Genomic DNA, 42,002 nt, shown 5'->3' with positions numbered 1-42,002 from the left:
TCAAGGAATGGCTGAAGGAAATCGACTTCCATCTCTAGAAAGCCCGAACAGTTCCCAGATATTCGTGCTATTCGTGTTATTCGTGTTCAAAATCATCCCAGCTTGTAGCAATACAGGTTGGGATTTTTTCGTTCTCAAAAATGAGAATACCCGTTATTCGCAACGAAAAAAATCCGTGAGATCCGTGTGCGAAAATTCAAGTTTCTGCTTATCGTAAATCAATCCTCGCTGAGGAGTTTCTTGATTTCCTCATCGGTCTTGGTGAGTTTGTCTTTACAGAGTTTCACCAAGGTTTTGGCACGTTTCAACTGCTCGGAGAGCTGATCAATATCGAGTTCATCATTCTCCATTCTTTCTACGATTTCTTCAAGCTCTTTTACGGCTTGTTCGTATTTCATTTCTTCTTTTTCCATGATCCTATTTTAGTTAAGAGTTAATAGTTTATAGCGGCTTCGCCGTTTAGCCAGATTGCTATAAACTATTAACTATAAATTATAAACTATTATTCAACTTTCGCCTTCACGCTGCCCTCGGCAAACCTCGTTTCGATGATGTCGCCAGACTTCAGTTGCGAGGCAGAGCGGATGCTTTTGCCATCTTTCAGCGTAATGCTGTAACCACGTTTCAGCAACAATTCGGGGTCTTGTGCCTGGATGCGCTGGGAAAGAAGCTGCAGACGATGACTCTCGTTGAGCATCTTCCTTTCCAATATCGGCTGAATATTCTGAGAAAGAATCTCGAAATGGCGCTGGGCTTCCGATAGTTTCGACTGGACATTTGTGCTTAAACGGCTCATCAAGCGGTCGAGATAAGCTCCCTGCTTCGTCTTCACCAGCGAAAACTGAACAGGAATCGTGTTGCTCAATCTGTCGAGCCTCATCTTCTCCACCTGCAGACGATGCTTCACATTCTGCACGATAGCCTCCTGCGCATTCATTACACGGGCATAAACCTCAGTAAGATGATTAACGAGGAAGGCGGCAGCGGCTGTCGGTGTCTTTACACGCTGGAAAGAAATCATATCCAGCACACTCTCGTCCCTTTCATGTCCTATTCCCGTGATGATAGGCAGCGGGAAGTTTGCCACATTCTCGGCAAGCGCCAGGGTGTCGAAACCCGAAAGATCGCTCGTAGCGCCACCGCCTCGGATGATGACTACGCAGTCAAACTGTTCCCATTCGGTATTAATACTGTCGAGGGCAGCTATCACACTCTGCTCTACCCCCTCGCCCTGCATCGTAGCCGGAAAGAGGCGGGTTTGAAACTGCAGACCATAATCGTTATCGGCAAGCTGGTTGCAGAAATCGCCATAACCTGCTGCCGTAGCACTGGAAATGACGGCGATGCGCTGGCAGAACATCGGGAGCGCCAACTCCTTCTGCAGTTCGAATACGCCCTCTGCTTTCAGCGTATTGATGATTTCCAGCCGCTTGCGCGCCATATCGCCCATCGTATAGTTAGGATCAATATCATCTACTATCCAGGAAAAGCCATAGTTCTCATGAAACTGCGCGTGTACCTTGAGCAGCACTTTCATTCCGGCATGAATGCGCTGTCCGGTGATGCGCTCGAAATTCGGTTTGATGAACATCCATCGGTTTCGCCAGCAGGAGGCATGCGCCTTGGCAATGGGCGTATTAGACCGCTCATCCTTCTCGATGAGTTCCAGATAGCAGTGGCCTCCGTAGCCCTCGCGAGCCTCGGAGAGTTCCGCTTCCACCCAATAGCTGTCGGGCAAGGACATCGAAATAACGTCGCGAACCATGGAGTTTAATTCAAAAAGTGATAATCGAAGTCGTTCCATGCTGTTTACTGTTTAAAGTTAATAGTTGAAAGTTAATAGTTTATAGGGCTTAGCCGTTTGCAAGATTGCTGTAAACTATAAACTTTCAACTGTTAACTAATAACTAATAACTATTAACTACTTAATCGCTTTCCCCGTCTGATAAGCCTTCCAGAAATCAGGCACACCATATCCGAATACATTATCGGGATGATGCTGATTATTACCAGCCAATCTCACGAGTTTCATAATCTGCTTAGCCGTTTTCTGAGGCAAAGCCTGCCAGAGACACGCTACCATTCCGGCGATGAGCGGAGAAGAGAAAGACGTTCCGTTATCATTGATGATATTTCCACGGCCCGTAATCACACAGGTAGGACTTCCGTAAGCCATCACATCAGGCTTGATTCTGCCGTCAGCAGTAGGTCCCACGGCACTGAAAGCCGCATTCTCGCCCATTTCGTTTACGCTGCCCACGGTAAGGATATTGCGTGCATCGGCAGGGAAATTGATTTTCTTCCAACTTCCCATTCCGTCGTTTCCGGCAGAATTGACACAGATGATTCCCTTGTCAGCACACATCGAAGCGGTGCGGGAGATGAGGGTAGAATTGCCATCCTGCTCATAATAATGATGGTTGGTAGACGCATCATCGAAGCCATGATAGCCTAACGAAGAGTTGATGACATCCACGCCGCAACTGTCAGCATATTCAGCCGCAAAAGCCCAGTAATCCTCTTCTGCCAGACTCTCTGTGCGCTCATCTTCACAGCGCACCAGCAGATATTGAGCCTCAGGCGCCACCCCCACGAATCTTTCGGGTTCGTTGGCAGCCATCGTAGAAAGCACCATCGTTCCATGCTCCATCTCGGCGAAAACATTCTTGGATTGAGGAACCACAAAGTCCTTCACGCCCGCCAATCTGATATTATGCAGCGCTGGAATCTTATCCACATTCATGAATCCGCCGTCGAAGACAGCAATCATCATTCCTTTGCCCAAATGTCCGGTTCCATGCAGCCGCTTGCCGTTGAGCGACTGGATCTGCGCATCGGCAGCACCATATTCGCCTACTCCACCAGTCCAATCGTTCAATCCCCTGCGAACGCTACTTCTGACGCGCTGACTGACAGAATCGGGAGCAGAGAAGACCTTCATTTTCCGGGTGATGAAATCGAGTTCATCCAGTTTCCGTAGTTCCTTCTCCTTATGAATGCGGACCAGCAGGGTATTGTTCCACTTGCTCTTGCCCACAATCTCGATGCCAGCCTCGCTTACAGCCTGCTCATAAGCAGGAGCCACAGGCAAATCGGTAACATCGATGGGCAGATTCTGTCTCTTTCTGCGCTCTATGGAACGGGGAGAGAGAAAATCTGCCGGGCGATTTACCGAAAAGGGAGTGTGACTGAGGTCTTTATCTCTGAGATAAAGACGATACATCATACACTTGCCTCCCGGATACGACACCATATCGGTTTCGGCGATGCGGGGCAACCGCATCAGTTGCTCAAAATTGCTAACCCTGTCTTCGCGAGCAAACAAAGAAAGAGCGGTCATTAAAAATGCATAAAGCATCAAAAATTTTTTCATCATTATATCGGTAGTCCGGTTTGTTATTGTTGTTGCTGCAATATTTCTGTATTGCATTTGTTAATGAGTTGAATTGTTTATTCTGAAGTGCAAAAGTACAGAAATTGTACGAAAACACCAAAGGAAAAGGGAAGTTTTTATCATGAAATGCAAGTTTTTCTCATATATATAATAAGGTATCAGATATTTTTTGTACTTTTGCAGACAAGTAGCCGCTGCAATTGCATTCTGAAAGAAGCTGGGCAAGCGTCTATGAGGCAAAAACAGATATAAATGGAAAATAAACAAGCGACATTAGAATTAGGAACCAAGCCGGTGGGCAAGCTGCTCGTTCAGTATGCCTTGCCAGCTATGATTGCGATGACCGCCGCCTCACTCTACAACATCGTTGACCGAGTATTCATCGGTCAGGGTGTGGGAGCCATGGCCATCTCAGGTCTCGCCATCACCTTCCCCTTCATGAACCTCACCGCTGCCTTCGGAGCCGGTGTGGGCGTAGGAGCGTCTACTGCCATCAGCGTGAAGTTGGGACAAAAAGACTATGCCACAGCGCAAAACATTCTGGGTAACACGATTTCACTGAATCTCATCATCGGTATCGGACTGAGCATCATCTGTCTGCTCTTCCTCGACCCTATCCTGAGATTCTTCGGAGCCAGCGACCAGACGCTCATCTATGCCCATGAGTATATGGTCATCATCCTGCTGGGCAATGTGGTGAGCCACATGTATTTCGGCATGAATGCCCTGCTCCGAGCAGCGAGCAAGCCCAAGCAGGCGATGTACGCCACCATCTTCACGGTGGTGATGAACGTGATACTGGATGCCCTCTTCATCCTCGTTTTCAAATGGGGAATACAGGGTGCCGCCATCGCCACCATCCTTTCGCAGCTGATGGCGCTGATGTGGCAGATCAAGCTCTTCAGCAACAAGAGTGAACTGCTCCACTTCAAGAAAGGCATCTACAAACTGAAGAGGAAACTCGTGGATAATATCCTTGCCATCGGCATTTCGCCGTTCCTGATGAACGTGTGCGCCTGCATCATCGTCATCTTCATCAACAACCAGCTGGTACGGTTCGGAGGCGACCTCTCCGTGGGTGCCTACGGAATAGCCAACGGTATTGCAATGGTGTTCGTGATGTTCGTGTTTGGCGTAAACCAGGGAATGCAGCCTATAGCCGGATACAACTACGGAGCCCAGAAACTGGACCGACTGATTCGCGTACTGAACCTGAGCATCATTGCCGCCACCGCCATCATGGTAACGGGCTGGCTGATAGCGATGTTCCTGCCTTACTACTGCGCGAGAATGTTTACTACCGATAAGCATCTGATAGACCTGGGCATCAAGGCTATCAGAGTGGTGATGTTCTGCTTCCCGGTCATCGGGTTCCAGATGGTTATCACCAATTTCTTCCAGTGCATCGGAAAGGTGAAGATCAGTATCTTCCTCTCCTTGTCGAGACAGTTGCTCATCCTTCTGCCACTCCTGGCTTTCCTGCCGATGATATGGGACATTGATGGTGTATGGTACAGTATGCCTATCTCCGACTTCTCAGCCGCAGTCATTGCCGGAGTCGTCATGGTATGGTACATGAACAAACTGAAAAGACAACACCAAGAACAGCTAAAAGTTAATAGTTAATAGCAGCTTCGCCGTTTAGCAAGATTGCCCTATAAACTATAAATTATAAACTATAAATTATGAATAAGATTATCATAAACGTGGGTCGCCAGATAGGTAGCGGCGGCCATATCATCGCCGAGAAGCTGGCGGAGGATTTCGGTTGCAAATGTTACGACCGTGAGCTGCTGAATCTTGCTGCCAAGGAGAGTGGATTCTCTGAGAAATTCTTCGAGCAGAACGATGAGCAGAAGGGATTCTTCAAGTCTCTCTTCCATACCCATCTGCCCTTCCTGAGCGATAACAATTTCTATCACAACGACTTCTCGCAGGAAGGTCTGTACAAGTTCCAGAGCGACGCCATCAGAAAGGCTGCCGATGAGGGCAACTGCGTGTTTGTGGGCAGAACCGCCGACTATGTACTGCGTGATTACAAGAATGTGATCAATATCTTCATCACCGCCAATATCGACGACCGCATCAAGGCAGTGTGCAAGCGAAAGGACATCGACAGAGCCAGCGCCCGCAAGTTTATCGAAAGCCACGAGGAGCAGCGCGCCTCTTACTACGATTACTATACAGGCAAGAAGTGGGGACACAGCGAGAGCTACGACCTCTGCATCAACAGCAGCCATCTGGGAATCGAAGAAACAGAGAAGTTTATCGCAGAATTTATCAGAAAGAAGTTCGGACTTAGTGATTAATTATTAGTGATTAATTATTAGTGATTAGGGATTAATTTTAGGGACATAAAATATTAAACATCATATAAATGAAGAAGATTATGCTTTTGGGCTCAGGCGAACTGGGCAAAGAATTTACCATCGCCGCAAAGCGAGCAGGACAGTACGTCATCGCTTGCGACAAGTATGACAATGCACCAGCCATGCAGGTAGCCGACGAGCGAGAAGTGTTCTCGATGCTCGATGGCGACGCATTGACCGCAGTGGTAGAGAAACATCACCCAGACATCATCGTGCCTGAGATTGAAGCTATCCGCACCGAGCGACTCTTCGACTTCGAGAAGGAGGGCATTCAGGTTGTGCCTTCTGCACGTGCCGTGAACTACACCATGAACCGCCGTGCCATCCGCGACCTTGCCGCCAAGGAACTGGGTCTGCGCACCGCCAAGTACTTCTATGCCAAGACCTTCGAGGAGTTTAAGAACGCTGCCGATGAAATCGGTTTCCCATGCGTAGTGAAACCTCTGATGAGTTCAAGCGGCCATGGTCAGAGCTATGTTCACAACGATGATGAACTGAAGGAGGCTTACAAGGAGGCAATGGAAGAAGGTCGTGGCGACGTGAAGGAAGTAATCATCGAGGAATTTATCGACTTCGATTCTGAGTTCACCCTGCTCACCGTCACCCAGAAAGACGGTCCTACCCTCTTCTGTCCACCTATCGGCCACGTACAGAAGGGCGGCGACTACCGCGAGAGCTGGCAGCCATTCCAGATTCCAGAGGAGGCTTTGAAGAAGGCTGAGCACATTGCCGGCGAAGTAACCAAGGCATTGACAGGTGCCGGTCTCTGGGGCGTAGAGTTCTTCCTGAGCAAGCAGGGCGAAGTCATCTTCTCAGAGTTGAGTCCTCGTCCACACGATACAGGTATGGTAACCCTCGGTCACACCACCAACCTGAGCGAGTTTGAGCTCCACTTCCGTGCCGTGATGGGCTTGCCTATCGCCGGAATCCATCTGGAGCACATCGGCTGTTCTGCCGTCATCCTCTCTCCTGAGGAAAGTACCGAGCCATTAAACTACAATATGCTTGATGCCCTGAAGGAAGACCACACCCGCATCCGTATCTTCGGCAAGCCAGAGGCTCACGTAGGCCGCCGCATGGGCGTCGTACTCTGCTACGGCGAGAAGGGCGATGACCTCAACCAGCTTCGCGACAAGGCAAAGCGCCTAGCAAAGACAGTATTGGGAACCGACCCATACATGAAGAAATAAGACATGAAAGATTTAGGAAGAATTATCACATTACCCAAGATATTCGACCCAAGAGGCAACCTGACAGTGGCAGAGGGAGAGACGCATATTCCCTTTGCCATTGCCCGTACCTACTGGACCTATGATGTTCCGGGCGGAGAAAGTCGCGGGGGCCATGCTCACAAGGAATGCCAGGAATTCATCATAGCAGCCAGCGGTTCCTTTTCGGTAACATTGGATAATGGAGAACAGAAGAAGACCTATCATCTCAACCACCCTTGGGAGGGACTGTTCGTGGATGTCAATATCTGGCGAACACTGGATGATTTCTCTTCCGGCTCATTGTGTCTGGTTCTGGCTTCCCAAAAGTTTAAGGAAGAAGACTACATACGCGAATATGACGAATACCTCAGATATGCAAGACATCATGTTTGAAATCATCAAATACACCCCCGAATATCGCCAGCAATGGGATGAGTATGTGGCAAAAGCCCGAAACGCTACGTTTCTCTTTTACCGCAACTATATGGATTACCATTCCGATAGGTTCAAGGACTATTCTCTCCTATTCTTCAAGAAGGGAAAGCTTCATTCCATCCTGCCAGCCCATCAGGTAGGCAAGACCCTCTGCTCACATTTCGGACTCACCTATGGCGGACTGATCATGAACATCCACGTCACGATTTCAGATGTCTGCCAACTCTTTGAGGAATTGAATGTCTATCTGCGCCTTCAGGGTTTCGAGAAGGTACAGTATCGTCCTATTCCCTGGATCTATCATCTCCATCCTTCAGAAGAAGATCTCTATGCCATCTTCTGGAAATGCAAGGCCTATCTTTCGCTCCGCAATATCGGCACAACCATCTTCATGCAGCAGAAATTGCGCTGGCGCAAAGACCACCTGCGCCGCCTGAAGAAGGCTCATCAGAATGGAGTGACCGTAGTGAGAGATGCAAGCCTGTCGGAATTCTGGGAGGTATTGAATGAGAACCTGGAAAAGCGATTTGGTGCCAAACCGGTACACACGCTTCAGGAAATGGAACTTCTGAAAAGCCGATTCCCCGAGAATATCATCCAATACAATGCTTATCGCAACGGGCACATTATAGGAGGCCTCACCTTTTATATTACCCAGCAAGTGGTACACGGACAATATAGTTCTACCAACGATGAGGGAAAGGAATTCGGAGCCATGGAGGCTATCTACGAACAGATTATGTATCATGATTACCCCGATTATCCCTATCTGGACTTCGGCAGTTCTACGGAACAGCAGGGAGCCTGGATCAACGAAGGCCTCATCGCCCACAAGGAAGGTTACGGAGGAAGAGGCGTGGTTTACGACACCTATGAATGGACAGTATAAAGAGAAATCCCGAAGTTCACACGATAGTGAGCTTCGGGATTTCTGCCTTTTACAAGAGTATAACTGTCACACCACGAGCAGCTTGCGCACCCATAACCAGTGCCTGCTCAATATCGGCAGTCTTGGAAGGACCACTGATGAAAATACCGAAATTGTACTTCGGATCCATCTCAATACGGGCATAAGCCTCATGCATATTGTTCACAATCTTCTCTTTTTCGAGGAATATCACAAGGTATTCCGAGATGAAAAGCACCGCTTTCTCCTTCATGGTCTGAGGAATCCAGATGCAACCATTCTCTGCTACACCTACTTCACCACGAACTATACCCACATCAGTACCATTCAGGTCGTTAGCCTCAGCCACGGTATCAGGATTCTTCTGGGCAATCGTGATTTCTGGCAGATGAGAAGCAAAGACCTTGGCTTCCGGATAAGCCTTCTTCACCAGCTCATCCAGACTCTCACCTTCCTTCGCCTCTATCACATGGCCACCTACCGATTCCGTCATCTCAATAAACTGTTTCAGCGTATCCTCATACTGGATACCCTTCACATCTACGGCAGGCATATCGAATTGAACGTGCGTATTCTTACGCAACTTGTTCAGGAAATCTTCTTTCTTCATTGAACTTTGAAATTTGAACTTTGAACTTTATGATGACCCACTACTTCACCTTTCCTTCTTTCCAAAGCTGATGGAAACTCTTCTTTGCAAACTCAGGCATGGCGTGACCGATGCCCCAGGCATTCCAATTGCTGAAGTGCGTACAGCATTCAGGAACCAGATTGACAAGCGGAGCAAACTTCAGGGCAGTGGTGTAGAGCGCAGGACGGTCGAAGAGATACTTCATACCATTCGACATCGCCTTCTTGACAGGATCAGCCTTACCCAACTTCTCCAGACTCTGGCGCCAGACATAAATCTGAGAACCCGGTCCTACCTTGGAAGGACAGACATTATCGCATGACAAGCACAAAGTACATGCCGAAACATTGTCGCTGTACTTCTGAGGATTCTTCAGCATACCCAGGTTCACACCTACAGGACCCGGAATGAAATAGGTGTAGCTGTAACCGCCTGAACGACGATAAACCGGACAGGTATTCATGCAGGCACCGCAGCGCATACACTTCAACGTCTGCCAGTGGTCCTTATCAGCAAGAATGTCGCTTCTGCCATTATCCACCAATACTACATGCATCTCGGCACCCGGACGAGCCTGACGGAAATGAGAAGTAAAGGCGGTGGTAGGCTGACCTGTTCCGCAGCGGCAAAGCAGGCGCTGGAACACAGCCAATGACTTATAATCAGGAACCAGTTTCTCAATACCCATCGCTACGATATGGAGCTTAGGCATGGAAGTAGTCATATCCGCATTACCCTCGTTGGTGCAAACCACGCAATCGCCGGTAGCAGCCACACCGAAGTTACATCCGGTCATACCTGCTCCGGCTTCCATAAACTGGTCGCGGAGATGATGACGGGCACAGCGGGTCAGGTAAGTAGGATCATAGTTGCCGATTTCCTTGGAGATTCCCTTCTCCTCGAACATCTTTCCTACCTCCTCACGCTTCAGGTGGATGGCAGGCATCACGATATGGCTAGGCTTCTGATGCAAGAGCTGGATGATACGCTCACCCAGGTCGGTCTCCACCACGTCAATGCCGTGCTGCTCCAGATAAGGATTCATCTCGCACTCCTCGGTGAGCATCGACTTCGACTTCACCATCTTCTTCACGTTATGGTCTTTCAGAATACCGAGCACAATCTCATTAAATTCCTGTGCATCCTTTGCCCAGTGTACCTTTACTCCGCGGCTCTCCAGATTCTTGGAAAACATATCGAGGTAATCGGCGAGATGGGTAATCGTGTGCATCTTGATTTCAGACGCATGCTCGCGGAGGTCTTCCCACTCAGGAAGTTCCTGCGCCATCTTATCTCTCTTCTGACGAACAGACCAGAAGGTAGCATCGTGCCAGGTGGTCTTCTCTACGTTCTGCGTAAACTTCGCAGCTCTCTTGGAATGTTCTGTACTCATAGTCCTGCAGCTAATATTTGAACAACATGAATAAACTTGATCGGCATATTCTCTTTCTTGGCGATTCCAGCCATGTGCATCAGACAGGAAGAATCCGGTCCGGTAACAAACTCAGCGCCTGTAGCCATGTGGCGCTTGATCTTGTCCTCGCCCATACGGGTAGAAACGGCAGGTTCCTCAATAGAGAACATACCGCCAAATCCGCAACACTCATCCTTGCGCTCCGGTTCGTGGATGGTAATGCCTTCCACCATATTTAATAAGTCAATGATTTTGTTGAAAGGCTTGATGTGGCGCTCAGAAGGAGATGACAGTCCCAGTTCGCGCACACCGTGACAACTGTTGTGTACACTCACCACATGCGGGAACTTGCCCGGCACATGATCCACCTTCAGCACATCGTGAAGGAACTCCACAACATCCATGATTTTCTTTGAGGAAATACACTCGTGCTTACCCTCAAGGATTTTAGGATAATACACCTTTACGTAAGCGGCACATGAGGCAGAAGGAGCTACGATATAATCGTAATCCTTGAACAGTTCATCAAATGTCTCTATGACCTTCTCCGACTTGTACTGAAAACCGGCATTAGCCATTGGCTGGCCGCAGCAAGTCTGTTTTTCGGGATAACCCACGTCTAGTCCGTAATGCTTAAGCAACTTGTATGTAGCCACACCCGCTTCAGGGTAAAGGGCATCCACATAACAAGGGACGAATAATCCGACTTTCATTGTTGTTATATTTATCTTGTTTGCTATTTTTTATTCTTTTTCTACATGACTAAAAGCCGCTGCAAAAGTAACAAAATAATTGCAAAAATACGACATTCTAGAGAAGAAATAATAATAATTGATGTTATTTAACTGTAAAGATTTGCAGAAAATTTGGAATAACCAAATAAATAGCGTAACTTTGCATCTAGAAATAGTGTGTCTACCATTTGTGAACTAACACAAATACAGTTTAGTTGCTAAAAACATAAATAACAAGACATATAAAGAACAAACTTATAGTTATATTTAATGATGAAGAAACAGCTTAAGAAAGTCCTCGTTCTGGGTTCCGGTGCTTTGAAAATCGGCCAGGCAGGTGAGTTTGACTATTCCGGTTCGCAGGCTCTCAAGGCTTTGCGCGAGGAGGGTATTAGTTCCGTCCTCATTAATCCAAACGTTGCTACAATTCAGACAAGTGAAGGTATTGCTGACAAGGTTTATTTCTTGCCGGTGACACCTTTTTTTGTAACTGAAATTATCAAGAAGGAGCGCCCAGACGGCATCATGCTGGCTTGGGGTGGACAGACGGGTTTGAACGTCGGTACAGAACTTTACCTCAACGGTGTGCTCAAGGAGTACGGTGTGGATGTGTTGGGTACTTCGGTAGAGGCTATCATGAACACGGAAGACCGCGACCTCTTCGTAAAGGAGCTCAACAAGGTTGACCTCAAGGTTCCTGTAAGCCACGCTTGCGAGAACATGGAGGAGGCTGTGGCTGCGGCACGCAACATCGGCTACCCTATCATGATCCGTTCTGCCTACGCGCTGGGTGGTCTCGGTTCTGGTGTCTGCAAGACCGAAGAGGAGTTCAAGGAGATTGCTGAATCAGCCTTCACTTTCGCACCTCAGGTGCTTGTTGAGGAGAGTCTGAAGGGATGGAAGGAGATTGAGTTCGAGTGCATCCGTGATGCCAACGACCGTTGCTTCACCGTTGCCTCTATGGAAAACTTCGACCCGCTGGGTATTCACACAGGTGAATCTATCGTTGTGGCTCCAACCTGTTCTCTTACCGACGAGCAGGTGAAGATGTTGCAGGACATCGCCGTGAAGTGCGTCCGTCACCTCAACATCGTGGGTGAGTGCAACATCCAGTATGCTTTCAATGCTGAGACCAACGACTACCGTATCATCGAGATCAATGCTCGCTTGAGCCGTTCTTCTGCCCTTGCTTCTAAGGCTACCGGTTATCCGCTCGCTTTCGTTGCAGCTAAGATTGCCCTCGGTTATACGCTCGACCAGATTGGTGAGATGGGTACTCCTAACTCAGCATATGTAGCTCCATCACTCGACTATATGATCTGTAAGATTCCTCGTTGGGACCTTACCAAGTTTGCCGGTGTAAGCCGCAAGATTGGTTCTTCCATGAAGTCTGTAGGCGAAATCATGTCTATCGGCCGCTCATTCGAGGAGATGCTCCAGAAGGGTCTCCGTATGATTGGTCAGGGAATGCACGGTTTCGTAGGCAACGACCACACCAAGTTCGACAACCTGGATGAGGAGCTTTCCAACCCTACCGACCTCCGTATCTTCGCCATCGCCCAGGCTTTGGAGGAAGGCTACACCATCGAGCGCATCGAGGAGTTGACCAAGATTGACCCTTGGTTCATCGAGCGCATGAAGAATATCGTAGATTACAAGCACAAGCTTTCTGAATATAATACTCTGGAGGAGATTCCTGCCGAGGTATTGCGCGAGGCTAAGGTATTGGGCTTCTCTGACTTCCAGATTGGCCGCTTCGTATTGAAGACTCAGAACACCAATATGGAGAAGGAGGTGCTCGCAGTTCGTGCCCAGCGCAAGAAGCTGAACATTCTTCCTGCCGTAAAACGCATCCCTACTGTGGCAAGCGAGCATCCTGACCTCACCAACTATCTCTATATGACTTACGCCGTAGAGGGTTACGACATCAACTATTACAAGAACGAGAAGTCTGTCATCGTTCTCGGTTCGGGTGCTTACCGCATCGGTTCTTCTGTAGAGTTCGACTGGTGTTCAGTAAACGCCATCAATACAGCCCGCAAGTTGGGTTACAAGTCAATCATGATTAACTACAACCCGGAGACCGTATCTACCGACTACGATATGTGCGACCGTCTCTACTTCGATGAGCTTTCATTCGAGCGTGTACTCGATGTCATCGACCTGGAGTCACCACGTGGTGTGATTGTTTCAGTAGGTGGTCAGATTCCAAACAACCTGGCTATGAAGCTCCATCGCCAGTCTGTGCCAATCCTGGGTACATCTCCTGTCAACATCGACCGTGCCGAGAACCGCGGTAAGTTCTCTGCCATGCTCGATAAGTTGGGCATCGACCAGCCTAAGTGGAGCGCCCTCACCTCTATGGAGGATGTTCAGAAGTTCATCGACGAGGTAGGCTATCCTGTTCTCGTTCGTCCATCTTACGTTCTTTCCGGTGCAGCCATGAACGTTTGCCACGATGATGATGAGTTGCGTCGCTTCCTGGAGGCAGCTTCTGAGGTTTCTAAGGAATACCCGGTAGTTATCTCCCAGTTCATGACAGAGACCAACGAGATTGAGTTCGACGGTGTGGCTCAGAACGGTGAGATTGTAGAGTATGGTATTTCAGAGCACGTAGAGTATGCAGGTGTTCACTCCGGCGACGCTACCATGACCTTCCCTGCCCAGCAGATTTCCTTCGCTACAGCCCGTCAGATCAAGAAGATTTCACGTGCCATCGCCAAGGAGCTCAACATCTCGGGTCCTTTCAATATCCAGTATCTGGCTAAGGGTCGCGATGTAAAGGTTATCGAGTGTAACCTCCGTGCATCCCGTTCATTCCCATTCGTGAGCAAGGTGTTGAAGCGCAACTTCATCGAAACGGCTACCCGCATCATGCTCGACGCTCCATATCAGAAACCGGATAAGTCTGCTTTCGATATCGACCGCATGGGTGTGAAGGCATCACAGTTCTCATTCGCCCGCTTGCAGAACGCCGACCCAGTTTTGGGTGTGGATATGAGTTCTACCGGTGAGGTAGGCTGTATGGGTGATACTTTCGAGGAGGCATTGCTCAACTCATTGATTGCCACCGGCTACAAGATTCCTTCTAAGGACAAGGGCATCATGCTTTCAAGCGGTGGTGCGAAGGAGAAGGCTTCTCTGCTCGATGCTGCCCAGGCGCTGGTTAAGAATGGTTACACCATCTACGCTACAGCCGGCACAGCGAAGTTCCTGAACGACAACAACGTGAAGGCTACAGCCGTAGGATGGCCTGATGAGGACCACAAGGATCTTCCTAACGTGATGCAGATGATTGCCGACCACAAGTTCGACCTCATCGTCAACATCCCTAAGAATCATACCAAGCGTGAGCTCACCAATGGTTACAGAATCCGTCGTGGCGCCATCGACCACAACATTCCTCTGATCACCAATGCCCGTCTGGCTTCCGCCTTCATCGAGGCATTCTGCACATTGAGCCAGGACCAGTTGCAGATTAAGAGCTGGCAGGAGTACGAATAATCTCCCACAGATTTCACAGATCTCACAGATTTATATGAATACGCCCTGTAAGGCAAGGCACAAGTTCTAGATTGTGCCCAAGCCTTACGGGGCTTTTTTTATTCCCCGCCATGAGAAAAAGAAGGCGAAATGATGGCTTTCTCATTATTTTATTGTACCTTTGCAAACAGAAATAAGAATAAAACATGATAGTTTGTATAGCAGAGAAACCGAGTGTGGCTAAGGATATCGCCCGAATCATCGGGGCTACCACGGCACGCGACGGTTATATGGAAGGTAATGGTTACCAAGTAACATGGACTTTCGGCCACCTTTGTGAGCTGAAGGAACCGGATGATTATACTCCGATGTGGAAACATTGGAGCCTTGCGGCGTTGCCGATGATTCCACAGCGTTTCGGTATCAAGCTCATCAACGATGAAGGCATCAAGAAGCAGTTTGCTACCATCGAGAAACTGATGCAGGCTGCCGACAGCATCATCAACTGCGGTGACGCCGGACAGGAAGGAGAGCTTATCCAGAGATGGGTGATGCAGAAGGCACAGGCAAAATGCCCGGTCAAGAGACTGTGGATTTCGTCTATGACCGATGAAGCCATCAAGCAGGGCTTCCAGGAACTGAAAGACCAGACCGAATACCAGTCACTCTATCTTGCCGGACTTTCCCGTGCCATCGGCGACTGGATTCTCGGTATGAACGCCACCCGACTTTATACATTGAAATACGGTCAGAACCGACAGGTGCTCAGCATCGGCCGGGTGCAGACCCCTACCCTTGCCCTCATCGTAAACCGCCAGAAGGAAATCGACAACTTCGTTTCTGAACCTTACTGGGTACTCGCCACCATCTACCGCGACACCCAGTTTACCGCTACCAGTGGCAAGTTTACCAGCAAGGAGGAAGGCGAGAAGGCTTTCAGCACCATCGCTGGCAACCCCTTCACGGTTACGGATGTAAGCAAGAAGAAGGGAAACGAGGCGCCACCTCATCTCTACGACCTCACCTCGCTGCAGGTGGATTGCAACAAGAAGTTTGCTTACTCTGCCGATATTACGCTGAAGCTCATCCAGAGTCTCTACGAGAAGAAGTACACCACTTATCCTCGTGTAGATACCCAGTTCCTGACCGACGATATCTATCCGAAATGTCCACAGATTCTGAACGGAGTGAGTCAGGCAAAGATCATGAGTCAGCAGAAATACCTCCCGCTCATTCAGCAGCTCGCAACAATCAGCAAGAAATTGCCGAAAAGCAAGAAGGTTTTCGATAATAGCAAGGTAACCGACCACCACGCCATCATCCCAACCGGTGTTCCGCCAACCGGACTCACCGATATGGAGGCAAACGTGTATGATCTCATCGCCAAGCGCTTTATCAGCGTGTTCTATCCGGATTGTAAATTCTCCACCACCACCGTTTTGGGCGAAGTCATCAACGAAGACGGACCGAAACCGGAAAAGATAGAGTTCAAGGTAAGCGGTAAGGAAATTCTCGAACCAGGCTGGCGAGTAGTCTATGCCAAGGATGTAAAGAATACAGATGACGATGATGCTTCAGATAACGCCAACGGAAATGCAGACTCAGGTAATGGTGCTAAGAAGGAAGTAGTAGAAGAAAGAACCCTCCCATCCTTCACAAAAGGCGAATCGGGAGAACATCAGCCTACCCTGACGGAGAAATGGACCACGCCACCTAAGTATTATACCGAGGCAACCCTGCTGCGTGCGATGGAGACAGCCGGCAAATTCGTAGAAGACGAAGAACTTCGTGCAGCATTGAAGGAGAACGGAATCGGCCGACCATCCTCCCGTGCCGGCATCATCGAGACCCTTTTCAAGCGCCACTACATCCGTCGCCAGCGCAAGAATCTGATGGCAACCCCGACAGGCATCGAACTCATTGACACCATCCATGAGGAACTGCTGAAGAGTTGCGAACTGACCGGTATCTGGGAGAAGAAACTCCGCGACATCGAGCACAAGACCTACGATCCTGCCGACTTCATCAACGGACTGAAAGAACAGATCAACAAGATAGTCATCGATGTATTGTCAGACAACAGCAACAGGAGAGTGACCATCATGACAGAGGAAGACCTCAAGAAGAAACCGGCTGCCAAGAAACCGGCTGCCAAGAAAGCACCAGCCAAGAAGATGCCAGCCAAGAAAAAGGATGAAGCTACTGCACAAAATGTAGATGCACAAAATGCAAATACGCAGAATGCAGCAGCACAGCCGGTTTCTGCTCCTCAGGCTCCAGCCGACCCAATGGTAGGCAAGCCATGCCCGCTCTGCGGCAAGGGCGTCATCATCAAGGGCAAGACCGCCTATGGATGCAGCAACTGGAAATCAGGCTGCCAATATCGTCAGCCATTCTCGCAGATGTAATAAGATATAACTCAAGTTTCACATATAAGCTCCACACGCCCTGAAAGGGCAGAAGCTCCTAGCCCAGGGCAACGCCCTGGGTCATTATGGACGCAAACCTGTCGCCCTGTAAGGGCAAAAGCTTCAAAGAACGAGGCAATTTATAAGGCTTTTGCCCTTACAGGGCGCCTTGCAGATTGCTACTATACCCAGGGCGTTGCCCTGGGCTAGGAGCTTCTGCCCTTTCAGGGCGTGTGGGAGAGTTGCTTGCGAAAGTTCAGTAAAATAATTAAGTTGTTCCTGTATGAAACAAATAAGATTTTATCAAATCATAACAGCAATCAGCTGCCTCTTTCTGATAAGTTGCGGCATAGAACAGAACCTGAAGAAAGCAGACAAGCATCTTTCTTTAGGCGAATACTTCGATGCGGCAACCCAATATAAAAAGGTGTACACCAAGACACCTACCAAAGAGCGGGCTGCCCGAGGCAAGGTGGCTCTGAAAATGGCACGCTGCTATGATAAAATCAACAGTACGCCGAAGGCATTGGCTGCCTACAGCAATGCCATCCGATACAAGCAGGCAGACCTCAACGACCGCCTGGCTTACGCCCGGCTTCTCCTGAAGAACGGAAGTTACAGACAGGCTGCCAAGGAATTCGAATTCCTGCTCGATTCCATGCCTAACAACGTGTTGGTAAAGAACGGACTCGAATCGGCACGAAAAGCCCCAGTCTGGAAGAAGGAAGGAAGCCGGTACAAGGTAAAGCGGATGGATGTTTTCAATTCCCGAAGAGACGACTATTCGCCGATGTTCCTCAGCGATGACAACAGTCAGCTCTATTTCACCTCAACCCGCAACGAAGCCCAAGGCAGCGACCTGAACGGAGTGACGGGAACGAAATCTGCCGACATCTTCTTCTCTGAAAAGAACGACAAAGGCAAATGGAGCAAGCCGGAAGCCATCGGAACCGGTCTCAATACCGACTACGAAGAGGGCGCATGCTGCTTTACCCCAGACGGCAAGCAGATGTACCTCACCCAGTGTACCACCGATCCCACTTCGCCCCGCTTAGCCCAGATAGTAACCTCCAACCGCTCGGATGCAGCCTGGAGCAAGCCGTCGAATCTGGAAATCAGCAAAGATACACTCAGTTGTTTTGCCCATCCAGCCATCTCCCCTGATGGCGAATGGCTCTATTTCGTATCAGATATGCCGGGCGGAAAGGGCGGTCTCGACATCTGGCGAGTGCGCATCACTCCTGCCGGACTGGGCGGTGTAGAGAACCTGGGCGAACCTATCAACACCCCAGGCGATGAGATGTTCCCTACCTTCCGTCCTAACGGCGACTTCTACTTCAGCAGCAATGGTCATGTAGGAATGGGCGGACTCGACATCTATATCGCCAAAGTAAATTCCATCACCCGGAAATATGAACTCACCCACCCCGGCTATCCGCTGAATACAGAAGCCGATGACTTCGGAATGACTTTCGAGGGTCTCCACAACCAGGGTTTCTTCTGCTCTAACAGAAAAGACGGAAGAGGCTATGACCATATCTACTCCTTCGAGAATCCGGAGATTGTTACCACAATGAAGGGATGGGTTTACGAGAAAGACGGTTATGAACTGCCTGCCGCAGAGGTCAGAATCGTAGGCAACGACGGAACGAACAGGAAACTATCCGTCAAGGGCGACGGTTCGTTTGTCCTCCCTATCAATCCGCATGTCGACTACCTGGTGATGGCATCCTGCAAAGGCTACCTCAACCACAAGGAAGAACTTCGGGTTGATTCGGCTAAAGAGAGTAAGGAATACGTGCTCCAGTTCCCGCTGGCTTCCATCACAGCCCCTGTACTCATCGACAACATCTTCTACGATTTCGACAAGGCAACCCTTACCGAGGCCAGTACAACAGCCCTCGACCAGCTGGTAACGCTGCTGAAAGAGAACCCGCACGTTACCATCGAACTCAGCGCCCATTGCGACTACAAGGGAAACAGCGAATATAACAAACATCTGTCTCAGCGCCGCGCCCAATCGGTAGTAGACTACCTGATAAAACACGGCATAGAGAAAGAGCGCCTCACCCCTGTGGGCTACGGCAAGGAGAAGCCGAAGAATGTGCGCAAGAAACTCACCGAGAAGTATCCTTGGCTCAAGGAAGGCGATGTGCTCAACGAAGAATTTATCCTGAAGCAGAGCAAGGAGCATCAGGAAATCTGCAACCAGCTGAACCGCCGAACCGAGTTCAAAGTGCTACGCACTACCTATAAATTGTTTTAGAAACCGATATCATAAGCATAGGTGCTCTACTGAAAAAGTAGCAGCACCTATTTGTTTTTCTATATTCAGCAATATTAAATCTTCGTTCAAAGACATTGAATGTCCGTTCAAAGTCATTGAATGTCCGTTCAAAGACACTGAACGGACATTCAAAAGCTTTGAACGGAGATTTCAAGAGCATAAAGATGATATTTATAGTAATAAAAAACTCTTTCTATTAGCACTAAAAACTATTCTGCTAATAGAAAGAGTTGATCATTCATACAATTGATATCAGGGAAGAAGCCTACTGACGTGCATCAGCCAGTTCATTATATCCCCAAACCATGATGAGGACAACGACGCCAGCCAGCACCATCAGGAGATTCTGAGAGTGGGCGATGGAATCTGCCACATGCGTAAGGGCACGCGAACCGGAAAGGAGGAAATCTATCTTCATAGAGAAAAGCCATCCCTGAATCTGTTCCCATCCCTGACAGACTACTGCTATGATGATGCCTGCTGCCACACAGGCTGCCGTCCATAAATGTTCCAGGCGCTGGCGCTTAACCAGCGACATCGCAGTATCAGTTTCGGGTAAAGCCGGCAAGGCCTGCATCACCCTGTCGGAGAATCCGTCATCAGGAATCTCTGACATCTGGCAATCGGAAAAGAACATCTTCAAGAGTTCTTCATCCTGAGGGTTCAACGGTTCCCCTTTCATGCTCTCCAACTTCTTATCATTTATCTTATCGGTCATAACCATTCTGTTTTAAGTAACTTGCAAGTTTCTGTTTTCCTCGAGAGAGATGCGACTTGATGGTGCCTTGCGCCATTCCCGTCACCTCTGCAATCTTATCTATAGAGAGTCCATCCATCAGCTGCAGCGTGATGCATGTACGTTCATTTTCGCTCAAAATCTGTAACGCCTTGAGCAAATCCATCTTCAATCCGGCATGGGCGCCCTGTGCATTCTTACTGGAAACGGCAGGCGTATCGATGTCCTGCGTCTCCTTATGACTGCGGGTATAATCATACCATACATTATAGGCGATGCGGTAGAGCCAGGTGGAGAAAGAGGCTGTACCCCTGAAACCGGACAGATGGGTATATGCCTTGACAAAGGTATCCTGCGCCAAGTCGTCACTCAGCTGCGCATCCCCCAGCGTCTGCCGCAGGAAGAACCCACGAATGGGTGACTGATACTTCCTGACCAGCAGGTCGAACGACTTGCGGTCATGAAGCATCACCACCTTCGTGACGAGAGAGATATCGGATAACTTTTCCACCTTATATATATTAACTAATAATTGTTGTTCTTTTCCTTGTGACTTCCCCTCCTATTGAGAAGCCATGATATATTGAATGTCGGCTGCTAGACCGGAGTTCCATTATACCCCGTTCCCTGGTCGCCATGACGGTTCTTCCACCAGTCCTTGATGGCAGGAAGCGAACCGATAACAGTCTGACCGATGCCATAGAAGAAGACCAGGGCTCCGATGCCAGCCAGGAAATCAGCATCCCACCAGGCAAACATGGCGCACAAGCCGGCTCCCAGGAAGGCATTTCTCAATCCACGCTTTACCAGATACTCATCGCTCTGCTTGTCTATCGGCCGGTCGCTTTCCGGAACATTGATGCCCTTCTCCATCGCCATCTCCGCCAGTTTCATCCGGTCGTTGTGGCGGCGAATCAGATATCTGATAACCAGAAATACGATGATCAGCGGAGCAAAGACAAACAGCAGACCGAAGATGATACAGAAAATGATCATAACAGCCAGCGCTCCGCCACCAAATACCGAACCGATGAAATCGAACGGATCATCATAGTTGTCTAAACTGTATCTAGAATGAACAGATCTATTATCATTCTCATCATAATCATCATAGTTAGCCGAATCTGTACTGGTTGTATCAGAATAAGCCTCCAACGCCTCGTCGTCTTTATCCTTCGAAGCAGATGGCTGTGCGGCAGATGCAGGAGCAGCCTTTGAATCTACCTGTTGGGTAGTTGGATGATAACGATGTTTTGGAGCAGAAGACGCCAAAGACACTTGGGTGGCTCCGATGCTCATAACGAGCGCTAATGCCAATATTGCTTTCTTCATATCATTATTTTTTTATTGTTTTTACCTTGTTATTTGAAAAATTTCTGCTTCTTAGACGCATCTCTTCGCGATTTAGTTGCAAAGAAACGAAAAATTTCTTATTTTTGCAAACAAATTAAAGAAAAAGAAACAGAATGAAGACATTACCTGAAGATTTCAGAACATATACGCAGGCGCTAATGGGCGAAAAGCTGTATCAGCGTCTGGAGCATGCTATCCTCGAAGAGGAGGCACCAACCAGTATCCGCATCAATCCTTTTAAATGCAAGGATGCTGATGGCGAACCGATTCCCTGGTGTCCGGAAACCGGACGTTATCTCTCTACGCGTCCCGGATTCACCTTCGATCCGCTGCTGCATGCCGGCTTATATTATGTACAGGAAGCCTCATCCATGTTTGTTGATATGGCTATCCGACAGTACGTAAAAGAACCGGTGATGATGCTGGATCTCTGTGCTGCCCCTGGCGGAAAGTCGACTGCCGTAAGAGCTGCCTTGCCGGAAGGGAGTCTGCTCTTCAGCAACGAACCTATGCGCACCCGCTCGCAGATTCTTGCCGAAAACGTACAGAAGTTCGGTCATCCGGATATGATTGTAACCAACAACTATCCCCGCGATTACAAGAAATCGAAGTTGCAGTTTGATGTGATTCTTACCGATGTTCCCTGCTCCGGCGAAGGAATGTTCCGCAAAGATGAAGGGGCTATCGGCGAATGGAGTACCCAGAATGTGAACAACTGCTGGCAGCTGCAGCGCGAAATCGTATCGGATATCTGGAACTGTCTGAAGCCAGGCGGTATCCTGATTTACTCTACCTGCACCTTCAATGCGCACGAAGATGAGGAGAACGTGGAGTGGATATGCGAAGAACTTGGCGCTGAAGTGATGGCACTGGAGGGTGTAGAAGATGCATGGAACATCACCCGCAACCTCACGGGCAGCGACTTCCCTGTTTACCGGTTCATTCCTGGCGTTTCGCGAGGCGAAGGTCTGTTTATGGCGATTCTGAAGAAAGAGGGCGAATGGGAAGCCGGCTCACCAGCCAAGGAGAACAGGAAGGATAAGAAGAAAAAAGACAAGAAGGTGGCTAAAGGAAAGGGACCGGAGATTCCGGACGGCTGGCTGAAGACTGATACGGAATGGATGCCTGCAGAGAGCAATGAGACGGTTTACGCCATTCCGGGCAGATGGAAAGACATCTACGACCAGGCTGAAAAGAACCTGAAGGTGCTGCATGCAGGTGTGAAACTGGGAACAGACAAGGGAAAGGGTCTCATTCCCGACCAGGCTCTCGCTCTCTCTACGATGCTCAACAAAGAACACTTCCCTCAGGTGGAGTTATCCTACGATGATGCCATCCGCTACCTTCGCAAGGAGGCTGTGAATCTGCCTGCCGATACGCCTAAGGGTTATGTTCTGGTAACCTACAGACAGGTTCCGATAGGCTGGGAAAAGAACATTGGCAACCGTGCCAACAACCTCTATCCGCAGGAGTGGAAAATCAAGAGCAGCCATGGGACAGGAGAGCTATTTATAGTTAATAGTTTATAGTTAACAGTTTACAGCAAGAATGAATAATTCAACATTCAACACTCAACATTCAACATTAAAATAAAAAATGCTTAGCATCATCGCCTGTATATCAAAAGTGCATAGAGCTATCGGGTACAAGAACCGGTTGCTCTACGCCATCCCATCGGACATGACCCGATTTCGTATGCTCACAACTGGACATACGATCATCATGGGCAGAAAGACATTTGAGTCGCTGCCGAACGGAGCCTTGCCCAACCGCCGGAATATTGTTATCTCGAAGACAAGAGAGCAGATAACAGGGTGCGAAGTATACACCTCTCTGGAAGAAGCGCTGGCAGCAAGGAAAGAAGAGGCTGGAAACAAAGAAGAGGTTGGAAGCAAAGAAACATCAGATGAATGTTTCATCATCGGAGGAGCCAGCATATATGAACAGGCTTTGCCTTTTGCAGACAAGCTTTATCTCACAATCGTAGAAAAGGAACCTGAACATGCCGATACCTTCTTTCCGGAAATCAATCCGGCAGAATGGGAAGTGACAGAAAAAGAAATGAGGAATGAAAACGGCTTACCGTTCACATTCCTCACCCTTTATAGAAAGCAGTAATCCCGCAGGGAGCTACTGCTTTTTTTCTTTTTATATCTTATTTCTCTGCTGCAGCCTCCTCATCAGTTTCCTCTTCATCATCGTTGAAACTCTTGAGATCCTGCATAGAAAGCTGACGGTTGATAGATGCATTGAAAGAGATGATGGTCTCGCTGCGAGACAATCCCAGTGGCTGCAACTTATCATGGATGATTTCCAGGAGATGGTGGTTGTTCAGCGCGTAAATCTTGATAAACATATCAAAGCCGCCTGTAGTATAGTGACACTCTACAACCTCAGGAATCTTCTTCAACTCCTCTACAACCTGGTCAAACTTCTCAGGCTCCTTCAGATAGAGTCCCATATAAGCACAAGTTTCGTAACCTATCTTTTCTGGGTCAATGATGAATTGTGAACCCTTGATGATACCAAGATTTGTAAGTTTAGCAACACGCTGATGAATGGCAGCACCGCTCACATTGCAAGCGCGTGCCACTTCCAAAAATGGAATACGGGCATCCTGAGAAATCAGCTTCAGAATCTGCCTATCTAATGAATCTAAAATTTGTTTTGCCATAATACTAATAATTTGCGTGCAAAGATAATACAAAAAATTAATAAAAGCAATTTTTTAAGAGAAAAACATGATAAATTAATATTATTTTCCATTTTCTGTGGCAGAATAACTGATTTTTAGTGCTTTTGCCTGGCGCAAAGCCTGCTTTACGTCTGTTATCACACCCATCTTGGTTTCCTGGTCTGCTTTGATTGATACGGTCATCAGCTTCTGGTCTTCCGGTGACATACGCTTCTTTTCTGCCGAAATGTAATCCATCACTTCGGGAGCCGAAGCAAACTTATCATTCAACTGAATCTGGGTACCGGTACCATACTTTGCCTGCATCTCTTTGGTTGGCTTACCTATATAAATATGACTCACCGCCGATTTCTTGGTCAGGCGGGTGAGTTCCTTGCCTTGTGGCAAACGGCAGTCTACCTTCAAGGTAACCTGGCGCATGTGGGTAACAATCATAAAGAAGAACAGTACGGAGAAAATGAGGTCTGGCAGAGAAGATGTATTCAACCCTGGCACTTCATGCGATTTCTTATGAAAATTCATCATTGTTTACCTCCTTTCTGCTGTTCAGTAGCTGTTTCTGTCGAATTTTCTTCCCCTTGCTTTTCTTCAGCATTGGCATCAACACGCTGGTCGGCATGAGTCATTGCGTTGGCATACGACTCTGTGATGCGCTGCGGACAGATGTTGCGCACCTGTTCTTTCTGGTCATTGTTCAAGAGGGCATAATCCCTGTGATATTTCTTCTGGGCTGTTTCGTTGCGAAGCTGGCTATAGGCTTCCATCAGCTGATTCTGCATCTGGAAATAGAGATTATAGTCGGCATCGCGGTCACTCTCAATAGAGATGAGATGTTTCTTACCCAGACGGTGAACAAAGCGGATGGTTTCTTCCTTGAGCTGGCTCACCTGCATCGGCTTACCGTTGACCAAAAGCGTATCGCCAGCTGTCAGGCGCAGCGCCATGAGGTTAGCCTTGTCTACCACCGACTGCTGCTGTTCCTTCTTCTGCGGTTCAGGTGAAGGGAGTTGGCGCAACAGTCCCTTATCCACATCCATTGATGTGGTGACAAGGAAGAATATCAACAGCATGAACGAGATGTCGGCTGTAGATGTGGTATTCAGTCCCGGGGTTTCGTGTTGCTTCCTTCTAATCAGCATATTTAATCCTTATTTATAGAATAGAGAGCCTAAAGCACTCTCTTTAGTTTTTCTTCCGAATATAACGTGTGGCACCGAAACAGACGGCACCGATTCCTGCCACCAGCATCAGGAGCGATGTGATGACAAACATATCTGAAAGCTTGAGCCAGAGCCAGTCGGCATAATTCTCGCCATTGATGAGCATCGGAGCAGAACCGCCCAAAAAGAAGGTAAGCAGCAAAACTGCCAAAGTTCCGATCCATGTGATGCGGAAGATGCGACGCACGGGAATGCCATTCACTACAGCCTCCGACTTGCTGCTGCGATAATCTCTGATCATCGAAAAGACTGCCAGACCTGTACCTCCTATCAGGAAGAGCCACATCAGCAGGATGAGCACATCGGTAAAGAGAGGCGCATTAAAGTCGGGGTTCTCTTCGAAAGGCAAATCGTAGCCTACCAAAAAGAACAGACCGAAAACCAGCACCGCCAGTCCTATCATGATATAGAACACCTGCTGCGATATCTTTTCGGCCGACTTCGTCTTCTGCTTTGAAAATTGAAATTTAACCATTTCTCTCTTCGTTTATTTATTCTTGGCAATAATATCCATTAAAGTAACCGCCGACTCCTCCATCTGGCTTGTCAGGTGCTCCACCTTAGAAAGGATGTAGTTATAGAAAACCTGAAGGATGAGGGCTACGATGATACCGAAGATAGTAGTGATGAGCGCCACTTTCATACCCGAAGCAACGATAGTAGGACTGATATCGCCCGCCTGCTGAATCTGGTCGAACGACATGACCATACCGATCACGGTTCCGAGGAATCCGAGCGATGGCGCCATAGCGATAAAGAGTTTGATCCAGGAGCATCCCTTCTCCAGGTTAGCCGCCTGAACGGTACCATATCCGCTTACCGAGCGCTCGATGTCATCAAGACTCTCGCTGATATGCATCAAGCCCTGGTAGCAGATAGAAGCCACCGGTCCGCGGGTATTCCGGCAGAGCGTCTTAGCCCCTTCCACATCTCCCGCCGACACCTTCTGGTCGATATCCTGCATCAACTTCTTGGCGTTGATTTCAGAAAGACTCAGATAGATGATGCGCTCGATACAGAAAGCCATACCCACGATGAGGGCGATGGCAACGAGAGACATAAATCCCGCATTACCCTCTATAAACTTTGTCTTAAGAGCTTGATGAAATCCCATGTTCTCTTCTTGAGCCATCATAGGCAGAGAACACATCCATGTGAAAACCAATATTGCAAAACGTGCAATAGCTGTATTTTTCTTCATATACCTTATTATATATATAAAAGCGGAAAGAGGGGGATTCGAACCCCCGAACCGGTTTTGCCGGTTACACGCTTTCCAGGCGTGCCTCTTCAGCCACTCGAGCACCTTTCCATATTCCGAAGAACTCTTCTTAATCGCCGCAACATGCTGCTGCAACAATTTCGAAGTGCAAAATTATTGCTTTTCCTCCGAAATACCATAACTTTCATTGTTTTTTTATGTTTATTTAAGGAGTTTTGAACGCTTGCGTCCTATACTTGCGATACGGATAGCGGAAAAACCCGCTCTGCATTGAGGTTGGTCTGTTGGGCAAACTCCTCTTCGCTTATGCCATAAGCCTTGGCGAGTGTCTTCATCACTTCTACCACGAAAGCACTTTCGTTGCGTTTTCCGCGGTATGGAACGGGAGCCATATACGGACTGTCGGTCTCCAGAACGATGCGATCCAGAGGAACTACAGCAGGGAGGTCTTCTCTGAGATGGCTGCTCTTGAAAGTAGATACGCCACCGACGCCCAATACAAACTTATCGAAGGAGAGGAGTTCTTCGGCTTCCTTCTGGTTGCCCGTAAAGCAATGGAAGACGCCACCCGGCAGTTCTTTCTCATACTTTCTGAGCAGATGCACCATCTCGTTCTGAGCCTTGCGGCAATGAATCATCAGCGGGAGCTGGGTTTCTACCGACCATTTTACCTGTTCCTCGAAAGCCTCGAGCTGCTCGTTTTCGAACTCACGGCTCCAGTAATAATCAAGTCCTACCTCTCCGATGGCGATCAAGTCAGAAAACTGAGGAGAACCCGTCTGACTGGCATTACCGGTCATGCGATGCTCCTCCAGTATCTTCCGGAGTTCAGCCAGTTGTTCCTTCCAGTCAGCCTTCACCTCTTCAGGATGCAGACCAATCATCGGATAAGCATAGCCCGGATATTCCTTAGCCAATGCCAGTACCGCGTGTGTGGTCTTCACATCGATGGCAGGCAAGAACACCTTGCCTACCCCCGCTTCCTTGGCACGGGCGAAAGCCTCCGCCCTATCCTCATCAAACTCCTCCGCATCGAAATGCGTATGTGTATCTATTACTTTGAACATTGCCCTATCAACTGTCAACTATAAACTATTAACTATCAACTAGTACTGTCGCTTCATCATTTTCTGAGCATACTTTGCCAATTCCTCCTTACGCTCAGCAGGCACATTCACGGCATCCAGATACTTCTTGCTCTGCTCGAAATAATAAGCAATCTTATCCTGCGCCATTTTGTCGATACCTATCTCGTTGTAAAGACGGGTAACGGCAGCCACCTTCTCCTTGCGGTCGAACTCCTCGGCATCCACCCACTTCTGCAGTTCTGCACGCTGAGCGTCGTTGGCATGGTTGAAGGCATTGATGAGCATGTAAGTCTTCTTGTTGGATGTGATATCGCCACCAATCTCCTTACCAAACACCTTGGTATCGCCGTAAACATCGAGGTAATCATCCTGCAACTGGAACGCCAATCCTATCTGCTCGCCAAACTTATACAGGTTCTCTGCATCCTCATCAGAAGCATCGGCAAGGATAGCACCCATCTTCAAGGCACAAGCCAGGAGAACGCTGGTCTTGAGGCGGATCATCTCAATATATTCCTCCTCCTTCACATCGTTACGGTTTTCAAACTCCATATCAAACTGCTGACCTTCACCAATTTCCAGAGCAGTGGTCGTAAAGAGTTTCAACACCTTGGCAAGATGCTTTTCATCACATTGAGCCATACGTTCATAAGCCAGAACGAGCATGCTGTCGCCCGAAAGGATTGCCGTATTGGCATCCCATTTCTTATGAACCGTTTCATGACCGCGACGCAAATCAGCATTGTCCATCAGGTCATCATGCAGCAAAGTATAGTTATGATAAGTTTCCAGGGCAACGGCATTCATCAGAATCTTCTCAGGATTGTCCTTGAAAAGATTGTAGCCCAGAAGCATGAGCGTAGGACGAATACGCTTGCCACCCATAGAAAGTACGTATCTGATAGGCTCATAAAGAGACTTTGGCTTTCTTTCGTAAGGCAAATTAGCCAGAAACTCATTTACCATGCTTAAAATTTCATCTGCTGTCTTCATAATAATGTATAATTTATAATGTATAATTAACAATGAACAATTTATAGCTGGAACACTACCGGGATGGCAATCATCGTGCGACAGACCTTGCCTTTATCGATGCCCGGTTTCCACTTCGGCATCATCTTCATCACCCTCAAAGCCTCGTTGTCGAGCAATGGATCTACCGAAGTACTTACCTTGATATTGGCAACACTTCCATCCTTGTTTACGATAAAGGATACCACTACGGTTCCCTGAATCCTACTCTTCTGGGCTGCTACAGGGTACTTCAGGTTCTTGGTAAGCCACTGCATGAAGGCAGACCAGCCACCAGGAAACTGCGGTATCTTCTGCACGACGGTCAGTTTGATAGGAGCCTCAGCTCCCGGATTCTCAATGGGAGTTTCAGGAACCGCTTCCTTCACCTCTGCTCCATCCACTACACCCGAGCCGTCGCCGATAACCAGTTCGCTGGTTGTAGAACTGATTTTCTGCGGTGCCTTCTGAGTCTGTTGCTCGGCAGCCTTCACTTCCTGAGTAATTGACTTAGAAGCAGGAGCCGAAACAGCCTCTGCACTCACCATATCTTTCAGGTCGGGACGAGCCGACATTTCCAGATCCTGTGAAAGATCTTCCATCGATTCCGACAAGTCATCATCTCCCTGCGGACCTCTCTGATATTGGAGTCCTACGAAGATGAAAGTAAAAGCCAGCAGCAAACCTAGCAGGAAAAATGTAACCCGCTTATCTTCCAGTTGTGCGCTATTTGATTTCTTAATTTCCACAATAAAAACCGTTTAAAATCGTTATTTCCTACGAAAACATTGCAAAATTACTTCTTATTATTGAAAAAAGCAGTATCTTTGCCAAAGAATTAGAAAATTTAAATGAAAAAATATGTAATTTCCGCAATATTGACGCTTTTTGCGACAATTATTGATGCTCAAGAGAGCCAAACGGGGTATAATTTCCTTCGCTTGCCGGTGAGTGCTCACGCAGCTGCTCTGGGTGGCGACAACATCACCTTGATAGAAGATGATGAGGCACTCATATTCCATAATCCGGCTCTCCTGTCATCAGTAAACGACAAGACAGTCAATCTCAATTATATGAACTATATGTCGGGGGTGAATACTGCCTCGGCTAGTTTCAACCGTACTGTCAACGACAAGGCTTCGTGGGCTGTTTCGGCTCAGCTTGTTGACTACGGCAAGATGAAAGAGACGGATGAGAACAACATCCAGATGGGTGAGTTCTCGGCAAAGGACATTGCCGTTGCGGGTTACTTCTCTTATATGCTCGGTGAAAAGTTTGCGGGTGGTATTGCCGCCAAATTCATCACTTCGTATATTGGCGATTACAATTCTATCGCTGTGGGAGTGGATCTGGGTATCAACTATTACGACCCTGAAACGGAATGGTCGGTTTCTTGCGTGGCAAAGAACCTGGGTGGACAGCTGAAAGCCTACGATAATGAATACGAGAAGATGCCTATCGACCTGCAGTTGGGTGTGACGAAACGCTTCGCCAACGCACCGTTCAGGGTATCAGCCACACTGGTCAACCTGAACCATTGGGACAGCAGTCTTCGTGATCATGCCGTAGTAGGTGCCGACATTCTGCTTTCGGAGAGCCTGTGGATAGGTGCCGGCTACAACTTCCGGAGAGCCAACGAGATGAAAATCAGCACCTCAGAAGATGAGGAAAGCAGTCATGGAGCCGGTTTCTCCGTGGGTGGCGGTATCAACCTGGAGCGCTTCCATCTGAACGTTGCCTACGGCAAATATCACGTCAGTAGCAGCAGTCTCATGCTGAACGTAAGTTACAGATTATAAATTGTACATTATAAATTATACATTAAAGTTAGTTCGAAATTATGAAGAAAATAACAATAGCAATAGACGGATACTCTTCTTGCGGTAAGAGTACGATGGCAAAGGATCTTGCCAAGGAAATAGGTTATGTTTATGTAGATACGGGCGCGATGTACCGCTCGGTAACTCTCTATGCGCTGCGTCATCAGCTCTTCGAAGCAGATGGAGCCGTAAAGACTGAAGAACTGCAGAAGGAGATGAAGAACATCAGCATCTCATTCAAGTTTAATGAAACAACCGGTCGCCCAGACTGCTATCTGAACGGCGAACTGGTAGAAAAGGAAATCCGTTCGTTAGAGGTTTCCAACCACGTTAGTCCGATTGCCGCCGTTCCTTTCGTCAGAGAGGCGCTGGTAGAGCAGCAGCAGAAGATGGGCGAAGACAAGGGCATCGTGATGGATGGTCGCGATATAGGTACCACCGTGTTCCCTAATGCCGAACTGAAGATTTTCGTTACAGCCAGCTCACAGGTGAGAGCACAGCGCCGTTTCGATGAACTGAAGGAGAAAGGAATGCCAGCCGACTTCGATGCGATTCTGAAGAATGTAGAGGAGCGCGACTATATCGATACCCACCGCGAGACTTCCCCACTCAGAAAGGCTGATGATGCCATCACGCTCGACAACAGCAACATGACCATTCCTGAACAGAAGGCATGGCTGATGGAACAATATCAAAAGGCAATAGCAGAATAAGCTAAAGAAAAGAGACTGCCGGGTTATTTGTGCAAAAATACGTTAAAGATACTACTTTTACCGATAAATTTATTTTATTCGATGAAAAAGATTTGGGAAAAAAACTTCAATTTAGTATCTTTGCAACCATATTAACAAGGTAGTAATGATATAGATTATAAATTTTGAGTTAATTACTGTTTTTTGAAGGTGATAGGTCTTCGGGAGAAGATTTATCACCTGTTTTATTTTCAGACAGTTTATAAAAGATAAACCCATTTGACGTTGTAAAACACAACGTCAAATGGGTTAACTAATTAATAACCAGCATATTAAGTTTTTCTACCAACGATAAAACTATCCTATACCCTTGTTACCGCAAAACGCGGTAGCAAGGTGGTTAACTAACAAACAATCAACGCATTAAATCTTACAACAAAAGAGCAGAACTATCGTTGATAATCTTATCCTTGCACTCTTCCATCAGCCACTTCGGCGTACTGGTAGCGCCACAGATACCTACCGTTTCCACATCCTTGAACCAGTTCATATCTATTTCGTCGGCACTTTCTATCTGGTAGCTGTTGGCATTCACACTCTTGCATTCCTTGAAAAGCACCTTACCGTTCGAACTCTTTCTGCCACTCACAAAGAGGATGACATCATGCTTGCTGGCAAAGGCTGCGATGTTAGGCATGCGGTTAGCCACCTGACGACAGATGGTATCGAAACTCTTGAAGATAGCACCCTCAACAATATGCTCCTGGCAGTATTCGATGATGCGGTGAAACTCATCGAGACTCTTGGTAGTCTGGGAGTAAAGATAGATATCTTTCGAGAAATCCAGCTGACCGGTTTCCTTCAGCTGCTTCACATCCTCAAACTTCTCTACCACGATGGCATGACTCTCCGTCTGCCCCACCAGTCCGAGCACCTCAGCATGCCCATTCTTGCCGAAAATCACGATCTGCGCCTCCGGATTGTTGACATACTGCTTCTTGATGCGGCGCTGCAACTGGAGCACCACAGGACAGGTAGCATCGATGATTTCGATGTTGTTTCGCTCGGCAAGGGCATAAGTCTCAGGCGGTTCACCATGAGCACGGAGCAAGACCTTTACGCCCTGCAGTTCCTCCATCTGCTCATGGTCTATCGTGATGAGTCCCGCTTCATGCAGGCGCTCCACCTCCATACCGTTATGCACAATATCGCCCAGGCAGTAAAGTTTACCGCCCTTAGCCAACTCCTCTTCAGCTTTCTTGATGGCAGTGGTTACGCCAAAGCAGAACCCACTGCCGTTATCTATTTCTATCTGCACGATATTCGTTTTTAAATCATTGTACATTAATCTTCACCACCACCTTAGCATGGTCAGGATCATTCGTAATCATGAGGATACGAGGGTGTCTGACACGCGATTTCTTCAAGTCGGCAGCCACAGCCGTCACCTTCATCTTAACGGTCTCTCCTGGCTGAATCTTACTCTTCTTCAGGTTCACCTGCAAGCCCATCGTAAACATCTGCATGCTGCGGATATCCAGTTCCGACTTACCCTTATTGGTAATCAGAATCTCACCCTTCAGCTTCTTCTTTCCATTGAAACTACCCAGATTGAGGTCGGTGGCAGACATCTCTAGCTTCGGAGCCAGTGCCTTCCTGGCTGGAGTCATGTTCTCGAAACCAGGAAGAAGAACGGCTGATACCACGATTTCCTTCTCAGGCGCAATCTTATCGCCAGGACGCTCACCGAGATAAACCGATGTCTGGTTCAAGCCCAGGTCACGCAGTTTCTTGGAATCCAGCACGAAACTGATTTCGGCAGAATGACGCGGAGCTACCTTGGAAGGCGATACGAAAGCATGAAGATAGGATGGCAGATGCATCACTACCGGCTCCAGTAATTCGTCGGTAGGATTGAAGATATGGATGCGCTGAACCGGACGGTCGCCACGGTTCACGTCATCAAACTCCACCTCCTGGGCATCACTCTTGATGACACCCAGCATCTCATCGTAAGAACCAGCGAAATCTACTACGCTGCCCACTACCTTTCCCCTCATAGAGAGGATGAACGGCTCTTCATCCGCATTGGTATAGAGGCAAACCTGCTTGGTGAAAGTACCCATCTGCTTGGCATCGTATACCGCCTTGATGACGAAACTTTCGCCGGCAGCAATGCCCGTCTTCGGATAATCTACCTCCGTACAGCCGCAGCTTTTCAATACATTGTTGATAACCAACGGCTTGTGCCCGTCATTCTTCAGCACGAATTCGGCAGTTACAGGCTTACGGAACACCACCTGTCCGCAGTCTACCACCTCGTGCTGGGTTGTAATCTTCTGTGCTGATGCAGGCAGCGCCAACAGCGCTGAGAGCATCCATATATTCATCCGTTTCATACTATTCTATTTTAAATTATCAATCTATAAACTATAAACTATTAATTGTTAACTCTCAACTCATACGTCTCTGTGCGGCCACCAAACTCCGGACTGTAGGTACACTCAGCGGTGCAAGTTCCGCTCTGATAGTCGCCCTTTCTATCCACGTAATACTCCATTTCTACGATGTGCTTACCTTTAGATAAACGATCGAAATAGAAATTTGTTGCATAATCTCTTGGAGAAACATAGCAGCCTATGCCCCACTGATAACCGCTCAACGGGTTAACCGGCTCCAGACATGCCGCACGCTTATCCGTAATCTGCACGAAGTCATAGTCGCGGTCGGTGGTGATGATCAGCGTTACCTTCACCTTCTCGCCTACCTTCGCCTGCGCCTTGCCCTTGCCCTCAGATTCGGCAGGAACGATGACACGGCGCACCTTGATGCCCGACTCCATGGAACCGATTTCGCTGATAGGCTGCTTAAACTCTGCATAGACGGCTCCCCAGCTGGTATAATCGCTCTTTTTGTCGATGCTCAGCTTAGATGCCTTGCCCGGTCTTTCGGTCTTCACATAGCCCAAAGTAGTGGAATCCTGCGGCATCGGCAGCAGCTTGCCGTCCAGTTTCAGCACGGCATTCTCAGCCTTCCTGTTCCAGTTGCTCTCATTGCCCTTCATAAAGGCGTAGACGGCATCCACGGTGTTCACCGGCGTATCCCAAACCTGGGTGCGTTTCGACATCAGGAGCCAGCGCTGCAGTTCCTCGATGGTCTGCTTGTCATTCGGTTTCAGCATCTGCATCGCCTCTATCACGGATACCTGGGTAGGAATCTTATAGTTTCTCCAACTGTAGAGTGCCTTGCGGGTATCGTAGTAGCGGCCCATCTCCTCACGGTAAACGGCATATTCGTTCACGCTCTGCAGATATTCGCCTGCCTTCTCGCGGTAAGCAGCATTCTGCTGGCTGTTTTTGGCGAGTACCACGGCAGCACGCGCCTTGCCATAGATGGAGAAATCACCGGTCATCTTCGACATTTTTTCCAGGAGATAAGCCTTGTCAGCTTCCAGATTCTGCTTCATCTTTCTGCCATCCATCGAAAGGATGTAGAGATAATGCAGCGCCTGTTCGCTAGGACTCACCTTCTGCTTTTTCTCCTCCTGTTTCTTCATTTCTCTTACTTCCTGTGCGGTCTGCAGAGAGAGATAGTTCAGAGCCGAAGTCAGCATCCGGGCAGTTGATTTCTGCACACCTGCGATGGCATTCAATCGAACCATCATTTCGGCTACCGATGTAGTCATATACCGGCTGCCCTTCATGCCTTTCCACCAGGAGAAGGAACCGTTAGGGTTCTGCAACTTCTTCAGTTTCTCGACCTGATTCTGCAGACGGATGCTCTCCTGAGAGAGATTCTTCTGAGAATGATTATCCAAAGAGAGAGTCTTCTGGATATGGGTGGTGATAGTATTGGCATAGATGGCAGACATCAGCGAGATGGCGTCCTCCTCATCCGGATTACTGATAGCAGGCAGCGCCTTCACCATCAGCCAACTTGGGTTATTGGTGTACTCGATGGTTACCTTTGCCTCTTCAGCGCCCTTCGCCTGCTTGCCCTCCTTGTTCAGGAAGAGTTTGCTCAGGTCGAAGTTCTGCTCACCCTTATGATGCAGGGTGATAGGCAGGGTGTTCACCACGAGTTCACGGTTGCTCAAAACCGGCAGATAGTGCTGTTCACCATCGCTGTAGCCATTACCGGCAGCCACCACCTTATTAATATATACGCCCTCTTTCAGTCCCTGGACATCAAAGGAGATGGTAGCAGAGCCCTCGGCATCGATGCTGTAGTTCTGCGTCTTCTGCCAAACCACCTTGTTGGTCTCCGGGTCGAGAATCTGCATACGGGCGTTGCCGCTCACCTTCTTGTCGGAAGTATTGAAGAGTTTCACCACGATGGTGCTCTTATCGCCCTCACGCAGGAAGCGAGGCATGTTAGGCTGCACCATCACGGTCTTCTGAGCCACAGCCTCATCCACCAGCAAACCATTGCGCATCTCCTTGTCATGAGCCAAGCCCATGAACTTCCAGGTAGTCACGCTCTCCGGCAGGGTAAATCTGATGGCAACGTTGCCATTGTTGTCGCTCTCCAAGGCAGGATAGAAGAAGGCGGTCTCGTTCATATTCTCACGCACCTGCACCTTGTCGAGGAATTGTCCTGCATCTGAGCCAGAACCACCGGCAAACTGCGGCATCTCCTCTACTACATCAAAAACCTTGTTGGCAGATGGAGCAGCCGCTGCAACACGGTTCATATTACTCCCACGAGTTTTCATGACCCTCCCTTCTTCCTTAACCAGCTCGTCTTTCTTTATACGAACAGACTCTACGGTTCCGCCTAAAGAACGTTCCAACTTGCTCAGCTCCACCGCTTGCATATAAGCATAATAGCTAAAGAATTTGCCATCAAACTTATCCACATCCAATTGCTTCTCGTCATAATACTTGGTAGGATAAACGCCATTCAAGTAAAATGAACGGAAACTGAGGTTGTCCTCCCAGTAGCAGTTTGGCAAACTCTGATAGAAGCCCAGGGAGAAATTCCAGAAATGCGGGGTTATCTGGTCGAGCGACTTGTCATAGAGTACGCTCATCAGCTGCGCCTTGGCTGGCTTGCCGTCAGGGGTGGTAATCTTCAGCGTCCACTCCTCCTTCTGTCCAGGGGTTAGACGGTTGCGGAAGGTCTTCCAGGCGATGTTCAGTTTCTTCTCAGGCAAAGGACGGGCGATGCTCATCATTCGGGTAAAGCACTTGCCTTGCTTCACGAAACTATAGTTCAGTACGATGCCCGACGCATATTCCTCCTTGTAGGTGAAAGGCAGAGTCACGATGCTGTCGCCCAACTCCCAGGCGCCCTTCTCCAGCAGTTTGTTGCCGGCGATGATGGAATATACGATGTGCGCTCCGTTCTCCGAAGAGCCCACCTGGATATAGACCGGCTTGCCATCACGAGGGAAGGTCTTCGCCGTCTGATAATACCATTCGGTAGTTGGCTCCACCGGATGGGTATCCTTCATGCTGAAAAGGGTGAATTTCTGCTGCAGGGTGTCCTGTCCGCAGATTGCCTCCAGCTGATGAACGCCAGATTTCCAAATGAGGGAAGAAGAGGCAGAAGATGCATATTTCTTGATAGAAACCGGTGCATTCGCCTCGGCGTCCTTCCATTCGCCTTCATCAATTCGATATTTCAACCTACTAGAAATCGGCATACCACTGGCATTGCGGTAAGCGAAAGTTACCGTCTTCAGACTGTCTGTTTCGATACGCTTAGGAAGATTCACCGTGAGGATGGTTGGCTTGGTGCCCAGAGGCAGACTCATCACGCCCTCGTGGCTCTCGCCGCTGATGTCGGTAACGATGGCTGAGACCTCGAAGTTGAAGAAACGGGCGATGCGCATGAAGTTGCTCATATCGGTCTCGTCTTTTCCTGACAAGGAAGCCTCCAGCGGAATCTCTACGTCGAAGGTTCCGTCCTCACGAGTCACGCAACTGTCAGTCTTCACCAACTGTCCGGCAGAGCCTGCACCCCACCACCAGAGCTGATTTCTGCGGGTCACCTGATACTCCACCTTGGCACCCTGCACAGGCACACCAGCATAGGTCTTGGCTGAAGCTTTCACCACCACGGTGTCGCCCCAGTTATATTTCTCATTCACCTTCGGGAAGGTAATCTCGAAGGTTGGACGCTTGTATTCCTCAACTCTGAAATATTCGCTTGCTGTACCATTCACGGAGATGGAATACTGTCCTGTCTTTCCCTCCTTCGGGAGTTCGAAATCTACCGAAGCCGTACCATATTCATCGGTCGTAACCTTCTGTTCTGCCACCTGATTCCAGTTGGCATCACTCAGGACAAACTTCAGTTCCATACTCTTTCCTGGCACGCTGGCATCCAACCCCTTCTTGACAGTATAGAAAATGGCTGAGGCATGTACCTTCTGCCCCGGGCGATAGATGGCACGGTCGGTATAAACCTGATATTTAGTCTCATTATCCTTCTTCTCATAATAGCGGGTACGGCTGAGATAGATGTACTTGGCAGGCATAAACTTGTCATTGTTGGTAGAAATCAATACCTCTCCATCCACATTCTTGAAGTAAACCTCGCCATTCTCATCGGTTGTCAATCGGGCATGAACCAGCCGCTTGTCCTTCTTCGTCTTGAAATCATACCGCTGGTCATAGAGTTCTATCTTCGCCCCGGCGATAGGCTGTCCGTCGGTAGCATTCACCACCACATAGCGATGCCTGTCATCAGGCAACTGCTGAATCATCACCGCCAGATTGCTCACATAGAAGAGTTCTCGCTGCGGAGCGATGCCGGTATTATCCGAAGTCACCTCCATCAGATAGGCACCCAGCGGCAGATTGCCACCGATTTCGATGGAATCCTTTACCTCTTCGTAATCCGGGCGACCATAGTAGTTGCGGCTGAAATCCTTCTGATGCAGCTTCGTAGTCTTCTTCAGGAGCATCTTGTAGGTAGCCTCATCCTGCGCATTATAATCGTTATCTGCCGTAATATTGAGGCGGGAAATGCTGATTTTCAGGTTCTGGAGATTGCGCACATCCAGCTGCACCCAAGCCTTCTCCCCAGGTCGCAATACCTGCGGCATATCCTTCACCCGGAACATCGGTTCGGTGAGTCGCTTCTGTGCATTTCTCAGTTCGTTCATTCTCGACCATCCACCCCAGCGGCTCAGCGCATAGTTGATATAGTTGAGCTTATCCAGCGGTTTGGCATCGGTAGCACCTTCCATGAAGCGGAAATGCTCCACGGCAAGTTCGCCTGCCTCCGGAATATCCTGATAAACCTGGATGAGCGAGTCGATAGTCTGCAGATACTTCGATTTCTTCACCTCTCTCACGTCGTCCTGGCGGTATTTCTCGATGAGCTTATAGGCACAGAGACAAGCCGCACCCCTATTGCCCACCTTATTATAATAGGTGTACAGCTGCAGATACGCCTCCTTGCTGTCTGCCTCGAATCCGATGAGATGCAGCAGATCGTTGTTGAAAGAACTGCCATCCACGCCCTTCTGCGTCAATGGAACATACTCTGCAGATGTATGTCGGGCAAGAAGTTCAGGCTGTTCCAAGGCCTTTTTGAAGAACTCCTGGCTTTTCTTTTCGTTCATATCACAGTACACCTTACCCAGCACGGCATATCTCACGGCCTTCAACGCCGGGTCCTTCACCTTCAGCACCTCGGCTTCCATCCGCTTCACGTTAGGCGTCAGCGAGTCAGCCGAAATCTCATTCCAGAGTGTCATCTGTCTTGTCTCAGCCGCCAGCAACTGCCCGTAATCTTTGGCAGCCGAAGCCTTGGCGATGATTTTCTTCATCACCGCGATTTCGCTCTTAGGCTGGTCCTTCTGAGCATTGATTTCAGCTTGCTTCCACAAGTTGTCGTATGTCTGAGCCGCTACCTGCATCGTAGCAAAGAGGGCTATCAGAAGTGATAAAATGTTTCTTTTCATAAGCCAACTGTATAAAATGTTAATAGAATGATGATAATCATCAAACTTTTCATTGCAAAAATACAAAAAAAAACTGTTTTCTAACCCCGAAACTGAAACTTTTTACTATCTTTGCACGAAAATAATATATTTTACCTAGAAATAAACATTAAAAAAACAATGGCAGAAAAAAAGTATGGTCATTTTGATGACGCCAATCGCGAATACGTGATTACTGACCCAAAGACCCCATGGCCTTGGATCAATTATTTGGGTAACGAGGATTTCTTCTCGCTCATATCCAACACAGCAGGTGGTTATTCCTTCTACAAGGATGCCAAGTTCCGTCGCATCACCCGTTATCGCTACAACGGTGTGCCGATGGATAACGGCGGTCGCTATTTCTATATCAAAGATGGCGATACCGTATGGAACCCGGGATGGAAACCTTGCAAGACACCGCTCGACAGCTACGAGTGCCGCCACGGCATGAACTATACCCGCATCACGGGCAGCAAGAACGGCATGGAGGCGAGTGTGCTCTTCTTCGTACCCCTCCATACATGGGCTGAGGTGCAGAAGATGACGCTGAAGAACCAGACTGAGGAGGTGAAGACCCTCAAGGTGTTCTCCTTTGCCGAATGGTGCCTCTGGAATGCTGCTACCGACATGGAGAACTTCCAGCGCAACTTCTCTACGGGCGAGGTGGAGGTAGAGGGTTCTACCATCTATCACAAGACCGAATATCGTGAGCGCCGCAACCACTATGCTTTCTACACAGTGAATACCGAGATTCAGGGCTACGATACCGACCGCGAGAGCTTCATCGGACTCTACAACGAGTTTTCCGAGCCTGAGGCTGTGATGGAAGGCAAGCCACGCAACAGCTTTGCCCACGGCTGGAGCCCTATCGCATCTCATTATATCGAGGTTACCCTGCAACCAGGCGAGAGCCGCGACCTCATCTTCCTTTTGGGATATGTGGAGAACGAGCAGGACAAGAAGTTCAGCGCCAAGAAGGTAATCAACAAGGAGAAAGCTCATCAGCTTATCGCCAAGTTTGATACCACCGAAAAGGTGGATGCTGCCTTCGCAGAACTCAACCAGTACTGGGATAACCTGCTGAACATCTTCACCGTGAAGAGCGGCAACGACAAGTTAGACCGCATGGTGAACATCTGGAACCAGTATCAGTGCATGATCACCTTCTGTATGTCGCGTTCGGCAAGTTTCTTCGAGAGCGGCATCGGTCGAGGCATGGGCTTCCGCGATTCCAACCAGGACCTCGTAGGTTTCGTTCATCAGATACCTACCCGTGCCCGCCAGCGCATCATCGATATCGCCAGCACCCAGTTCCCTGACGGTGGCTGCTACCACCAATATCAGCCGCTCACCAAACGCGGCAACAACGATATCGGTGGCGGTTTCAACGACGACCCTTGCTGGCTCATCTTCGGTACCGTAGCCTATATCAAGGAGACGGGCGACTTCTCTATCCTCGCTGAGCAGGTACCTTTCGACAACCAGCCAGGCACAGAAGTAAGCCTCTTCGAGCACCTCAAGATTTCGATGAACCATGTTATCAACAATCTGGGTCCACACAAGTTGCCACTCATCGGAAGAGCTGACTGGAACGACTGTCTGAACCTGAACTGCTTCTCCTGGGACCCTAACGAGAGTTTCCAGACCACCGAAAACAAGGGCGAAGGAAGCAAGGCAGAGAGTCTGATGATAGCCGGTCTGTTCGTGGTTACCGGCAAGGATTATGTGGCTCTGTGCAAGCAGCTTGCCAAGGAAGCTATGGAAAGCAAGGAGGGCGAAATAGCCGGTCTTGCAGAAGAAGATTATTTGACAGAAGCCGAGCGCATGCAGCAGGCTGTAGATGAGATGAACGAGGCTGTGAAGCAGCATGGATGGGACGGTGAATGGTTCCTCCGCGCTTACGATTTCTTCGGCAACAAGATTGGTAGTGATGAGAACGAGGAAGGCAAAATCTTCATCGAGAGCCAGGGCTGGTGTACGATGGCTGGTATCGGTCTGGAAGAAGGACTCTGCGATAAAGCACTGGACAGCAGCAAGAAACGACTGGAATGCGAACACGGACTGGTGCTGAACAACCCAGCCTACACTACCTATCATGTAGAAATGGGTGAGATTTCTTCTTATCCTGAAGGCTACAAGGAGAACGCCGGTATCTTCTGCCACAACAATCCTTGGGTCATCATCGGAGAGACTGTAGCCGGACGAGGCAACGATGCCTGGAGCCATTATACCAAGATTCTGCCTAGCTATGTAGAGGAAAAATATCAGACACTTCACAAGGTAGAACCTTACGTAAACTGCCAGATGGTAGCCGGTAAGGATGCAGCCAAGCCGGGCGAAGGAAAGAACTCCTGGCTCACCGGTACAGCGGCATGGATGTGGTATACAGTATCAGAATTCATCCTCGGCATCAAGCCAGATTATGAAGGTTTGCTCATCGATCCTTGTCTCCCAAGCACCGCTAAGGAGTATGAGGTAACCCGCAAGTTCCGTGGTGGCGAATACCATATCACAGTAAAGAATCCTAGCGGAAACCAGAAGGGCGTGAAGCAGATTACAGTGGATGGCACTCCTATCTCAGGCACCATCGTTCCTTGCTCTGAAGGCAAGCATGAAGTAGTGGTTGAGATGTAAATCAGCCAGATCTCATCAAGTTACGATTTGAAAGTTCAATGTAACGAAACTCCATTTCATACCCATGCCCCCTGTTTTAGGGGGTATGGGTATCACGTTAAACACTTGACCCCTTATTTCAGGGGGTCAAGTGTTTTATATATCTGATAATCTGATACTTAACTTTTAATATAAGCACATATTCAACAGTATCAAGAGTAAGATTCTAAGTCTCTATCATTTCCTCAGTTCCTCAGTTCCTCAGTTCCTCAGTTTTTTCCTAAGGGGTATATAGCCCTTATAGTTCAAAGTTGTTTTAAATTGTTATATATTATATATT

General features: G+C 48.6%; 33 protein-coding genes and 1 tRNA gene. 13 read left to right on the top strand and 21 right to left on the bottom strand.

Annotated features, from left to right (window positions below; all coding sequences use genetic code 11):
* Positions 1-218: 218 nt before the first annotated feature.
* The 3 genes from xseB to DWV53_RS10675 all read right to left on the bottom strand — a co-directional run bounded on the left by xseB (position 219) and on the right by DWV53_RS10675 (position 3,283).
* Positions 219-413: an exodeoxyribonuclease VII small subunit gene (gene xseB / locus DWV53_RS10685; protein WP_118153638.1), complete on the bottom strand. Its 195-nt coding sequence runs from the start codon at positions 411-413 to the stop codon at positions 219-221.
* Positions 414-502: 89 nt separating this feature from the next.
* A complete protein-coding gene (xseA, locus tag DWV53_RS10680; protein ID WP_118153635.1) occupies positions 503-1,804 on the bottom strand; it encodes an exodeoxyribonuclease VII large subunit in 1,302 nt (433 codons plus the stop codon).
* A gap of 117 nt (positions 1,805-1,921) precedes the next feature.
* On the bottom strand, positions 1,922-3,283 hold the full coding sequence (locus tag DWV53_RS10675; protein ID WP_259318966.1) for a S8 family peptidase: 1,362 nt from the start codon (positions 3,281-3,283) through the stop codon (positions 1,922-1,924).
* A gap of 363 nt (positions 3,284-3,646) precedes the next feature.
* On the opposite strand from DWV53_RS10675, the gene DWV53_RS10670 reads away from it, so the two are divergent.
* The 5 genes from DWV53_RS10670 to DWV53_RS10650 all read left to right on the top strand — a co-directional run bounded on the left by DWV53_RS10670 (position 3,647) and on the right by DWV53_RS10650 (position 8,298).
* Positions 3,647-5,020, top strand: a complete 1,374-nt coding sequence (locus DWV53_RS10670) for an MATE family efflux transporter (RefSeq protein WP_118153630.1) — start codon at positions 3,647-3,649, stop codon at positions 5,018-5,020.
* Between the two features lie 59 nt (positions 5,021-5,079).
* On the top strand, positions 5,080-5,703 hold the full coding sequence (locus DWV53_RS10665) for an AAA family ATPase (RefSeq protein ID WP_022121486.1): 624 nt from the start codon (positions 5,080-5,082) through the stop codon (positions 5,701-5,703).
* A gap of 68 nt (positions 5,704-5,771) precedes the next feature.
* Positions 5,772-6,953: a formate-dependent phosphoribosylglycinamide formyltransferase gene (gene purT, locus DWV53_RS10660; RefSeq protein ID WP_006847765.1), complete on the top strand. Its 1,182-nt coding sequence runs from the start codon at positions 5,772-5,774 to the stop codon at positions 6,951-6,953.
* A gap of 3 nt (positions 6,954-6,956) precedes the next feature.
* On the top strand, positions 6,957-7,367 hold the full coding sequence (locus DWV53_RS10655) for a sugar 3,4-ketoisomerase (RefSeq protein WP_118153627.1): 411 nt from the start codon (positions 6,957-6,959) through the stop codon (positions 7,365-7,367).
* Positions 7,330-8,298, top strand: a complete 969-nt coding sequence (locus DWV53_RS10650; RefSeq protein ID WP_234564011.1) for a GNAT family N-acetyltransferase — start codon at positions 7,330-7,332, stop codon at positions 8,296-8,298. Before DWV53_RS10655 ends, DWV53_RS10650 begins: the two co-directional genes overlap by 38 nt.
* A 49-nt stretch (positions 8,299-8,347) precedes the next feature.
* Here DWV53_RS10650 and DWV53_RS10645 read toward each other — a convergent pair whose 3' ends face one another.
* From DWV53_RS10645 to DWV53_RS10635, 3 genes are read right to left on the bottom strand one after another with little or no spacing between them, the layout of a single operon-like run.
* Entirely contained in the window at positions 8,348-8,926 is a 579-nt protein-coding gene (locus tag DWV53_RS10645; RefSeq protein ID WP_118153621.1) for a LutC/YkgG family protein, read from the bottom strand.
* 40 nt (positions 8,927-8,966) lie between these two features.
* Positions 8,967-10,340, bottom strand: a complete 1,374-nt coding sequence (locus DWV53_RS10640; RefSeq protein WP_118153619.1) for a lactate utilization protein B — start codon at positions 10,338-10,340, stop codon at positions 8,967-8,969.
* Entirely contained in the window at positions 10,337-11,074 is a 738-nt protein-coding gene (locus DWV53_RS10635; protein WP_118153616.1) for a (Fe-S)-binding protein, read from the bottom strand. The genes DWV53_RS10640 and DWV53_RS10635 overlap by 4 nt, the downstream gene beginning before the upstream one ends.
* A gap of 294 nt (positions 11,075-11,368) precedes the next feature.
* On the opposite strand from DWV53_RS10635, the gene carB reads away from it, so the two are divergent.
* The 3 genes from carB (at position 11,369) to DWV53_RS10620 (ending at position 19,252) form a co-directional block, all read left to right on the top strand.
* On the top strand, positions 11,369-14,599 hold the full coding sequence (gene carB, locus DWV53_RS10630) for a carbamoyl-phosphate synthase (glutamine-hydrolyzing) large subunit (RefSeq protein ID WP_118153644.1): 3,231 nt from the start codon (positions 11,369-11,371) through the stop codon (positions 14,597-14,599).
* 185 nt (positions 14,600-14,784) lie between these two features.
* Positions 14,785-16,986, top strand: coding sequence for a DNA topoisomerase 3 (locus DWV53_RS10625; RefSeq protein WP_118153613.1), 2,202 nt, complete (start codon positions 14,785-14,787; stop codon positions 16,984-16,986).
* Between the two features lie 283 nt (positions 16,987-17,269).
* Positions 17,270-19,252, top strand: a complete 1,983-nt coding sequence (locus tag DWV53_RS10620; protein ID WP_118153610.1) for an OmpA family protein — start codon at positions 17,270-17,272, stop codon at positions 19,250-19,252.
* 286 nt (positions 19,253-19,538) lie between these two features.
* On the opposite strand, the gene DWV53_RS10615 is transcribed toward DWV53_RS10620, so the two are convergent.
* From DWV53_RS10615 to DWV53_RS10605, 3 genes are all read right to left on the bottom strand, one after another.
* Positions 19,539-19,991 (bottom strand): DUF5056 domain-containing protein, encoded by a 453-nt coding sequence (locus tag DWV53_RS10615; RefSeq protein ID WP_181992468.1) that lies wholly within the window; start codon positions 19,989-19,991, stop codon positions 19,539-19,541.
* A complete protein-coding gene (locus tag DWV53_RS10610) occupies positions 19,981-20,520 on the bottom strand; it encodes an RNA polymerase sigma factor (protein WP_118153604.1) in 540 nt (179 codons plus the stop codon). The genes DWV53_RS10615 and DWV53_RS10610 overlap by 11 nt, the downstream gene beginning before the upstream one ends.
* An 86-nt stretch (positions 20,521-20,606) precedes the next feature.
* Positions 20,607-21,341, bottom strand: a complete 735-nt coding sequence (locus DWV53_RS10605; RefSeq protein WP_118153601.1) for a DUF6249 domain-containing protein — start codon at positions 21,339-21,341, stop codon at positions 20,607-20,609.
* 134 nt (positions 21,342-21,475) lie between these two features.
* Between DWV53_RS10605 and DWV53_RS10600 the strand changes: the two genes are divergently transcribed.
* Together DWV53_RS10600 and DWV53_RS10595 are read left to right on the top strand one after the other, a co-directional pair.
* Entirely contained in the window at positions 21,476-22,891 is a 1,416-nt protein-coding gene (locus DWV53_RS10600; protein ID WP_118153598.1) for a methyltransferase RsmF C-terminal domain-like protein, read from the top strand.
* Positions 22,892-22,958: 67 nt separating this feature from the next.
* On the top strand, positions 22,959-23,480 hold the full coding sequence (locus DWV53_RS10595; protein WP_118153595.1) for a dihydrofolate reductase: 522 nt from the start codon (positions 22,959-22,961) through the stop codon (positions 23,478-23,480).
* A 37-nt stretch (positions 23,481-23,517) separates the two neighbouring features.
* Here the strand turns inward: DWV53_RS10595 and DWV53_RS10590 are convergent, their stop codons facing one another.
* The 9 genes from DWV53_RS10590 to DWV53_RS10550 form a co-directional block, all read right to left on the bottom strand.
* Positions 23,518-24,036 (bottom strand): Lrp/AsnC family transcriptional regulator, encoded by a 519-nt coding sequence (locus tag DWV53_RS10590; protein WP_118153592.1) that lies wholly within the window; start codon positions 24,034-24,036, stop codon positions 23,518-23,520.
* An 81-nt stretch (positions 24,037-24,117) separates the two neighbouring features.
* Complete coding sequence (locus DWV53_RS10585; RefSeq protein WP_117694272.1) at positions 24,118-24,582, bottom strand: ExbD/TolR family protein; 465 nt, start codon at positions 24,580-24,582, stop codon at positions 24,118-24,120.
* On the bottom strand, positions 24,579-25,196 hold the full coding sequence (locus tag DWV53_RS10580) for an ExbD/TolR family protein (RefSeq protein WP_118153589.1): 618 nt from the start codon (positions 25,194-25,196) through the stop codon (positions 24,579-24,581). The genes DWV53_RS10585 and DWV53_RS10580 overlap by 4 nt, the downstream gene beginning before the upstream one ends.
* A 43-nt stretch (positions 25,197-25,239) precedes the next feature.
* Entirely contained in the window at positions 25,240-25,752 is a 513-nt protein-coding gene (locus tag DWV53_RS10575; RefSeq protein ID WP_006847786.1) for a hypothetical protein, read from the bottom strand.
* A gap of 12 nt (positions 25,753-25,764) precedes the next feature.
* Positions 25,765-26,427 carry a MotA/TolQ/ExbB proton channel family protein gene (locus tag DWV53_RS10570; RefSeq protein WP_006847787.1) on the bottom strand — a complete coding sequence of 221 codons (663 nt, stop codon included), beginning with the start codon at positions 26,425-26,427 and terminating at the stop codon, positions 25,765-25,767.
* A 74-nt stretch (positions 26,428-26,501) separates the two neighbouring features.
* Positions 26,502-26,589: transfer RNA gene (locus DWV53_RS10565), tRNA-Ser, on the bottom strand.
* Between the two features lie 140 nt (positions 26,590-26,729).
* On the bottom strand, positions 26,730-27,566 hold the full coding sequence (locus DWV53_RS10560) for a TatD family hydrolase (protein WP_118153587.1): 837 nt from the start codon (positions 27,564-27,566) through the stop codon (positions 26,730-26,732).
* A gap of 39 nt (positions 27,567-27,605) precedes the next feature.
* The gene (locus DWV53_RS10555) at positions 27,606-28,580 is read right to left on the bottom strand and encodes a polyprenyl synthetase family protein (protein WP_117586974.1); all 975 of its coding nucleotides are present in this window, start codon (positions 28,578-28,580) and stop codon (positions 27,606-27,608) included.
* Positions 28,581-28,621: 41 nt separating this feature from the next.
* The gene (locus DWV53_RS10550) at positions 28,622-29,347 is read right to left on the bottom strand and encodes an energy transducer TonB (protein WP_022121382.1); all 726 of its coding nucleotides are present in this window, start codon (positions 29,345-29,347) and stop codon (positions 28,622-28,624) included.
* 102 nt (positions 29,348-29,449) lie between these two features.
* Between DWV53_RS10550 and porQ the strand changes: the two genes are divergently transcribed.
* Positions 29,450-30,397: a type IX secretion system protein PorQ gene (porQ, locus tag DWV53_RS10545; RefSeq protein ID WP_118153584.1), complete on the top strand. Its 948-nt coding sequence runs from the start codon at positions 29,450-29,452 to the stop codon at positions 30,395-30,397.
* A gap of 41 nt (positions 30,398-30,438) precedes the next feature.
* Entirely contained in the window at positions 30,439-31,131 is a 693-nt protein-coding gene (gene cmk, locus DWV53_RS10540; RefSeq protein WP_118063612.1) for a (d)CMP kinase, read from the top strand.
* A 409-nt stretch (positions 31,132-31,540) separates the two neighbouring features.
* Here the strand turns inward: cmk and DWV53_RS10535 are convergent, their stop codons facing one another.
* The 3 genes from DWV53_RS10535 to DWV53_RS10525 are packed head-to-tail and all read right to left on the bottom strand — an operon-like array spanning position 31,541 to position 39,028.
* Positions 31,541-32,431, bottom strand: a complete 891-nt coding sequence (locus DWV53_RS10535; protein ID WP_118153641.1) for a 4-hydroxy-3-methylbut-2-enyl diphosphate reductase — start codon at positions 32,429-32,431, stop codon at positions 31,541-31,543.
* A 13-nt stretch (positions 32,432-32,444) separates the two neighbouring features.
* On the bottom strand, positions 32,445-33,509 hold the full coding sequence (locus DWV53_RS10530) for a DUF1573 domain-containing protein (protein WP_118153581.1): 1,065 nt from the start codon (positions 33,507-33,509) through the stop codon (positions 32,445-32,447).
* Positions 33,510-33,550: 41 nt separating this feature from the next.
* Positions 33,551-39,028 (bottom strand): alpha-2-macroglobulin family protein, encoded by a 5,478-nt coding sequence (locus tag DWV53_RS10525; RefSeq protein ID WP_118153578.1) that lies wholly within the window; start codon positions 39,026-39,028, stop codon positions 33,551-33,553.
* Between the two features lie 159 nt (positions 39,029-39,187).
* On the opposite strand from DWV53_RS10525, the gene DWV53_RS10520 reads away from it, so the two are divergent.
* Positions 39,188-41,683: a GH36-type glycosyl hydrolase domain-containing protein gene (locus tag DWV53_RS10520; protein ID WP_118153575.1), complete on the top strand. Its 2,496-nt coding sequence runs from the start codon at positions 39,188-39,190 to the stop codon at positions 41,681-41,683.
* The last annotated feature ends 319 nt before the right edge of the window (positions 41,684-42,002 follow it).

This window comes from Segatella copri, from assembly GCF_003465495.1.
Classification (GTDB): Bacteria; Bacteroidota; Bacteroidia; order Bacteroidales; family Bacteroidaceae; genus Prevotella; species Prevotella copri_G.
The sequence above is the reverse complement of the archived record's forward strand: the minus strand, read 5'-3'. Positions and strand labels throughout refer to the sequence as shown.

Bases quoted from the DNA above. Each gene is read 5' to 3' on its own strand.
- xseB (WP_118153638.1), bottom strand. From the start codon at position 413: ATGGAAAAAGAAGAAATGAAATACGAACAAGCCGTAAAAGAGCTTGAA.
- xseA (WP_118153635.1), bottom strand. From the start codon at position 1,804: ATGGAACGACTTCGATTATCACTTTTTGAATTAAACTCCATGGTTCGC.
- DWV53_RS10675 (WP_259318966.1), bottom strand. From the start codon at position 3,283: ATGCGGTTGCCCCGCATCGCCGAAACCGATATGGTGTCGTATCCGGGA.
- DWV53_RS10670 (WP_118153630.1), top strand. From the start codon at position 3,647: ATGGAAAATAAACAAGCGACATTAGAATTAGGAACCAAGCCGGTGGGC.
- DWV53_RS10665 (WP_022121486.1), top strand. From the start codon at position 5,080: ATGAATAAGATTATCATAAACGTGGGTCGCCAGATAGGTAGCGGCGGC.
- purT (WP_006847765.1), top strand. From the start codon at position 5,772: ATGAAGAAGATTATGCTTTTGGGCTCAGGCGAACTGGGCAAAGAATTT.
- DWV53_RS10655 (WP_118153627.1), top strand. From the start codon at position 6,957: ATGAAAGATTTAGGAAGAATTATCACATTACCCAAGATATTCGACCCA.
- DWV53_RS10650 (WP_234564011.1), top strand. From the start codon at position 7,330: ATGACGAATACCTCAGATATGCAAGACATCATGTTTGAAATCATCAAA.
- DWV53_RS10645 (WP_118153621.1), bottom strand. From the start codon at position 8,926: ATGAAGAAAGAAGATTTCCTGAACAAGTTGCGTAAGAATACGCACGTT.
- DWV53_RS10640 (WP_118153619.1), bottom strand. From the start codon at position 10,340: ATGAGTACAGAACATTCCAAGAGAGCTGCGAAGTTTACGCAGAACGTA.
- DWV53_RS10635 (WP_118153616.1), bottom strand. From the start codon at position 11,074: ATGAAAGTCGGATTATTCGTCCCTTGTTATGTGGATGCCCTTTACCCT.
- carB (WP_118153644.1), top strand. From the start codon at position 11,369: ATGAAGAAACAGCTTAAGAAAGTCCTCGTTCTGGGTTCCGGTGCTTTG.
- DWV53_RS10625 (WP_118153613.1), top strand. From the start codon at position 14,785: ATGATAGTTTGTATAGCAGAGAAACCGAGTGTGGCTAAGGATATCGCC.
- DWV53_RS10620 (WP_118153610.1), top strand. From the start codon at position 17,270: ATGAAACAAATAAGATTTTATCAAATCATAACAGCAATCAGCTGCCTC.
- DWV53_RS10615 (WP_181992468.1), bottom strand. From the start codon at position 19,991: ATGACCGATAAGATAAATGATAAGAAGTTGGAGAGCATGAAAGGGGAA.
- DWV53_RS10605 (WP_118153601.1), bottom strand. From the start codon at position 21,341: ATGAAGAAAGCAATATTGGCATTAGCGCTCGTTATGAGCATCGGAGCC.
- DWV53_RS10600 (WP_118153598.1), top strand. From the start codon at position 21,476: ATGAAGACATTACCTGAAGATTTCAGAACATATACGCAGGCGCTAATG.
- DWV53_RS10595 (WP_118153595.1), top strand. From the start codon at position 22,959: ATGCTTAGCATCATCGCCTGTATATCAAAAGTGCATAGAGCTATCGGG.
- DWV53_RS10590 (WP_118153592.1), bottom strand. From the start codon at position 24,036: ATGGCAAAACAAATTTTAGATTCATTAGATAGGCAGATTCTGAAGCTG.
- DWV53_RS10585 (WP_117694272.1), bottom strand. From the start codon at position 24,582: ATGATGAATTTTCATAAGAAATCGCATGAAGTGCCAGGGTTGAATACA.
- DWV53_RS10580 (WP_118153589.1), bottom strand. From the start codon at position 25,196: ATGCTGATTAGAAGGAAGCAACACGAAACCCCGGGACTGAATACCACA.
- DWV53_RS10575 (WP_006847786.1), bottom strand. From the start codon at position 25,752: ATGGTTAAATTTCAATTTTCAAAGCAGAAGACGAAGTCGGCCGAAAAG.
- DWV53_RS10570 (WP_006847787.1), bottom strand. From the start codon at position 26,427: ATGTGTTCTCTGCCTATGATGGCTCAAGAAGAGAACATGGGATTTCAT.
- DWV53_RS10560 (WP_118153587.1), bottom strand. From the start codon at position 27,566: ATGTTCAAAGTAATAGATACACATACGCATTTCGATGCGGAGGAGTTT.
- DWV53_RS10555 (WP_117586974.1), bottom strand. From the start codon at position 28,580: ATGAAGACAGCAGATGAAATTTTAAGCATGGTAAATGAGTTTCTGGCT.
- porQ (WP_118153584.1), top strand. From the start codon at position 29,450: ATGAAAAAATATGTAATTTCCGCAATATTGACGCTTTTTGCGACAATT.
- cmk (WP_118063612.1), top strand. From the start codon at position 30,439: ATGAAGAAAATAACAATAGCAATAGACGGATACTCTTCTTGCGGTAAG.
- DWV53_RS10530 (WP_118153581.1), bottom strand. From the start codon at position 33,509: ATGAAACGGATGAATATATGGATGCTCTCAGCGCTGTTGGCGCTGCCT.
- DWV53_RS10525 (WP_118153578.1), bottom strand. From the start codon at position 39,028: ATGAAAAGAAACATTTTATCACTTCTGATAGCCCTCTTTGCTACGATG.
- DWV53_RS10520 (WP_118153575.1), top strand. From the start codon at position 39,188: ATGGCAGAAAAAAAGTATGGTCATTTTGATGACGCCAATCGCGAATAC.